Annotated in this window: 61 protein-coding genes and 1 riboswitch (2 of these 62 running past the window's edge); of the genes, 35 read left to right on the top strand and 26 right to left on the bottom strand. The window is 53.2% G+C overall.

Annotation, left to right across the window (positions count from 1 at the left end):
• From V8247_RS00745 to V8247_RS00770, 6 genes are all read left to right on the top strand, one after another.
• Window positions 1–358, top strand: the final stretch of a protein-coding gene (locus tag V8247_RS00745) for a MerR family transcriptional regulator (RefSeq protein ID WP_338737776.1). Its footprint begins 419 nt before the window's first position; only the last 358 of its 777 coding nucleotides appear in the window; its start codon lies off the left edge, out of view; its stop codon occupies window positions 356–358.
• A 524-nt stretch (window positions 359–882) separates the two neighbouring features.
• Window positions 883–2253 (top strand): AAA family ATPase, encoded by a 1371-nt coding sequence (locus tag V8247_RS00750; RefSeq protein ID WP_338737778.1) that lies wholly within the window; start codon window positions 883–885, stop codon window positions 2251–2253.
• Window positions 2250–3128: a DUF4435 domain-containing protein gene (locus V8247_RS00755; RefSeq protein WP_338737780.1), complete on the top strand. Its 879-nt coding sequence runs from the start codon at window positions 2250–2252 to the stop codon at window positions 3126–3128. Before V8247_RS00750 ends, V8247_RS00755 begins: the two co-directional genes overlap by 4 nt.
• Window positions 3129–3483: 355 nt before the next feature.
• The gene (locus V8247_RS00760; RefSeq protein WP_338739387.1) at window positions 3484–3966 is read left to right on the top strand and encodes a redoxin domain-containing protein; all 483 of its coding nucleotides are present in this window, start codon (window positions 3484–3486) and stop codon (window positions 3964–3966) included.
• Between the two features lie 28 nt (window positions 3967–3994).
• A complete protein-coding gene (locus tag V8247_RS00765; RefSeq protein ID WP_338737782.1) occupies window positions 3995–4378 on the top strand; it encodes a hypothetical protein in 384 nt (127 codons plus the stop codon).
• Between the two features lie 153 nt (window positions 4379–4531).
• Window positions 4532–4891: a hypothetical protein gene (locus V8247_RS00770; protein ID WP_338737784.1), complete on the top strand. Its 360-nt coding sequence runs from the start codon at window positions 4532–4534 to the stop codon at window positions 4889–4891.
• A gap of 63 nt (window positions 4892–4954) precedes the next feature.
• On the opposite strand, the gene V8247_RS00775 is transcribed toward V8247_RS00770, so the two are convergent.
• Entirely contained in the window at window positions 4955–5137 is a 183-nt protein-coding gene (locus V8247_RS00775) for a hypothetical protein (RefSeq protein WP_338737786.1), read from the bottom strand.
• 242 nt (window positions 5138–5379) lie between these two features.
• On the opposite strand from V8247_RS00775, the gene V8247_RS00780 reads away from it, so the two are divergent.
• Complete coding sequence (locus V8247_RS00780) at window positions 5380–6609, top strand: ammonium transporter (RefSeq protein WP_338737788.1); 1230 nt, start codon at window positions 5380–5382, stop codon at window positions 6607–6609.
• The gene (locus V8247_RS00785) at window positions 6610–6948 is read left to right on the top strand and encodes a P-II family nitrogen regulator (protein WP_338737790.1); all 339 of its coding nucleotides are present in this window, start codon (window positions 6610–6612) and stop codon (window positions 6946–6948) included. It abuts the gene before it with no gap.
• 61 nt (window positions 6949–7009) lie between these two features.
• On the opposite strand, the gene V8247_RS00790 is transcribed toward V8247_RS00785, so the two are convergent.
• Genes V8247_RS00790 through V8247_RS00800 form a run of 3 tightly spaced genes read right to left on the bottom strand, consistent with a single transcriptional unit; the run spans window position 7010 to window position 9744 of the window.
• Window positions 7010–8368 (bottom strand): sodium-dependent transporter, encoded by a 1359-nt coding sequence (locus tag V8247_RS00790; RefSeq protein WP_338739389.1) that lies wholly within the window; start codon window positions 8366–8368, stop codon window positions 7010–7012.
• A 51-nt stretch (window positions 8369–8419) separates the two neighbouring features.
• Window positions 8420–8698, bottom strand: coding sequence for a hypothetical protein (locus V8247_RS00795; RefSeq protein ID WP_338737792.1), 279 nt, complete (start codon window positions 8696–8698; stop codon window positions 8420–8422).
• 29 nt (window positions 8699–8727) lie between these two features.
• A complete protein-coding gene (locus tag V8247_RS00800) occupies window positions 8728–9744 on the bottom strand; it encodes a nitrogen fixation protein NifH (RefSeq protein WP_338737794.1) in 1017 nt (338 codons plus the stop codon).
• Window positions 9745–9944: 200 nt separating this feature from the next.
• Here V8247_RS00800 and V8247_RS00805 point away from each other — a divergent pair, with 200 nt between their 5' ends.
• Window positions 9945–10301 (top strand): hypothetical protein, encoded by a 357-nt coding sequence (locus tag V8247_RS00805; protein WP_338737796.1) that lies wholly within the window; start codon window positions 9945–9947, stop codon window positions 10299–10301.
• 9 nt (window positions 10302–10310) lie between these two features.
• A complete protein-coding gene (locus V8247_RS00810) occupies window positions 10311–11882 on the top strand; it encodes an AAA family ATPase (protein ID WP_338737798.1) in 1572 nt (523 codons plus the stop codon).
• 9 nt (window positions 11883–11891) lie between these two features.
• Here V8247_RS00810 and V8247_RS00815 read toward each other — a convergent pair whose 3' ends face one another.
• Complete coding sequence (locus V8247_RS00815; protein ID WP_338737800.1) at window positions 11892–12428, bottom strand: ferritin family protein; 537 nt, start codon at window positions 12426–12428, stop codon at window positions 11892–11894.
• Window positions 12429–12590: 162 nt separating this feature from the next.
• On the opposite strand from V8247_RS00815, the gene V8247_RS00820 reads away from it, so the two are divergent.
• Window positions 12591–13853, top strand: coding sequence for an MFS transporter (locus tag V8247_RS00820; protein WP_338737802.1), 1263 nt, complete (start codon window positions 12591–12593; stop codon window positions 13851–13853).
• 34 nt (window positions 13854–13887) lie between these two features.
• Here V8247_RS00820 and mscL read toward each other — a convergent pair whose 3' ends face one another.
• Window positions 13888–14352 carry a large conductance mechanosensitive channel protein MscL gene (gene mscL / locus V8247_RS00825; RefSeq protein ID WP_338737803.1) on the bottom strand — a complete coding sequence of 155 codons (465 nt, stop codon included), beginning with the start codon at window positions 14350–14352 and terminating at the stop codon, window positions 13888–13890.
• 73 nt (window positions 14353–14425) lie between these two features.
• Entirely contained in the window at window positions 14426–14611 is a 186-nt protein-coding gene (locus V8247_RS00830; protein WP_338737804.1) for a YegP family protein, read from the bottom strand.
• A 195-nt stretch (window positions 14612–14806) separates the two neighbouring features.
• Here V8247_RS00830 and V8247_RS00835 point away from each other — a divergent pair, with 195 nt between their 5' ends.
• Entirely contained in the window at window positions 14807–15382 is a 576-nt protein-coding gene (locus tag V8247_RS00835) for a DOMON domain-containing protein (protein WP_338737806.1), read from the top strand.
• Here V8247_RS00835 and V8247_RS00840 read toward each other — a convergent pair.
• The 3 genes from V8247_RS00840 to V8247_RS00850 are packed head-to-tail and all read right to left on the bottom strand — an operon-like array spanning window position 15379 to window position 18655.
• A complete protein-coding gene (locus V8247_RS00840; RefSeq protein WP_338737808.1) occupies window positions 15379–15882 on the bottom strand; it encodes a hypothetical protein in 504 nt (167 codons plus the stop codon). The two genes, V8247_RS00835 and V8247_RS00840, sit on opposite strands and share 4 nt — an antisense overlap.
• Before the next feature lie 17 nt (window positions 15883–15899).
• Window positions 15900–17330 (bottom strand): glycogen synthase GlgA, encoded by a 1431-nt coding sequence (gene glgA, locus V8247_RS00845; protein WP_338737810.1) that lies wholly within the window; start codon window positions 17328–17330, stop codon window positions 15900–15902.
• 44 nt (window positions 17331–17374) lie between these two features.
• A complete protein-coding gene (locus tag V8247_RS00850; RefSeq protein WP_338737812.1) occupies window positions 17375–18655 on the bottom strand; it encodes a glucose-1-phosphate adenylyltransferase in 1281 nt (426 codons plus the stop codon).
• 194 nt (window positions 18656–18849) lie between these two features.
• Here V8247_RS00850 and mobB point away from each other — a divergent pair, with 194 nt between their 5' ends.
• The 20 genes from mobB to V8247_RS00950 all read left to right on the top strand — a co-directional run bounded on the left by mobB (window position 18850) and on the right by V8247_RS00950 (window position 38923).
• Window positions 18850–19515: a molybdopterin-guanine dinucleotide biosynthesis protein B gene (gene mobB / locus V8247_RS00855; RefSeq protein WP_338737815.1), complete on the top strand. Its 666-nt coding sequence runs from the start codon at window positions 18850–18852 to the stop codon at window positions 19513–19515.
• A gap of 68 nt (window positions 19516–19583) precedes the next feature.
• The gene (locus tag V8247_RS00860) at window positions 19584–20864 is read left to right on the top strand and encodes a peptidylprolyl isomerase (protein ID WP_338737817.1); all 1281 of its coding nucleotides are present in this window, start codon (window positions 19584–19586) and stop codon (window positions 20862–20864) included.
• Window positions 20865–20878: 14 nt separating this feature from the next.
• Window positions 20879–22177 carry a homoserine dehydrogenase gene (locus V8247_RS00865; protein ID WP_338737819.1) on the top strand — a complete coding sequence of 433 codons (1299 nt, stop codon included), beginning with the start codon at window positions 20879–20881 and terminating at the stop codon, window positions 22175–22177.
• Between the two features lies 1 nt (window position 22178).
• Window positions 22179–23231, top strand: a complete 1053-nt coding sequence (gene thrC, locus V8247_RS00870) for a threonine synthase (RefSeq protein ID WP_338737821.1) — start codon at window positions 22179–22181, stop codon at window positions 23229–23231.
• A 5-nt stretch (window positions 23232–23236) separates the two neighbouring features.
• Window positions 23237–23821 (top strand): flavin reductase family protein, encoded by a 585-nt coding sequence (locus tag V8247_RS00875; protein WP_338737823.1) that lies wholly within the window; start codon window positions 23237–23239, stop codon window positions 23819–23821.
• Window positions 23822–23833: 12 nt separating this feature from the next.
• Window positions 23834–24394 carry a GTP cyclohydrolase I FolE gene (gene folE, locus V8247_RS00880; protein ID WP_338737825.1) on the top strand — a complete coding sequence of 187 codons (561 nt, stop codon included), beginning with the start codon at window positions 23834–23836 and terminating at the stop codon, window positions 24392–24394.
• 503 nt (window positions 24395–24897) lie between these two features.
• Window positions 24898–26028 (top strand): sensor histidine kinase, encoded by a 1131-nt coding sequence (locus V8247_RS00885; RefSeq protein ID WP_338737827.1) that lies wholly within the window; start codon window positions 24898–24900, stop codon window positions 26026–26028.
• Between the two features lie 13 nt (window positions 26029–26041).
• Entirely contained in the window at window positions 26042–26686 is a 645-nt protein-coding gene (locus V8247_RS00890) for a response regulator transcription factor (RefSeq protein ID WP_338737829.1), read from the top strand.
• Between the two features lie 332 nt (window positions 26687–27018).
• On the top strand, window positions 27019–27705 hold the full coding sequence (locus tag V8247_RS00895; protein WP_338737831.1) for a hypothetical protein: 687 nt from the start codon (window positions 27019–27021) through the stop codon (window positions 27703–27705).
• Between the two features lie 22 nt (window positions 27706–27727).
• On the top strand, window positions 27728–28414 hold the full coding sequence (locus tag V8247_RS00900) for a hypothetical protein (protein ID WP_338737833.1): 687 nt from the start codon (window positions 27728–27730) through the stop codon (window positions 28412–28414).
• Window positions 28415–28475: 61 nt separating this feature from the next.
• On the top strand, window positions 28476–29105 hold the full coding sequence (locus tag V8247_RS00905) for a hypothetical protein (RefSeq protein WP_338737835.1): 630 nt from the start codon (window positions 28476–28478) through the stop codon (window positions 29103–29105).
• A gap of 46 nt (window positions 29106–29151) precedes the next feature.
• Complete coding sequence (locus tag V8247_RS00910) at window positions 29152–30318, top strand: signal peptidase I (RefSeq protein WP_338737837.1); 1167 nt, start codon at window positions 29152–29154, stop codon at window positions 30316–30318.
• Window positions 30319–30398: 80 nt separating this feature from the next.
• Window positions 30399–32006 (top strand): DUF5305 family protein, encoded by a 1608-nt coding sequence (locus V8247_RS00915; protein WP_338737839.1) that lies wholly within the window; start codon window positions 30399–30401, stop codon window positions 32004–32006.
• Between the two features lie 99 nt (window positions 32007–32105).
• Window positions 32106–33176 (top strand): peptide chain release factor 1, encoded by a 1071-nt coding sequence (gene prfA, locus V8247_RS00920; protein ID WP_338737841.1) that lies wholly within the window; start codon window positions 32106–32108, stop codon window positions 33174–33176.
• Entirely contained in the window at window positions 33173–33997 is an 825-nt protein-coding gene (gene prmC, locus V8247_RS00925) for a peptide chain release factor N(5)-glutamine methyltransferase (RefSeq protein WP_338737843.1), read from the top strand. Before prfA ends, prmC begins: the two co-directional genes overlap by 4 nt.
• A 140-nt stretch (window positions 33998–34137) precedes the next feature.
• On the top strand, window positions 34138–34929 hold the full coding sequence (locus V8247_RS00930; protein ID WP_338737845.1) for an electron transfer flavoprotein subunit beta/FixA family protein: 792 nt from the start codon (window positions 34138–34140) through the stop codon (window positions 34927–34929).
• A 10-nt stretch (window positions 34930–34939) separates the two neighbouring features.
• Window positions 34940–35911 (top strand): electron transfer flavoprotein subunit alpha/FixB family protein, encoded by a 972-nt coding sequence (locus V8247_RS00935; RefSeq protein WP_338737847.1) that lies wholly within the window; start codon window positions 34940–34942, stop codon window positions 35909–35911.
• 44 nt (window positions 35912–35955) lie between these two features.
• A riboswitch (molybdenum cofactor riboswitch) is annotated at window positions 35956–36099 on the top strand.
• Between the two features lie 76 nt (window positions 36100–36175).
• A complete protein-coding gene (locus V8247_RS00940) occupies window positions 36176–37102 on the top strand; it encodes a substrate-binding domain-containing protein (RefSeq protein ID WP_338737849.1) in 927 nt (308 codons plus the stop codon).
• An 8-nt stretch (window positions 37103–37110) separates the two neighbouring features.
• Window positions 37111–37827: an ABC transporter permease gene (locus tag V8247_RS00945; RefSeq protein ID WP_338737851.1), complete on the top strand. Its 717-nt coding sequence runs from the start codon at window positions 37111–37113 to the stop codon at window positions 37825–37827.
• 4 nt (window positions 37828–37831) lie between these two features.
• Window positions 37832–38923, top strand: coding sequence for an ABC transporter ATP-binding protein (locus tag V8247_RS00950; RefSeq protein WP_338737853.1), 1092 nt, complete (start codon window positions 37832–37834; stop codon window positions 38921–38923).
• A gap of 68 nt (window positions 38924–38991) precedes the next feature.
• On the opposite strand, the gene fusA is transcribed toward V8247_RS00950, so the two are convergent.
• The 5 genes from fusA to xerD form a co-directional block, all read right to left on the bottom strand.
• Window positions 38992–41061 (bottom strand): elongation factor G, encoded by a 2070-nt coding sequence (gene fusA, locus V8247_RS00955; RefSeq protein ID WP_338737856.1) that lies wholly within the window; start codon window positions 41059–41061, stop codon window positions 38992–38994.
• A 97-nt stretch (window positions 41062–41158) separates the two neighbouring features.
• Complete coding sequence (locus tag V8247_RS00960) at window positions 41159–41710, bottom strand: stage II sporulation protein M (RefSeq protein WP_338737858.1); 552 nt, start codon at window positions 41708–41710, stop codon at window positions 41159–41161.
• A complete protein-coding gene (locus tag V8247_RS00965; RefSeq protein WP_338737860.1) occupies window positions 41707–42267 on the bottom strand; it encodes a nitroreductase family protein in 561 nt (186 codons plus the stop codon). The genes V8247_RS00960 and V8247_RS00965 overlap by 4 nt, the downstream gene beginning before the upstream one ends.
• 21 nt (window positions 42268–42288) lie before the next feature.
• Window positions 42289–42546, bottom strand: coding sequence for a hypothetical protein (locus V8247_RS00970; protein WP_338737862.1), 258 nt, complete (start codon window positions 42544–42546; stop codon window positions 42289–42291).
• A gap of 29 nt (window positions 42547–42575) precedes the next feature.
• The gene (gene xerD, locus V8247_RS00975) at window positions 42576–43487 is read right to left on the bottom strand and encodes a site-specific tyrosine recombinase XerD (protein WP_338737864.1); all 912 of its coding nucleotides are present in this window, start codon (window positions 43485–43487) and stop codon (window positions 42576–42578) included.
• A 183-nt stretch (window positions 43488–43670) separates the two neighbouring features.
• Here xerD and fabF point away from each other — a divergent pair, with 183 nt between their 5' ends.
• From fabF to V8247_RS00990, 3 genes are read left to right on the top strand one after another with little or no spacing between them, the layout of a single operon-like run.
• A complete protein-coding gene (gene fabF / locus V8247_RS00980; RefSeq protein WP_338737866.1) occupies window positions 43671–44939 on the top strand; it encodes a beta-ketoacyl-ACP synthase II in 1269 nt (422 codons plus the stop codon).
• A gap of 3 nt (window positions 44940–44942) precedes the next feature.
• Window positions 44943–46622, top strand: a complete 1680-nt coding sequence (recJ, locus tag V8247_RS00985) for a single-stranded-DNA-specific exonuclease RecJ (protein WP_338737868.1) — start codon at window positions 44943–44945, stop codon at window positions 46620–46622.
• 16 nt (window positions 46623–46638) lie between these two features.
• Window positions 46639–47265 (top strand): glycerol-3-phosphate acyltransferase, encoded by a 627-nt coding sequence (locus V8247_RS00990; protein WP_338737871.1) that lies wholly within the window; start codon window positions 46639–46641, stop codon window positions 47263–47265.
• Between the two features lie 54 nt (window positions 47266–47319).
• On the opposite strand, the gene V8247_RS00995 is transcribed toward V8247_RS00990, so the two are convergent.
• The 11 genes in view from V8247_RS00995 to V8247_RS01045 are tightly spaced (at most 58 nt apart) and all read right to left on the bottom strand, a layout consistent with a single transcriptional unit that may run on beyond the window.
• Window positions 47320–48045: a hypothetical protein gene (locus V8247_RS00995; protein WP_338737873.1), complete on the bottom strand. Its 726-nt coding sequence runs from the start codon at window positions 48043–48045 to the stop codon at window positions 47320–47322.
• 58 nt (window positions 48046–48103) lie between these two features.
• Window positions 48104–50419, bottom strand: coding sequence for a DEAD/DEAH box helicase (locus tag V8247_RS01000; RefSeq protein ID WP_338737875.1), 2316 nt, complete (start codon window positions 50417–50419; stop codon window positions 48104–48106).
• 1 nt (window position 50420) lies between these two features.
• Window positions 50421–50705, bottom strand: coding sequence for a DUF503 domain-containing protein (locus tag V8247_RS01005; protein ID WP_338737877.1), 285 nt, complete (start codon window positions 50703–50705; stop codon window positions 50421–50423).
• Between the two features lie 53 nt (window positions 50706–50758).
• Complete coding sequence (locus V8247_RS01010; RefSeq protein WP_338737879.1) at window positions 50759–51421, bottom strand: response regulator transcription factor; 663 nt, start codon at window positions 51419–51421, stop codon at window positions 50759–50761.
• Between the two features lie 8 nt (window positions 51422–51429).
• Window positions 51430–52194, bottom strand: a complete 765-nt coding sequence (locus tag V8247_RS01015) for a hypothetical protein (RefSeq protein WP_338739257.1) — start codon at window positions 52192–52194, stop codon at window positions 51430–51432.
• Window position 52195: 1 nt separating this feature from the next.
• Window positions 52196–53701, bottom strand: a complete 1506-nt coding sequence (locus V8247_RS01020; RefSeq protein ID WP_338737881.1) for a glutamate synthase-related protein — start codon at window positions 53699–53701, stop codon at window positions 52196–52198.
• 9 nt (window positions 53702–53710) lie between these two features.
• Window positions 53711–54469: an imidazole glycerol phosphate synthase subunit HisF gene (gene hisF / locus V8247_RS01025; RefSeq protein ID WP_338737883.1), complete on the bottom strand. Its 759-nt coding sequence runs from the start codon at window positions 54467–54469 to the stop codon at window positions 53711–53713.
• 1 nt (window position 54470) lies between these two features.
• Entirely contained in the window at window positions 54471–55613 is a 1143-nt protein-coding gene (locus V8247_RS01030; RefSeq protein WP_338737885.1) for a glutamine amidotransferase family protein, read from the bottom strand.
• 4 nt (window positions 55614–55617) lie between these two features.
• Window positions 55618–56910: an FAD-dependent oxidoreductase gene (locus tag V8247_RS01035; RefSeq protein ID WP_338737887.1), complete on the bottom strand. Its 1293-nt coding sequence runs from the start codon at window positions 56908–56910 to the stop codon at window positions 55618–55620.
• Window positions 56907–57527 (bottom strand): imidazole glycerol phosphate synthase subunit HisH, encoded by a 621-nt coding sequence (hisH, locus tag V8247_RS01040; RefSeq protein ID WP_338737889.1) that lies wholly within the window; start codon window positions 57525–57527, stop codon window positions 56907–56909. Before hisH ends, V8247_RS01035 begins: the two co-directional genes overlap by 4 nt.
• Window positions 57528–57532: 5 nt before the next feature.
• Window positions 57533–57671, bottom strand: the end of a protein-coding gene (locus tag V8247_RS01045; RefSeq protein WP_338737891.1) for a 4Fe-4S dicluster domain-containing protein. 329 nt of this gene lie beyond the right edge of the window; 139 of the gene's 468 nt are visible here — the last part of the coding sequence; its start codon lies off the right edge, out of view — the gene reads right to left on this strand; it ends in the stop codon at window positions 57533–57535.

The following is a 57671-nucleotide window of genomic DNA, read 5'->3' on the forward strand; positions in this document are numbered from 1 at the left end:
CATATCCATTGACGTTCTCAGGAACTGGGAGCGTAATGGATTGCTTGATGTCCCGAGAAACATTAAAAACGGTTATCGTGTGTATGGACAGAAGGCAGTTGACAGGGCAAAGGTAATCCGTACCTTAAGAATGGCAAACTATAGCATGATGGCAATTATGAGGATGTTGAAAGCTATAGATATAAACAGTGGAGAGCCCGATATTTTCCAAATTGTCAGTTCCCCACGCCCGGACGAGGATATGGTCTACGCTACTGATCGCTGGATATTGACATTGTTAGACACAGAAAAGAACGCCAACGAACTTATAATGCAGATTAAGAGAATGCTAAATAATCAATCTCTTGGGAATCTTTAGAAAAGATTTTCGGCAACTTTTAACAACCTCTTAAAACAAAATGGCATTCTAAAAGTTCACCAAAAATAAACTGGCCGGTACTGTAGAAATATAGAACCGCCACCATCTTCGAATTATCGTTTAAAGTGTTGCATAATCTCTCGTAAGGTTCGAGTCCCCTTTTCTGGGGCTGAGGGGACAATATACAGACACAAAGGCTCGCAGGAGTCACCCACCCGGAAGTCTGGTAGCGCTTGGATCCACATAGACGATCTAGGGGAGCCATTCAGATATTCAAGCAGAAGGAAACCTCAAATTCCTCCAGAGTTCTACTATTGATACCCCGGCTCCACCAAAGGAGACTCTAACTATTTAAGTTTATACCAAGGCGAAAGAATAACCGCTTCCCGGAAGGTAGGTATATCTACAACAGAACGGTGATCCCGATGTTTGTGCAGTGGTAATTAGACCACATTGTCCGTTTAGATTAATTAGAGCGCTTGGTGCTGAGTGCCTAGGCGCTCTTTTGTATTTAGGAGTGATATATGCAAAACAAATTAATTCATACTAATCCCATAACTATCACAGGGATATATGTCGAACGTCTTTTCGGAAAGTACACGTATCGTATTCCAGAGCATAAGAATATTGGCTTATTCACGAACTTGATAATTCTGTACGGTGAAAATGGCACAGGTAAGACCAAATTGCTTAGTATTCTTTATCACATTCTCTCTCCTGCGAGAGCCGGTGGTCACAGGTCATATATCGCTAAAATCCCATTTGGATTATTCCGTGTGGATTTAAGCAACGGAATGAGCGTTTCAGCCGAACGAACAACGAGTAAAATTATAGGGGATTTTACCTGGTCTATCTCAAAAGGTAAAAAGGTACTAGCCTCAGCCTCATTACAAGCGGATTCGCGGGGTAGTATTCCCAAAGAATTACCACCAGACATCGAAGAAGATCATAGCAAAGTTGTCGAAATTCTCGAAACGTTGGGAATAAACTTAGTTTTCTTAGCAGATAATAGAGAGATTCAAGGCACTTCCCCAATTACAGAGACCATTGATTTCCATGGCGATAAATTGGTACTTGAGCGACCATTCACGTTATTTGAGAGGGATTTGCTTTTTAGATCAACTCAAAGGGATAAAGCTGATTCAGTACCACTCCTAGAAGCAATCAATCAATTAACAACTTGGATTAGGGATAGAGTAGTAGAAGCGTCTAACCGGGGGGATACAAATGCGAGTACTATCTACACAGATTTAATAAAAACGATTGCATCAATAAAAAGAAATGAAATTGACGTAACAGATGTCCAAGTAGCCGATTTAAGAAACACATTACTATCGCTCTCAGAAATCAACAAACAATACTCTGATCTGGGTTTGTTACCCCAGATGAATTTAGAAACTGTCGCAGAGACAATAAAATCTGTAGATAACCAAGCCGCCAAAAATGCTCTATACAGTGTGACCAAACCGTATATCGATGGAATTACCGCTCGTTTCAAAGCACTGGAAGAAATAAAGGATATCATAAATATCTTTCTTCGCAACATAAACGGCTTCTATAAAGATAAACTGATCCAATACAATTATTCGACCGGAATATCTATAAAAACGAACGAAGGGCAGGCGCTCGATCAGGCTGTTTTGTCTTCTGGGGAAAAGCAGCTATTACTATTGTTCTGCCATGCCGTAGCAGTCACAAATACATCACGCATTTTCGTAATTGATGAGCCTGAGATTTCTTTGAACGTAACATGGCAAAGAAAGTTGGTGAGAGCTCTACTTGAATGTACATCGAAGAGTCAATTCCAACTTATCCTTGCAACCCACTCAATAGAATTGTTGACCCAACATTCTGACCATGTTGCCGAGTTAAATAACTTGATGATTAAACAATGACATCAGGCCGCCAACGGAAAATTGATGAGCTAGCAGAACTCTACAAACGCCATCCTGATTTCAGGGATTTTTATGTAGAAGGTCTACGCGATCGTGAATTTTTTCGTTGGTTCTTTGAAACCGCTGATATCCATCATGTCAATGTATACGACGTTGGTGCAATAGATGTTCCACCTGAATGTTCCAGAGAGCATTGTCAACCTAATAACAACAGGGGACGTATTGCAGCTTTGGCTAAAACGTTGGAAATATTATCAGGTCCAGGTACCACCCAAGCAACATGTATAATCGATAAAGATTTTGATTCTATTTTACAAATTGTTCATGAGCCGAATATATTGTGTTGTACTGATTATGCTTGTTTAGAAATGTATTTTGTTAATGAGAAATGCCTCGACAAGTTTTGTAAACTTTTTTTAAACACATCGGCTCTAACAGGTATTAACATTTTAACAATGCTAGTTCCAATATTGCAAGCACTTTTTATTATTCGTTTTGTTAACGAAACACTCGATTTATCTTTAAATTATATGTCTTTTGAACGCTGTTGTGCTTTCCACCCACCGCAAATAACGTTTAATGAGTGCGAATACATCGAAAGGTACCTGTCAAAAAACGGGAGGCTTGATCAGAAAGATGTTTTTATAAAGATGGTGGAGGAATCAACAATTAAACTGGAAAGAGAGTATAGAAATCAAATCCATGGGCATGATTTTGTCAACTTGATTGCCTGGTTCCTTTTGAAAAACGGAGTAGAAAGAAAATTATGTGACCCTGGCGTTGTCGAACGGGGACTAATAGCATGTATAGAATACGACTCATTACTTGCCTACCCTTTATTCAGCTATTTGACCAAACGTTCAATTGTTAATTAATCTTACACGTTCCCCCAACCCTTCAGATCACCTCTGACATCAGGTTGTAACAGTATTAGATTGAGTAGCGTTACACCCAACATCCAATTACTTCACACATATCCCTTAGCGATATTTGCACTCTGGGACGCGGTGGGGGTGCGACTCTATAGGAGTCGCACCCCCTCCCTTACCACCCCTCCATCTCATCCTGCATCTCCTGCTTCTGGTTTAACCACTTGATCTCAATGTTTCCTTTTTGGTTTCCCCTCCAAAGGATATATAATTTGAAGGTCGTGATTCATTTGAAGCCATTCTTTGATTCGGCTATCAATGTATCACTCTCAAATAATAACCATAAGGCGGGAAGCTAGTGATGATTGCTGCAGGTGACAGGTCTCCGGAATTCAAACTCAGAGACCAAAACGCGCATTTCGTTAGCCTCTCTTCCCTGCGCGGCAAAAAGGTGCTGCTGTCTTTCAGGCCGCTGGCCTGGACGCCCGTTTGAACTGACCAGATGAAGTCTCTGGAAGAGGCTTATGAACAGTTAGCCCAACTCAATACGGTGCCTTTTGGTATCGGCGTGGATTCTGATCCTTCCAACAAGGCGTGGGCCAAAACAATCGGGGTGGTGAAAACCAGGTTGCTGGCCGATTTCTGGCCTCACGGGCGTGTCGCCATGCAGTATGGCGTATTTGAGGAAATACAGGGTGTCTCTAAACGCTCTAATGTACTCATAGACGAAAACGGAGTGGTATTGTTTTCAAAGTTATACCCTGGAGACGAGTTGCCCGATATTCAGGAGATAATTCAGGTTATTCAAAATCGTTCTCCTGGTTGTTTGGAGAAGTTTGACTAAGGGGCCGGATTACATCGGTTTAAGGAAAATGAAGACCTTATTTCTGCTGTTCCTGTGTACTGCAACGTTGTTAGCCGGGTGTAAAGCCTCACCCGTTGACCCGGGTCTGGAAGTTCTGCCTGCACCAATCCATGAAATAGAAGTTAGAATAGCGGAAAGCTTCCCGCCCCAGGTATTTCTCTACATTAAGGGCGGCCTGAGCGATAGCTGCACCACCTTTCGGGAAGTCAAGACCAGCCGCAGCGGTGAGACGATAAATATTGAGGTCACGGTGCAACGTCCCAAAAATCAATTCTGTGCCCAGGTGTATAGCTTTTTTGAAAAGAACGTGGCGCTTGGTAGTGATTTTGTGTCCGGGAAAACGTACACGGTGAAAGTGAATACACAAACAACCACCTTTGTGTTTCCGTAATACCCAAACCAAAGCATCATTAAACCCCAAGTTTTCAGCTTGATGTTTCGGTTGTCATCTTAAGTACGTCTCGCCTGTATATTCACAATAACTCATTTTGACATCACAAGCGTTGGTGTTTTAATGTATTCAACGGTTTTCACTGGAGGAAAAATGCATTGGACCGGTAAATCCATCCTGTTTACAGTAACCAACATCTTCTTCATCGGCTGGCTGGCTTTAATTTTGGAAATGCTGCTGCGGGTGCTCCGTGGGGAAGATCCGCTGGCGCTATTGGGCATCCTGGTGGCGGACATCGCTTTCCTGGGGGTAGGCATCGCCCTGGCGGTGCTGAATCAATCTTATCCCGTTGGAGCTGCTAACCGCGCTCTGCCTTTCATCGCTATTATCGGACTGACCATTGTCGCCGTGATGGATGTCTCAGACTTCACCCTGTGGCTTGGGGTTGCCCTGTCCGTCGCGCTTATTGTCACCGTCTTAACCGCGAGCTTCATGACTCTGGCCAGACGTTAAATGTCCAAATGGTCTCTTAACTGAAAAGGGCGCGACTTGTCCTACGTTCTGCAGCCCCTCCGCCTATTCAACATCATGATTCCACATATACTTAACGGACTGAAAGATACCGACGATTATCAATACCGCACCGATGACATAGAGCAGTTCAAAACCGATGACGGCGCCAATCGCCTGAATCACGATTCCCAGACCGGCCAGGGCCAGCCTTTTTAATAATTCATTTGAGAGTGCTTTTCGTATCACTTTGTTCCTCCTGTGTCCGCACATTTCGCTGAAAAAGCTTTTTGATACTTGGATGCATTCTTAAACATCATACTGAACTTGTCATCAGTACTCTATCATATAATTACCTAAATTCAAGGACTTTCACCTTTTTCCAGCCGCTAATTCACCGTGTAGATTTCCTAAATGACCGATTCCGTAATCTTTTGGAAACACTTTTGGCATACAATTTTCGGTGAGAATAACACTGAAAGGCAGAATATATGGTCAGTTCCGGTGATACTGGTTGGATATTAATGTCAACCGCCCTTGTGCTGCTGATGACGCCCGGAGTGGCGCTGTTTTACGGCGGCATGGTTCGTAAAAAGAGCGTTATTTCCACGCTGATGATGAGCTTCGCAATGTTGGGAATCATCGGGCTTTTGTGGGTTTTCTTCGGTTATTCCTTGGCCTTCGGTCCTGACCTCGGCGGCATTATCGGCACCCTGAAATACGCGTTTCTGAATAATGTCACCGGTGATCCTTCCGATATCTATGCCACAACAGTGCCCCACCTGGCTTTCATGATGTTTCAAGGTATGTTCGCCATCATTACCGTTGCTCTAATTACAGGTGCCGTCGTTGAACGCATCAAATTCGGCGCTCTGATGGTTTTCGCCGTGGCCTGGATGACGCTTATTTATACCCCCGTGGCGCACTGGGTCTGGGGTGACGGTGGCTGGCTGCTGAACCTGGGAACGCTGGATTTTGCCGGTGGCATCGTGGTACACATCAACGCCGGTTTATCAGCACTGGCTTTGGTATTCGTGTTAGGCTCCCGGCGCGGGTTTCGTCATGAGCCGATGGAACCTTCCAGTATTCCGCTGGTCATGCTGGGCGCGGCTTTACTGTGGTTCGGCTGGTTCGGCTTTAACGCCGGGAGCGCCTTAAGCTCCGGTTCGCTGGCTTCAACTGCCCTGGTGGCCACTAATACCGCCGGCGCAGCAGCGGCCACCACCTGGATGCTTTTAGCCTGGAATCACCGCCGGCCGACACTGCTGGGCATCGCCACCGGCGCGGTGGCCGGTCTGGCAGCGGTCACTCCAGCCGCCGGTTTTATTCATCCGATATATGGCGCCATAATCGGAATCGTTGCTGCAGTCATCTGTTACTATGCCATGATTGCCAAAATGAAAATGGGTATTGATGATTCACTTGATGTGATGGCGGTACACGGTGTCGGCGGCATTCTTGGCGTTTTAGCGGTCGGTATATTTGCAACTACCGCTGTTAATCCCGCTGGAGCGGACGGCTTACTGTTCGGCGGCGGATTAGCATTAATGGGGAAACAACTGGTAGGCACGCTGGCTGTGGGCGCTTTCGCTTTTGGCGGCACCTGGATTATTGCCAAAGTAATTGATGCCACCATGGGACTCAGAGTCAATGAAATGGAAGAGGTGGTTGGTTTAGACCTGTCGCAACATGGCGAACGTGCGCTCGGAGGAATCAGATAAATGAAAAAGATAGAAGCAGTCATTCGAGAGGAACGGCTTGACGCCGTCAAAAAGGCCCTTGAGGGTCACGGGATTCACGGTATGACGGTGACCGAAGTTTCCGGCCGCGGCCAGCAAAAGGGTATTTCACTGCAATGGCGGGTCGGCGAATACCGAGTGGATTTTCTGCCGAAATTAAAAGTTGAAGTAGTCTGCCATGATGACGACTGCAACGTCGTGGTTGAGTCCATAATGAAAGCCGGCAAAACCGGCCGCATCGGCGACGGCAAAGTATTCGTATTACCGGTTGAAGCCGCCTATCGGATCCGTACCGGAGAAACAGGGGAAGCGGTAATCTAGCCCCGTCAGCCCTTAAACCACTTTATTCATCGGATTGCCAGGGTAATTCGTGTTTGACTCGTCATACCAGAAACATAGTCAACAACAGCAAAGCAGCCGCTATCGGCAGGTAACGCCCGATTTGTACAATCCAACTGGCCGAAAACACAATCGGGCCTAACTTTATGTTTGGTGAATTGATGGAGTCAAGCATGCTTTGCCGCGGCAGTAACCAGGTAATTAAAGCCGCACCAGCAATACCGGCCACCACAATAACCCCGGAACCGGTCAGCTGGTCAACCATCTCCAGAAAAGGCCGGTCGCCAAGGGACAATCCAATCGGGGTAAAACTCAACGCTGAAGGTATGCCAAGGAGCGTCACCACGGCCGTTACCGCCAGGGCGGCTTTGCGTTTTGTCATCTTGAATTCATCCTGCAACGGCACCATCGCCACCGCCATGCCTCCCACGCAGGAGGTGAACGCCGCCAGCATTAACAGCATATAAAAGGCAATCCCGATGAAAAACCCTCCGGGAATTTCCAAAAAAAGCCTGGGCAGTGCGGTAAAGGAGAGTTCGCTGCCGGCATCCGGAGCAATGCCGAAGGTAAAGACGATGGGAAATATCATCAGCCCGGCCGTGATAGAAATGCCGGAATTGGTCAACGCGACCGCCGCGGAGGTGGTTATCATGTTGAATTGTTTGGGTACATAACTGCCGTAAGCTATCAGGAAACCCATACCGATTGCCAGCGAGTAAAAAGCCTGCCCCGCGGCATTACGCCAGGTATTGACGTCCATGAATCTGGCGGGATCAAAATTAAAATAGAAATCCCGAGCTTCACTTGCTCCGGATAACGTCTGGGTGTACACCGCCAGCCCGCCGACAATCAACACCAGCAGAGGCAGCAGAAAGCGACTCATTTGTTCCAACCCCTTGAGCCCTTTGGATAAAATCCAAAACACCGGAACAGCAATTATCAGAAGGTACCATAAAGAGGCAAAGCCTGAAGTGAAATCCTTAAATGTTTTAAGGTTCCCACCCACCGAATCAACCGCATAACCTAGCGTCCAGCCGCTGATCACCAGGTAATAACTCATGATAGCGATGGTTATCAGGATCAGAAACCGCCCGAACCATGGCCCCCATTTAGCGTTTACCCGCCGGAACGTTCCCACCGGCCCCCTGCCGGCCATCTTGCCGGCACCGGCTTCAATAATATACAGCGGGATGCCCATTAACAGCATACAGATAATATAAACCAGAATAAACGTACCGCCGCCGTTCTCCCCGACCATGTACGGGAAGCGCCACAGATTACCCAAACCAACCACGCCGGCAACCGAAGCCAGAATGTAGGACCTTTGTGAGGTCCATAATGAACGCGGCGGTACCAGATCAGCTACCGGGTCTTTTGAAGATCGGAACAGTTTAAAATTAATAAGGCAACCCTCTGTATTTGAGAATCCGGTGACACGGAGGCTCGTTACACCTTAGCGCCGGGAGATGCGCTCCCGTTGACGCCAACCACCGCCGTAAGAGCCTAAATCCGCCATGATAGCAATAATGAGCAGAACGACATCCAGACCGGTGACACCGCCGGAAAAAATTAGGACATAGGCCAGTGTGGTCCAGGGCAAAAAAATAAAGCCTAAAACCGGAATCAGAAAAACATCAAAAGCCTGAGACCATCGGCCGGAATCAAACAACCACCAGATAACGATGGTAGCCCGCGGACCAACCAGCATCAGCAGCGCAACCAGACAGCACATAGATTCTTCCTCCCCGGTTAATTTTCTATTTAGTGATGGTCAGCCCGACCGGACAAGGCTTGCAGTACCCGCAACGCCCTGAGGGTGACCCATTTATCAGGCTGTTTTTTGACGCCAAAGTCAACACAGGTTTTGCCGTTATAATCGTATTCCATAGCCCAACGGCCTTGATCATCCTGTTTTTCCGTAATAAGTCGCATCGTCTTTTCCAATCGCGGGTCATCGCCGTAACCCAGTCCGACCAAAGATTCCGCTAATTGTAATAGATCGGTGACATAAAAGACCGGAAAGCCGAATTTCCACCAGTTCCCGCTGGGCTTATCGTTATAACCGCAAGGATATGCCGCACTGGCCGGTTCGGTACTAAACAGGAAAGCCGTTCCGGCGGTGATGGCTTCATTGATTAGCGGTGTCTTCTTTGCTTCGGGCAGCTTGCCGAAAGCCAGCATCACTTTCACCGCGCCCCAGGCGCAGGGGAGTTTGTTATTTGAACCACAGGCGAAGCCGGGGCCGCACTTGCCGGCATAATAACGCAGGCTTGCCTTTTTATCGGACATCGGCGCCACACCTTCACCGGTGACGCTCCTGGCCATCCACTCAAACGCTTCATCCAGACGCGTATCCCGGCAGCCCAAATCAAGCATCGCGGCACACAGATTGCCCTGCAAACAGTCGGCCGTTCCGGAAGCAAGCCCGTTCACCGTGAATCGACCGCCTTCCGTCAGGGCATGATCCAGAACGTACGAACAGGCAGTTGAAATCCGTTCGTCCAAGCCCGAAACGGCCCCCAGTTGCGCCAGCAAAACCACCGACCATACTGTTCCGGTGTACTTGGGATAATACCCGGCACCCGGCGATACCCAATAACCTTGGCTGTGCATCTCCGACAGAACCCGGGCAATCGGACCTGACTGGTGCGCCTGCTTCCCGGCCTCATTCAAATCTTTGACGTCGGCATCAATCAAGTCCCGTAAAGCCAGGTATCTCACCCCCGGATCACCGGCTTCCAACAACCAGTTTATGGCCTTTGCAGTGTTTCGGTTCATTTTAAGTTCACAGCCCTCCGTCACCCGAAGGTGAGGGACTCCACATATTCCTGTTGTGATTGTACCAGCTTATCCGGCTAAAAAGAACCATTTATATTTAAAACCGCAGAGCACGGTAACGGGACGCCGGTCACAGAATTATGCTATATTCCTGTTAATCGGAACGGCAACAACTCGTCCGTTTGAAGGGGCAAGGCTTCATGAAGGTTGAAATCAGCCACGGTTTCCTGAATATAAAATTGAACCCTTTGGAAAAGTTTTTCGCTCTTCACGGAGATCTAAAAATCCCCGTGAACCGGGTAATCCACGCCGCTCCGGAAAAAGCCGGTTGGCAAGTAGCTGCTGTTCGGGCTCCCGGCACCCATATCCCTTTCCTGCTGAAAGCCGGTACTTACCACACCGCTTTAGGTCGCGAATTCTGGTTCGTGACCGCCGGACGCCCCCACCTGGTGATAGAGATGAACAACTGGGAATTTAACCGGTTGGTATTCTCCCCCGGTGAAGCAGAAGCCCTGGCGACCATTATCAATCAAACCGCAACTTACGGTTCGGACTGATTCAAGAACATGTCGTCCGCTAAAGTTGACCTGTCCCACGTAGAATTAAATCAGCGGTTTGCCGAAGCACTGGAGGTGATGGAGCGCACCGATAAAAGCGTCTTTATCACCGGACGGGCGGGTACCGGTAAATCCACCCTGCTGACCTGGTTCCGCCAAACCACCTCCAAGAGAGCAGTTGTACTAGCGCCGACCGGCGTAGCCGCGTTGAACGTCAAAGGACAGACCATTCATTCTTTCTTCGGCTTCAAGCCGGACATTACCGTAGACAAGATTAGAAAACGGAAAAGTACCAAACTGAGTGTCTACCAAACGGTGGAGGCCATCGTCATAGATGAAATCTCCATGGTGCGGGCGGATTTACTGGATTGCGTTGACCGGTTCATGCGGCTGAACGGTCGAGATGAGACCAAACCGTTCGGCGGCGTTCAGATGATCTTCATCGGCGACCTGTATCAGTTACCACCGGTGATTACCGGTGAAGAAAGGCAAGCCTTTCAGGCGCTGTATGATACCCCCTATTTCTACTCCGCCCGGGCCTTTGACGATTTTGCCATGGAAATACTGGAACTGGAAAAGGTGTATCGTCAGCGGGATCAGGGTTTTCTGGACATCCTGAATGCCATCCGCAACAATTCCATCACCCCGGAAGGCCTGAATCTGTTAAACCGGCGCTGTCTGCCGGATGAAACGCCGCCGACGGACGCCGGCTATATCTGCCTGACCACCACCAACGCCGCCGCCGGAGAAATAAACCAAACCCGACTGAACGGCCTCCGCAGCCGCCCCCACCGCTTCACGGCTGAAATAAGCGGCAAATTCAGTCGTGAATATTACCCGACAGCAGTTGAGCTTGAGGTGAAAACCGGAGCTCAGGTCATGCTGCTGAACAATGATGTCCGGGGTCGCTGGGTAAACGGCAGTATCGGCCGGGTTACCGGTATTGCGAAAAATGACGGGGATTATGTCATCCACGTTGAGCTATCCGATGGGCAAGGGGTTGAGGTGACACCCCATACCTGGGAAATCTTTCGCTTCTTCGTTGACGGGGGGCAGCTTCAGTCCGAAGCGGCCGGTTCATTTACCCAATACCCGTTGATGCTGGCCTGGGCGGTAACCATTCACAAGAGCCAGGGCAAAACCTTTGACCGGGTGATCGTAGATATCGGCCGCGGGGCCTTTGCCTGCGGTCAGACATATGTGGCGTTGTCCCGTTGTACCACGCTGGAAGGCATGATTCTTAAAAAGCCGATTCTAAAACGTCACGTTATGACTGACTACCGGGTAATGGATTTCCTGACCCGTTACCGGTACCGGGAAGCCGCCGCACTCTGGCCGGTGGACGATAAAATCAGCCGAATTGAAGACGCCATTGAAAACGGTAGTGCACTCCGCATCACCTACCTGAAACCCTCGGACGAAAAGTCAGTCCGGATTATCATGCCACTTGAGGTAGGCGAAATGGATTACCACGGCAAAAGCTACCTGGGGGTGCAGGCCTTTTGCCTGTCGCGGCGGGAAAACCGGGTTTTCAGGGTTGACCGGATACTGGAACTGGAAGCCGTCAGTCTGCCGGAATAACGCCGGTTATCAGCCCCCATCCAGCGACGGGTGCTCGGTATTCACAAACCAGCCCGCCGGGTCGGACAGATACTCATGGTAATCTACCAGCGCCAGTTCATGCTGCCATTCTTCATTGGCCAGTGTGGTGTAAAATTGCTTTTCCGACTCATACACCGCTTTAGCGGCATGTGCGTTATAAAACGTATAACTCTGTTTTTCTTTCTCAATGGCGGCTTGCACGGCGTCTTTCTCACTATCAGAGCCGGCCACCGTCATCCCCAGCGCCTGACAGGCCGCGTTCAGATCGGTGCGGATCCGACGAGAACGTTCGGATTGAAAATCAATGGCCGGCCAGTCATGCCCCTGGCTGATTTTATTATACAGCGCCTCAAAATGGCGCCGATGAGCGTCTTCTTCCTCCGCCAGCGATAACAGCAGTTCCCGGCCGGCCTCATTGCCGCTGTCCCGACCGGCAGCCAGATAACACTCCTTGCCGTCAATTTCCATCTCAATGGCGGTACTGATAGCCTCAAGCATTCGGGACTGTTCCTCACTGATCTCCATTACTTCCTCCGACCTTAATATCCTGATTAAACCCTTTCTTCCATGATAACCCAATTTCGTCCTTGCCTCAAGAAAAACAAACATAGACCTTGCCAAAAATACCACCTGAGAGTACACTTATGGTCATTTTTCAATAATTCTCCTGCTTGGGAACATTTAATAATGTCGGAACCTGAACAAATACCAAACTCCCCCGGCGGAATTTTCCCCCGGTTCTTCCGGCATTTTCCCGCCAACCTACGCCCGGTGTTCATCCTCTCTGTTTTGAATTCCGCGGGATTTTCATTCTCGCTCCCATTTTTATCTTTGTATCTGCACCAGCAGCGTGACGTTTCCATGGCTATGGTAGGAATTTTCATCCTGGCCAGCGGGCTAATCGCCGCGGCGGTACAGATGTATGCCGGAATGCTGTGCGACCGCTACGGCAGACGGCCTCTGATTATCTGGAGCCAGTTGACCAATGCCGTTTTCTACCTGGTAATGGCGGTATTGGTTTACGTGGTCGCACCGGTATGGACGATAATCATTACTTATATCCTGGTTCGGGCCAGCCTGATGGCGTCCCGCCCGGCTACTTCAGCCCTGGTGGTTGACCTGATGCCGACCGGCCGCCTGGTTGAGGGATACGGCATCTTGCGACTGGGACAAAACCTGGGCTTCGGCCTCGGACCGGTAATCGGCGGCTATTTCTGGCTTACCACGTCATACGCCTGGCTGTTTGTGGCCGCTGCCTTCATCGGCGTTGCGGCCTTGGTGGTATCGTATTTGCAGCTTAAAGAGAGTGTCACCAGCTTGAACATGGAAAAAATCACGCTCAGAGCGATGTTATTGACCACTCAGGATAAAACATTTCTGGGTTTTACACTGATCAGCATAATCGCTTTCATGGGCCTGGGCCAATTCATCAGCACTCTATCGGTCTATACCGTTGACCGCATCGGTTTGACCACCGTTCAATACGGCTCTTTGTTGATGGTCAATGCCGGATTAGTGGTGACCCTGCAATATCCGCTGAGTCGTCTAATCAATCGAATGAAACGAGCCTCCGCATTGCTCCTGGGTATGGTGGTCTATGCTGCCGGTTATGTGATGATTGGCCTGGCCGGCGTTTACGGACTGTTTATACTAGCCATGGGTATTATCACTATCGGCGAGGTTATCTTCTCTCCAGTCAGCATGACGGTGGTGGGAGAACTATCGCCCGTCAGTTTGCGAGGCCGGTATCAGGGATTTTACGGCCTGGCTGAAACACTGGGCATTTCCCTCGGTCCAACCTTGGGCGGAGCGCTGCTGGACACCACCGCCCCTGACGGCCGCATCGCTGTATGGGGGCCGATCGCCGGCCTCATCTTGATATCCGGATTCGCTTTTTACATCTGGGGCAAACGCCAATATCCGGAGACCATCCGGGAAACATCTACCTGATAAAAGGTCTGTCCTTAACCAACTTCTAAGTCGTTTATGTCAAATCAGAGGTACAGTTGGGGCAACGACGTGCTTTAACCGGTATGGCAGTGAAGCAAAATGGGCACTCTTTGGTTTCCGGTGCCGGGGGCACCACAACATCCCGCGCAGCACGACGTTCAGCCATACGGTTAATCGGCCTAACCACGAAGAAGAAGATGGCCGCAGCCAGTATCAGAAAGCTGATAACCGCATTGAAAAACACGCCGTAATTCACGGTCACGGCTCCGGCTTCCTGAGCGGCAGTTAAAGAGGCATACGGCCCGGCCGTAGCACCCTCCTCCAGAACAAAGTACAAATTTGTAAAATCAACGTTACCCAGCAACATACCGACAGGCGGCATGATAACATCCTTCACCAGGGAATTAACGATGGCACCAAAAGCTGCGCCGATGACGATGCCCACCGCCAAATCCACCACGCTACCGCGCATGATGAAAGTTTTAAATTCTTTTAACACTGTCAACGCTCCTGCAAAAAAGCTGCTCTATCTCTTAAGTTGGGCAAACAGGGTGGAGGACTGGCGTAGTAAATCAGGTCAGTGTAGTATCGTCTATCGCAGCCTTGGGAGCGTTTTCCTTGACTGACTCAATGCCATTCATGGCACTGGCTTTGGTCTTGTATCCTTCGGAAACAGCAATCGTCTGACCATTGGTGGCTATCAACCGAAATCGGAATTCACCGGCCTTATCCTTGTAGACCTGAAATTTCGCTGCCATGTTGGTGTCTCCTTTCAAATTTACCGTATCGCCCTGTAACAGTGTCCGAACCCCGCGCCAGTCCTCCCAGCGACGTTCACACCAGATGATGGTATACCCAGTTTCGGTTAAATTCAATAGGTTTTGAAATATTTTTTATCTATTTGGAGATGATGACTACGCCGATTTATAATCAACATGAAAATGAGGTTTGGAATGAATAAGCTGATCAGCCTGTTGCTGCTGGGTTCAGTGATTGCGGTTATCGGTTGCGGCCCCGAGGCGCCGGAGCCGGATCCGGTCACCGAAGGATGGCAAGCCGACGGCGTTATCAGCCCCGGCGAGTACAGCCGCCTGAATATCTTTGACAACGGCAATTACGAACTGCATCACCATGTCGCCGACGGGTATATTTATGTCGGCATTAAAGCCAACACCGCCGGCTGGGTAGCTGTCGGCTTCATATCCGGCATCTCATTGACTCAGGTGGATTTTAACATCGGAGTCGTCACCGGCAGCCGGGCCACCGTGTATGACCATTTCGCCGCGGAACACCCCGGTGAGCACGAGGATGATCGGTTTCTGGGCGGTACGGCCGATATTCTGGAATACGGCGGCAGCGAGACCGATGGGGTGACGGTTATAGAATTCAAACGGTTACTGAAGACTGGCGATACCGTGACCGATACAGAGATCTCCGTCGGCAATCGCATTGTCATGTGGGCCTATGGTGCGCTGGACGATATTATTTACCATGCCGCAAAAGGCTTTGAACAGATCAGAATCGGTTAAATGACTCCGGTATTTTTCAGTATATGAAGCGGCAATAGAAGTACCAGTGTAATCCCCAGCACTATATGAGCCCGTCTCAGCTTCCGGTAATGCCTCGGCGCCAGGCCAAAACGCTGGACGATGCCAGTCAGCACGATGCCGCTGACCACGGTCAGCAGTCCTAACCCGGTGCCCCAATCCGGCCCGAAACCAGCGGGGCGGCTAAGTTGATAAGCAAAATGCACCGCCACCAGGCCGAAGGCAGTCAGATTACTGAATACGTGAAAAGACAACGTCGCGAAAGACTGAATCTTGAAAACCCGTTTGAGCAGGCTGTACAGGGGCACGAATACGGCAATAACCGCCCCTCCGATCCAGCCGATCCAGTGCGCCAGCGTAAATTCACCGATGATAATATTGACCTTCCACCATCCTGAGTAGGTGCCGATTACTGCCAACAAAATGACACCACCCAGTAGAGCGGCTGCCGCCGGCTGAATTGATTTCCTGTTTTGTGCCATCGTCGGTCTCCTCTTTATTAAGCGGTATTAAGCAATAATTCGCGGTATAGTGTTAAATACTTCTCGGTAGCCCGCCGCCAGGAATGATCGGCGTTCATCCCCCGTCTCATCAACGCCTGCCATTCGTCCCGGCAACCAAATAATTCAACAGCCTGTCGGATGGTATCCAGCATGGCCGCCGGATTGTAGTCCTCAAACACGAAACCGTTACCCCCACCCTCACGACTATTTGGCTCAATGGAGTCAGCCAAACCGCCGGTGCGCCGGACTATGGGTACCGTACCGTATTTTAAAGCGTACATCTGGGTTAAGCCGCACGGCTCGCGCCGGGAAGGCATCAGAAGAATGTCCGCTCCAGAAATGGCCTGATGCGCCAGCGCTTCATCAAATCCGGTTTTTACCCCGGCCAGGCCGGGAAACAGTTCCGGTAACCGATGAAAATAATCCTCATAACGACGGTTACCGCTGCCCAGTAAAGCAAACTGAAACCGCCCGTCAAACAATCCGTCGCCGGCCTCCATCAGCAACTCCAGACCTTTGCCTTCGGCCAGGCGGGTTACCATGCCGATGACCGGAATATCCGGATTAACTTCCAAACCATAGGTAATCTGAAGCGCTTTTTTACAGGCTGCCTTGCCCCTGATATCCGCCACCGAATAACGTTCGGCAATCAGCGGATCAATCTCCGGATTCCAGATGTGATAATCCACTCCGTTCAGTATCCCGGAAAGCTCCGCCGCCCGCTGCCGCAGGATACCCTCCAGACCAAAGCCCTGGCCATCGCACTGGATTTCTGCGGCATAGGTAGGGCTGACGGTGGTCAGCCAATCGGCGCACACCAGCCCTGCCTTGAGATAATTGACCTGACTGTAAAACTCAAAATCAGCAGCAAAAACGCCGTCTGCCAGATGCAGTGCCGGCCACCGCCCGGCCTCAAAGACCCCCTGATAAGCCAGATTATGGATGGTCAGCACCGTCTTGCTGCCGGCTAGGTCCGTATACCGCTCCGGCTCGCTTTTTAAAATAGCCGCCGCGGGTGCCGTCTGCCAGTCGTGTAGATGGAACATATTACTCCCGGTTAACCGGCCGATCTCCAACACCGCCCGGGAGAACAGGGCAAACCGTTCGGCATTATCAGGGTAGTCACCAGCGGCATCGCCGTACAGACCCTCCCGGTCAAAGTACTCATCAGCCCGGACCAGATATATGTCCAGATTCCGGCTCAATGGTTGACGATAAACTCGGGTCTCAACCATCCGCTCGCCGACCGGCAGCGACCACACCGCCGTCGGTTCTATTTTATCCAGTTGTGATAATGGCAATCGGCGATAAGCGGGTAGCACCATGGCGACCAGCACCCCCGAGGCCGCCAGTTCGGCCGATAACGCCCCCACCACATCGGCCAGGCCGCCGGTCTTGGCGAAAGGCACTATTTCGGCGGCGGCCATCAGGACTTTAAGCGGCTGATTCAGTGTGAAACCCTGCCTTCGGATTAATATACAAGGTTAAGCTGTCTGGCGGTCGGTTCCGGTTCAATAATGGTACCCGGCGGCAGCACCGTGCCTTTGGGAATTACCACAATGCCGTCTCTGACCACCCATTTACAGTTATCAATATCGGTACCGCGCGGGAAGGGCTTTATGACCGAACCCGCGCCCAGACTGACGTTTTTATCAATAATAGCCCCTTGAATGTAGCAGTTTTCACCAATACCCAGCGGCTCCTGGTTGCTCATCGGCTCGTACTGATCAGCGCCCATGATGATGGAATCGGTAATAATAGAGCCGCGGCGGATCTGGCTCCGGACGCCGACAATGGAATGGCTGATACTGGACGCCCTGATATTACAGCCTTCGGTGAGCATGACATCCTGCAAACTGCTGTCCTCAATGATACAACCGGGCAGGAAGCGGGTATGAGTATATATCGGGCCTCGGGGGTCATAAAAATGGAAGGGCGCATCGTGACGGGTCAGCTCCAGGTTGGTGTTGTAATAAGATCGGATGGTACCGATATCCCGCCAGTAATCATCAAATTCATGACCGAATACTGCCATAGTGTCCACTGCAAACGGAATGACGTCAGCACCGAAATCATCAAAATGAGGGTGCTCATTCAGGAGATCAATCAACACCTTCAGTTTAAAAACATAGATACCCATGGAGCCCAGATAACAATTGGTACGCTCCGGATAACTGACCATCTCCGCCTGAACCGCGGGGGTTTGGGGCTTTTCGGCAAAAGCCACGATGCGGCCATCATCATTTTGCTTCAGAACGCCGAATCGGCTGACCTCTTCGCCGTCTATGGGAATAACCCCGACAGTGATGTCGGCTCCGGTGTTCCAATGGGTTTGGAGCATGGCAGCATAATCCATGCGGTACAGGTGATCCCCGGCCAGTATCAAAACGTCGCTGACACACTCCGACCGGACCTGGGAAAGCTGCCTTCTGACGGCATCTGCGGTACCCTGATACCAATCATTGTTATCTTCGGTTTGTTCGGCTGCCAGGATTTCTACGTAACCCATCCCAAACGGATCCATGTGATACGTCTGGGATACATGACGGTTGAGCGAGGCGGAATTGAACTGCGTCAGCACACTGATACGGAAAATACCGGAGTTAATGCAATTGCTGATAGGAATATCTATCAGCCGGTACTTCCCGGCGACGGGAATGGCCGGCTTAGCCCGGTTTCGGGTCAGCGGATAGAGCCGGGTACCGCGGCCGCCGCCCATGATGACCGCAGCAACATCCTTGATACTGGGCATACCCCGTTCCTTTCCCCGGTTGAATGCCGGCTGAAAGCCTATGGCTAATTGTATAACCTTCTAACGCAGTTTCACAACCGGCTTATTAAACAAAACGGTTGACATTACCGCCACACCTTCCCCAACATCACCCGGCTTTGCAAACACGGCAGTCTAAAACTTATAATGGAGGGTACTTTTACTCTGGAGTGCCAATGAGCGCGCCCATCGTGGCCTTTGTCGGTCATTCGGAATCAGGAAAAACCGGTTATCTGGAACGTTTGTTGCCGGAACTCCGGCGCCGTGGCCTTAAAATGGCCTCGGTCAAACACGTCCCGCAACATTACCATGCCGATAATCCTGAGAAGGATACCCAGCGCCATCTGGCAGCCGGCGCATTGACCACCGTGGCCTGTGCCCGGGATGCCGTGGTACTAACCCGGCCGGTTATTACCGAACCGGAGCTTGAAGATATCGGGCTGATGCTGGGAGACGAGTTTGACCTTATTATCGCTGAGGGCTTTAAGCAGTCCGGCGTACCCAAGGTGGAAGTCTGGCGTCAGGGACTCGGCGGGCCGTTGGAAGGTATCACCAGCCGGGTGGCCGTGGTAACTTCTGATGAGTATCCCGGCGACGCCCTCAGGGTTTTCCCGCTGGAGGACGTATGTGCCATGGCTGATTTTCTGGAAACCAGCTATGTACTCCCGCAACAACAGCGCGTTCAAATGCTGGTTAATGGTCAGGAGATAAAGTTAGCCGCCTTTCCTCGTGATGTCGTGGCCAACGTGACCCAGGCAATGGTCGCCAGCCTGAAAAATGTGCCGCCCGTCAAATGGCTGGAAATCCGGCTGAAGAATTCAGACCGGTCGGAAAATCCATAAAATATTCATAATCATCCGGTATCATCAGATTTATCAACGCGTTATAACAAGAAAAGAGGTCCGGTAACTTGGCAAAGAAACACAAAAAGCACGCCCAGCCGCACAATGTACTGTCTCATAAGGCTAAATCCAAACTGGCCAAACAGCATCAAAAACAGAAGGTCACCCGTTGGATTGGTCTGGGCATCATCGGCGCGGTGGCTCTTGTTTTGAGTATCGGGGTCATTGCCACCTGGCTGATTCCGGTTTATATTCCACTGCAACAGACAGTGGTCAGCGTCAACGGCACCAATTACAGTGCCTCTTATGTTTCCAAAATGGTCAATTTTTATACCGGCGGCGACCCCACCTATTCCTATCTCTATATTGATCTGGTGTTGGGACAGATTGAAAAGAACCAGTTAATGAATGAAGCCGCGGCGGAACTTGGAATCACAGTCAGCGATAAAGAGGTCAAGGAAGCCATTAAAGCCGCGGGTTTGGATGACAACAAGGTCACCCGTGACATCGTGACCGCTTCCCTGCTGTATCAGAAACTTAATGAAAAGCATTTTGAGATGATCGTCCCCCTTTCCGGCGAACAGCGTCAGGCACTGGTAATGCTGCTGGAGAGTGAAGCCCAGGCTGAAGCCGTCAAGGCCCGCCTGCTGAACGGCGAGAGCTTTGCTGACATCGCCAAGGAGCTGTCTTTGGACGACACCACCGTCACCCTTGAGGGTGATATGGGCTACCACCCGCCTGGCTTCCTGGATGACAAACTGGGCGCCGACGGACTGGATGCCAAGGTGGACGCTGGACAACCCGGCAATACCGGCTATTTTTATGACGCCGACAAGAGCAAGAAACTGGGTTACTGGGTAGTAAAAGTAACCGACCGTCAGACGGTAAATGACAACGTACAGGTTCAGGTGTACGGCATCCTGCTGCCCACCGTGGAAAAAGCCCAAGAAGCTCGCCAGCGGATTCTGGACGGCGAAGACTTCGCAGACGTGGTTGAAGACATGACCCAGGATATTACCTCCAAGGCCAAGGGCGGCGACCTGGGCCTGTTGACCGCTGGAGGAGCCGAGCTACCCTATTCCGATTATATTTTTGACGAAAACACCCTGCTGGATGACCTCAGCGCCCCCATCCGCGCCGAGGTCGCCACCACCGGCGCCTGGTGGTTCTACCAGGTAGCCTCAGTAGAGCAGTCAAAGCTGTATTCCGAGGAAGACCGCAACACCCTGTTGGATCAGGCCTTCACCGACTGGATGGACGGTCTTGAAACTGACCCGGCCAACGATATCGTGCGTGCAGAACTGACTGATGAACTTAAAGACCTGATCGCAGAACAGTCACTTAGTTAAAGGATATGGCATTAATGGAAAAGAAGACAATTGGGGTTGGACTAATCGGAATCGGCGTTATCGGCGGTGCCGTCGCCCGCGGCCTGAAAGATCGTGCTGCCCGGCTGGAAGCTCAACTGGGTTTTCAGGTAGAGCTGAAACGGGTCAAGGTGGCCCCGCAGGACATGACCCGGCCGATTATCGCTGAGTTTCCCGAAAATATTTTTACCACCGATGATGATGATTTTTTCAATACCCCCGACATGGACATCATCGTTGAGGCCATGGGCGGTGAATATCCCGCCTTTGACTACCTGTCGCGGGCGCTGTCAAGCGGCCGGCATGTGGTAAGTTCCAATAAGGAAGTTATCGCCAAACACGCGGCGGAGCTGCTGGCGCTGGCTCATAAGCATAACGTCGGGCTGCATTTTGAGGCCTCGGTCGGCGGCGGCATCCCCCTGCTGGAACCGCTGCAGTACGACCTGGCCGCCAATAACATCCTGGGCATCTACGCCATCATTAACGGCACCACCAACTATATTCTCAGCCAGATGGACTCCGCAGGCATTGAGTTCTCCGAAGCCCTGCGCCAGGCCCAGGAACTGGGTTACGCCGAACGCAATCCCGTCAACGACATTGAAGGCTATGATTCCGTTTACAAACTGGCTATCATGGCTATGATGGTCTTCCGGACTGAGTACAAACCGGAAGTTATTTACCGGGAGGGCATTACCCAGCTTGAAGTCAAAGACTTCAAGTATGCCAAGGAACTGGGCTTCGTCATTAAATTGCTGGCTATTGCCAAGGCCGATAACGGCGCGGTGGAACTTCGGGTACACCCGGTACTGCTGCCGCACGATAACTCCCTATCCAGAATTGACGGTGTCTACAACGCCGCTCTGATTAACGGCGACCTGGTTGGCGATGTCATCTTTTCCGGTGAAGGCGCCGGTCCTTCGGCCACATCATCAGCCGTAATTGCCGACATCATGGCCGCCGCTCAGGATACCGCCCTCGGTGTCGGCAACCGCATGCGCTGGCGGCTGGACGACAATCGGCCGCTACTGCCGGCAACCGATGTCGTCACCCAGTATTACTTCCGCTTAAACGTCACCGACCAGCCCGGCGTACTAGCCGATATCGCCGCCATCTTCAAGGACACCGCCATCAGCATTGCCTCCGTATTGCAGAAAGAAGTGGATGAAGACGCGCTGACCGCCGAAGTGGTTATCATGTCTCACCCCGCCCGCGAATCAGCGGTGCGCCGGGCGGTAGAAGCCCTGCAGTTGCTGGAAGCAATCAATGCGGTCAATATCATTCGGGTAGGTATCTGACATGAAACAGGGAGTTCTTGCCGCCTACCGTAAATACCTGCCGCTATCCGATAAAACTCCGCTGCTGACCCTGGGTGAAGGCGACACGCCGCTGGTGCGCTCGCCGCGTCTGGAGCGCGAACTCAACGTCGGCGAGCTTTACTTCAAACTGGAAGGCTGCAACCCCACCGGGTCATTCAAGGACCGGGGTATGGTTATGGCCGTGGCCAAGGCGCTGGAAGCGAATTTCAAAGCCGTCGCCTGCGCCTCCACCGGCAACACCTCGGCCTCAGCCACCGCCTACGCCGCAGCCGCTGGTATTGAGTCCATCATTATCATCCCCAAAGGCAAGATTGCCCTGGGCAAGCTGGCGCAGGCCATCGTGTACGGCGCCCGCATCGTCATGGTAGATGGTAACTTTGATGACGCCCTGCGGCTGGTACGGGAACTGACTCAGACCCGCCCGGTGGCCCTGGTCAACTCCGTCAATCCCAACCGGATTGAAGGCCAGAAAACAGCCGCTTTTGAGATTTGCGATGCTCTCGGGGTTGCCCCCGACCGTCTCGTTCTGCCGGTGGGCAACGCCGGCAATATCACCGCTTACTGGAAGGGTTTCAAGGAATATTTTGACACCGGCGTCACCACCTCCAAACCCAAAATGACCGGCTTCCAGGCCTCCGGCGCCGCCCCCATCGTCCTGGGGCACACCATACCCCAACCCGAAACCATCGCCACCGCCATCCGCATCGGCAACCCGGCTTCCTGGCAACAGGCTGAGGCCGCACGGGATGAGTCCGGCGGCACCATTGATATGGTCACCGACGATGAGATTCTGGCTGCTTATCATCTGATGGCAGAAAAGGGCGGTATTTTCGGCGAACCGGCCTCAGCCGCCCCGCTGGCCGGCCTGATCAAGCTTAAAGCACAGGGACAGGATTTCAGCGGTGAACGCATCGTCTGCGTCGTCACCGGCAGCGGTCTTAAAGATGCCGATACGGCCATCCAGGGCTTCTCCGGCGAATTTATTGAAGTCACGCCGGAACTCACGGCCGTGGAAAAAGCGCTGGGCTGGTAAAGCCGATGAAACAGGTTTCTGAAGAAGTCGGCGCGTTTTATCAACACTACCCCCGTCTGGCCGCAGTCGTAGCCGCTTACCACGAAGGCAAGCCTAACGCCATGGTGGCCGGCTGGCACTCGCCGTTGTCATTTAACCCCCCGCTCTTCGGCGTGTCGCTTTCACCGAAACGTCACACCTATCAGATGATTCTGGACAGCGGCGAATTCAGCGTTAATTTCCTGCCGTCTTCAAAGGCCGGACTCATCGCCGCCCTGGGCGGAAGCAAAGGCAGCCAGATGGATAAATTCAGCGCCTTCGGTATTGCCCGCGAGATTCCGTTAAAGACCAACTCCCCGGTACTGACCGACGCCTATGCCGTTTATGAGTGTAAACTGGTGGATAACCGCACCTACGGCGATCACCAGCTCCTGGTCGGCGAGGTGGTAGCAGTTCACACCCTGGCTGAAGCCTTCACCGCCGATGAAATGCTGGATCTGAAAGCCGTCACTCCGGCCTTTTACCTGGGCAAGGATAAATATATCGCCAAATTGAAGGCCAGCGTGGAAACCATGGAACGCGAACGCTTCGGCCAGCCGGGCAGTCTTTAGGAGAGTATTGAATTGATTGATGAAAAGGCCATCGCCGCCGCAGTAAAAACCATGCTCCAGGCTATCGGGGACGACCCGGAACGTGAAGGGCTCAGGGAAACTCCGGAGCGGGTCGCCCGGATGTACACCGAAATCTTCGCCGGCATTGACAAGAATCCGGCGGATGACCTGAAAGTCGGCTATGAGCTGGGCCACCGCGAGATGGTCATCCTCAAGGATATCCCCTTCCACTCCATGTGCGAACATCACCTGCTGCCTTTTTCCGGCGTGGTGCATATCGGTTATGTCCCCGGTACTGACGGCCGTGTTGTCGGCATTTCCAAACTGGCGCGGGTGGTAGAAACCGTCGCCCGCCGGCCGCAGATTCAGGAACGCATGGCCACCGAAATTGCCGATGCCATCGTGGAAGGCCTAAACCCTGACGGTGTCGGCGTGGTCATCGCCGCCGAGCATATGTGTATGACCATGCGCGGCATCAAGAAACCGGGCTCCAAAGTCCTCACCTCCGCCCTTAGAGGCGGCTTCGCCAAACGCGCCGCCACCCGCGCCGAGTTCATGTCGCTGATACAATAACCGGTTTTCATCGCCGGTTGGCAGTTGCCGGTTAGGTGTATTTGATTTCACCACCGAAAAGCGAAGGAAACGACTCTGGAGTTCCAGCTTTGACTTAGAATGGCCTCTAACGTAAGCCGCCTTTGATGGTCAATCAAATTCAATTGGAACAATTTTACTATTTTTCTCCGCCTATTTTGACCAAAAAGGCCACCGCTATGCTTAATCGGAATCAAGTTTTACTGAATGCCGACGGGTTGGTTTAAGGTGTTGTATAAGGCACTGGTGTTCTTGTATATGAGTCATAAGTATAACCGACCACGTCCGGATTGTCAATGGGCAAATGTCCCATTTTCCTGATTCTGCCAATTATTGTTAGCTGTATCCAAAAAATCCAATAACAGAGATTGACACCGGCTGCCGCGAGTCATATGCTGTGTACGCAGAGTCAATCGTTATCTGCAGATGTCCGAGAATATTGAAATTTGTAGTTGACTAATGGGCGTCTGATCTGGAGCGATTAGATGAAAATCGGCGGCAGGTATTTTCTGGGCGCATACCGGGCACTTGCAATCATAGTGGCCGCCGCCCAGTTACAATCTTTCCAGCCAGCCGCCAATCTGCCGACTGGTTCCTTGATATTGCTGGTCGCAGCTCTTTACAGCGTATTAAAACTGGGCCAACCGGCTGACTGGTATTACAAAGGCAGGATATGCTCTGTCTTACTGGTTCTGGATCTGCTTTTTTCCGGTCTGTTATTATTCCTGACCGGAGGACTGGAAAGCCCCTTCATCCTGTTTTCATTCTCGCCGATATTGGCCGCCTCACTCTTTTTGGATATTCGTATCACCGGCATCACGGCATCTTTTTCCATCGCAGCGATTCTTAGTTCCCATCTTATCAATCCGTGGTATTCTCATCTTCTTACCATGGCGGATTTTTCATTCCTGCTGGTCTACTTCATTGCAGCCTGTCTGGTTGCCATCCTTCCCTATCTGATCAACACCAACCTGAGGCAGGAACTCCAGAGTAAATTCATCATGACGGAACGGCAACGGCTGTCACGGGAAATCCATGACGGTATGGCGCAAACACTTTCCGGTTTGTGCTGGCAAACGCAGTTACTGGAACAACGTCTACATAAGATGGGTTTGGACCTGGTTGAGGTTGAAGATCTTATCCGGTTAACCGAGGATGCCCGCCGTGACGCCCGGGAGTCTTTGGAACTCTTGCGTGAATACACCGGCAACGGCGAATTCATTTCCAATCTGCGTCAATACCTCCAACACCTGAAACAAAGCTCCGGTATCATCTTTGAATTACGTATTAATACAGGACAACGGCACTTAACGCCCACCGCTGAGATAGAATTACTCCGTATTTGTCAGGAAGCCTTGAACAACGTCCGCAAACATTCAGCCGCCAATCATGTCACCATCGTTATTGAATCTGAAAACAACCACCTGACCATTACCATTACCGATGATGGGCGCGGTTTTGATTCCATTGCCTTTTACCGGTGCGCCCCCAACAATCATTCACACGGACTTGCGATCATGCAGGAACGCGCTGAATCCATCGGCGGGCGTTTCAGAATCATCAGCCTGCCGCTAAAAGGAACTGAAATTCAGGTAGTCGTCCCGACCCAGCAATAACCCGGAGGGTAAAATGATTAAAATACTAATCGCCGACGACCATGCAATCGTGCGTAACGGCCTAAATAATGTGCTTAAAGATGAACCTGATATGCAGGTCATCGGTGAAGCCTGTGACGGGGAAGAAACGGTGCGTCAGGCGCTGAAGTTAAAACCCGATGTCCTGCTTCTGGACATCTTAATGCCCCAGGGCGGTGGTCTAACCGCCCTGGCTAACATTATTGATAAACTACCCACGGCAAAAGTGCTGATTTTGACTATCTCCGACCGGGAGGATGATCTTTTCAAGGCTCTCAGATACGGCGCCCACGGTTATCTGCTCAAAGAGGCCGGCATAAATGAAGTGGTTGACGCGGTCCGCCGGATTGCCGCGGGTGAAGTTATTTTATCATCCCAAATGGTGGCTAATCTGGTATCTGAGTTCCGCCAGAAAAGCCATAACGGTGAAGAGCTGAACCTGAGCAGCCGGGAAATGGAAGTACTGAGATACGTCGGGGAAGGCTGCACCAACAGCGAGATTTCAGCTAAGTTATTCATCAGTGAAAGCACGGTGCGTACTTACCTGAGGCGCCTTCTGGAAAAACTTCATTTACGTAACCGGTCAGAAGCAGTAGCTTATGCCACCCGGCATCACGTCAGCTTTAACCATAATCCCTGAACCCACAATATCCCTGATTATTCCAAACGGTTGTTTCCGCCACGGCGGCAGGCCTTATTGTGCCGCCGCCTTTCAACCCACCGTTCTCTTCCCTCCTAGATGTGATAAGACTATACCTAATCATTATCAACCATATTTTGTCATCATTTTGCTTGCACCGAAAGTTTACTTTTGTCGTCTAAATGACTACCCCAAAATCACTATTGAAACGACTTGTTTGCCCCAATAGTACTGCCTATCATTGAAATAGGTTGAGAATTACAACCCCGGCCTTGGTCGATCTGTCGTGGAAACGACTGGGGGCCTGGAAAAGTAAATGGAGGAGAAAGAAAATGAAAAAGATCGGACTTCTTTTAATCACTCTGGTTATGGCCCTTGGTGCTTTGGGCGTCGGTTACGCCGCCTGGACGGATGAGATTTATATCAGCGGTACAGTTCAGACCGGTGACGTTGACATCAACATCACTGAGCTGTCCGGAACAGAGGTCTGGAAAGACCTGGATACTGATGCCCTGGTGTACATTCACACTGTCAATGGTGAACCTGCAGTTGGGCAACCGACACGCCCCGACCCTGGCTTGAAAGTAGCCGAAGCAACCGCGGTTGCAGGAGAGGACCCGGATGAAGCTGTATTCACGTTTACTAACCTGTTCCCGTGTCAGGATTTCTATGTTGATATGTTACTAACGTATGAAGGGAGCATTCCGGCAAAAATCAACTTCGCCTGGATAGACTCTGAAGATCAATGGCTGGTTGACCTGTGGAATCAGGGGTGGGATTCCAATAACCCGAACGCAGGCGGTATCTGGATGGAAGCCTTTGCGGTTGTAAACGATGTAAAGGTACCGGTTGATCTCGGTACCCAGGTACATGAGGGCGACACTATCTATCTGCAACTGCACATTCATATCCCGCAAGATAACGCATTCATGAATCTGTCAGGTTCGTTCACCGGCGGTTTCCAGGTAATCCAGTGGAATGAATATCCTGACGCATCCGTCATCCCGACGGTTTCTTAATCTTTCTGTATAGGAGCCTGTCATGAAAAAATTAGGCATGATCTGCTTAACAAGCATCTTGGTTTTGGGTGGTTTGGGTGTCGGCTACGCTGCCTGGACGGATGAGATTTACGTTGGGGGTACGGTTCAGACCGGCGAGCTAAGTTGGCAATTTACCGGTTGTAATCTATTGGATGATAGTGAACCAGTGAATCCGGGGGGGGACTATCCTACCACGGATCCGGACTACACAAGTTTACCCGGGTTTATTTACAATCCTGAGGTGAACGACTTCTTTTGGAAATTGGACAAAAATGTTGCCTGGGGTGAATGCGGGAGCGTTGACTTGGATCAAGATGGAGATAATGAAACTCTCCAAGTCACATTCCATAATGTTTACCCTTGTAACTTCAATGAGCTGTCCTTTTACCCCATGAATACTGGTACCATTCCGCTTAAAATCGATCATCTGGTAATCAATGGGCAGTGGATTACTACCGACTCAAAAGTTGAGTTCGATTTCAACCAGGACGGCCAGACGGATTTTGAACTCTGGTGGAATGAGCAATCTTTCGGCCAGCAAATTGAACCGAATGATAGGGGAACCGAACACAGCATATGGTTCCACACCCTTCAACCCTGTCCTCAAAACAGCATCTTCACTTTTACTATCACTATAGTTGCCGTTCAGTGGAATGAATATCCGCTCCCTGCTCCTACTGTAGACTAGGAAGTGCTAAAACGTCAATCGGCGGGGCGGTATTGACCGCCCCGCCTGAAGGCGGCAATAAGTGAAACGCAACAAAAATCGCCTGACAAGTAAATTAGCCGTCCTGGGTCTGGTTCTGATTATTGGACTGGGATCCATGACCATCGGCACTGCGGCCTGGACTGATGAGATATTATTCAGCGGCACGGCTACGACAGGCAGTTGGTGTACGGAACAGGAAGGCAGCCCCGGTTTTTGGAAGAATGTAGAAAAAACTCACAAATACACTTGTCGTCAGTTGCTGGATTTCTGCGCCACGGTTGATGCCGGCTCGCGTTGGTTGATACCTGATTTAGCTTGTCACTATGGCATCATAGATTGGGTGGACGTCTTAAAAGTCATTGATGACGGTGAAGGCGGAACCGCCAGGCAAAAATTCCTTCGTCAATATATTTGTTTACGTTTGAACGTTACTGCCGGTCGGCTATTCCTTACTACCACACATCATATCTACAGTAATGACCCGGTTAACCCGTATCACTTTGACCCGGGCAATTACCTCGGTCTTACCCCATCGCCATCCTCGCCTCCGGTCACCCTGCAACAGATAATAAATGCAATAGAGGATAAATACCTGGGTGCGTCCCCGACCGGTGCCCAGTACACCATTATGCAGAAACTCTGTGAAGCGCTGAACACGCTTTTAGTATAATTTTTACTCTATTGACATCTATTGTCTACAGTATTACATTTTGACTATGGTCTCTAATGCACGGGCAGGCATCTGGTTTCTCCTGATTATCGTAATAGGCATCTACGCTTACATTAATTTTTTCCCTGAACGCATATTCGGCACCTTTGCATCCACTTACATAGTCCAGCCGGCGCTTTGGTTTCTGCTGATGCTGACGGTGCTTCTGATATTACCGCGACAGAGCATCAAAGGTGAATTCCGGGTCGGGACGCCCGTTTTTGGCATAGCCATCATCCTCGGTATGTTTCATCTGTCCATTCAGCTCATCGCCGGGCTATTTACCGGCTTCGGTGACAGTCCGTATAATTTTGATCCCCGCGGCATTATTTTTAACTTTGTCTTCGTCATTGCTGCCCTCGTTGGTATGGAAGTTGCCCGTGCCTGGCTCGTACGGCACCTGGCTAAAAAACATGTCACCGCCGCCATATTTCTTTCCGGGCTCGTGTTCGCTCTTTTGGTGCTGCCGGTTTCCAAACTAACCGGTTTGGCATTCACCACAGAATCAATCCAGACCGTCAACGGGGACATCATCCCCGCTTTGGCCCAGAGCCTGTTGGCAACCGTGCTGGCATACTATGGCGGTGCACGGGCTTCTATCGTTTACCTGGGCATCCTCCAGGCCTTTTGGTGGTTTTCTCCGGTTTTACCGGATTTTTCCTGGTCCATAAAGGGTTTAATCAACACAGTCATCCCGATTATGGGGTTTGTATTGGTTCAAAATTATGTCAATAACCTGCGGCACCGGATATCCCGCCGGGCGCCCTCCAATGATTCATCTTTCCCCCTGGGGTGGGTGGCAGTAACGACTATCTCGGTTGTCTTTATCTGGTTTTCAGTCGGCATTTTTCCGGTCAGACCTTCCCTCATTATCAGTGGCAGTATGACTCCGGAATATAACGTCGGAGACGTTGTAGTCATCGCCGAGGTCCCCATCGTCTCTATTAAGGTAGGGGATGTCATCCGTTTCCAGGAAGGCGAGATTGCCGTCATGCACCGGGTGGTCGCCATTGACGAAATTGGCAAAGACCTGATCTTCACTACGAAAGGAGATGCTAATGATGCCGTTGATTCGGCACCGGTCGTAGCAGAGCAAGTAAAAGGCAAAGCAGCCTTCACCGTGCCCAAGATAGGCTGGATAGCTATTTTTGTCCGCAGCCTGTTTGGACTTTAATATGTTATTTTACCCAATATGTCGTTTTGGGTATTGCATTCCCGTTTCTGATGCTTTATCCTGACTTGAGGTAACTCGTTGTGAAACTGATAAATACTCTTTGGAAAGCCTTGACCAAATTACCCGGCGGTACATTCCACCGGGTGGTATCGGTGATTTTTTGTGCACTGTTCATCATCGCCGCCGCGGGATTTGGTGCCGCGAACATCATCCCCCTACAGCATGATGTTACGGTAGACCTGCTTACTTACCAGCATCAAGGCGAGTACGATTACACCGCCTACCTCAAACCATCCTATCTGCTTGGGCCAGACCCGGTTGTGTACGAAGAACCGGAACCACCGCCCAATCCAACCTACTTCACCAACATCATAAACGATATCAGCTTTACTTATTCCTTCACGACCGATACCAACACGATATTGCCCAATGTCATAAAGGTCACGGCAATTTTGGAAAACGCTGATTTGTGGCAGAAAGAAATTCCGCTACATGAATCCGATTTGGGTATTCAAGGCCGGAATAAAATGGATATTGAATTCACATTGGGATTTCAGGCAATCCAGGAGACCTTTAACACAATTGATAAAGAGCTTAAAATCACCACCAATGACCGCAAGGTCACTTTAATGGTCACCATCCTGGCTGGAGACCAGGAGTTCTTCACCCAGACATTGGAGATCATCATCAACAAGTCATATGTAGAAATCAGCAATGAGCGTCTTAAAACGGACTCTCTCAACCTGGGCTTGTTTGACTATGCTGTCAACCTGATGCCTAATACTTTGTTTGAAGCTACCGCTCTTTTTCCGCCGGCGCTTTATGTTCCGCCCCCACCTCCCCCGGCACCGGTTGTCACAACAATCGGCCCGGAGGGTGTCCTGTTCACCAAATTGGTGGATCGGATGGATTTCACCTTTGCGTATACGCTGGATTCTGACAAACCCTTAAGCAATGTAACCAGTTCGGTAAGAATATTCGCCACCATAGAAAATCCCCAATTTTGGACCAAGAAGGTTGAGCTAATACCGTTAATGACCAGGACAGGAGATTTTACGGTTTCTTTTACGCTAAAACCGGAGGACTACTTACAATTACTGGAGGATATCAGAGGAGAAACCGGGACCAGCGCAGAGACTTACTACTTTACGGTGGTATCAGAGGTCAACATCAGTGCCGATTCTGAATACGGCCCCATTAATGAGTCTTTTACCGCCACTTTGAAGACCGCTGTTTCCGGCGGAGTGCTCAATTGGGGCGAGACACTGATAAATACTCAGGACGGAACAATTCAAACCACTGAGGTGCAGGACAGTTATTTTATCGCTGAATGGACATCGCTTTTAGTCGCCGATGCCCGTATCCTGTTCCTTTGGCTCAGCATTATTTCCCTAGTACTTGCCGCTCCGTTGGTCTTCTTCTATTTTAAGCACCGTCCTCCCGGCCTGCCGGAAGCCGACAAAGAAGCTCGGCAAGCTAAACGCCGCTTTAAGGGCATGTTGACTGAAGTTTCTTCCCTTCCGGCTATCAGAGAGTCCGATGTCATTGTCAGTATCCAATGCCTTGAAGATCTGGTCAATATTGCTAATGAGATGGGCAAGACCGTGTTGTACCATCAGGACCACCGCTGTCATTCTTATCAGGTATTGGATGATTTCACCCGCTATGAATATCAAACTCTGTGTTAGCTGTTGTTGAATAAGCCCTGGCAAGTCCCCCTCTCCCGGAAGTTGATATTTATCCCCCCTAGATGAGAAGCCCCCCGCCCCATGCTATAATGTGAGCTTATGCTAGACCAACTTGAAAACATTGAAAGACGTTACCAGGAAATAGAAGAAGCCATTGCCGACCCTTCGGTCGGTGCGGACATTGCCCAGCTTACCAAACTCACCAAAGAGCGTTCCTCCATGGAAAGGCTCGTTGAGCTTTACCGCAAGTATAAAAGCGTCGCCCAGGCACTGCAGGACACGGAACAGTTGATTGAAACCGAGTCTGATGAAGAAATGCGGGATATGGCCAAAGAGGAACAGCGCAGCCTCAAAGCGCAACTGGAAACCCTGCACGAAGACATGAAACTGGAACTGCTGCCCAAAGACCCGAACGCTGAACGCAACATCATCATTGAAATCCGGGCGGGCACCGGCGGCGATGAGGCCAAACTGTTTGCCGGCGATCTGTTCCGGATGTACACCCGCTACGCTGAGATGAAAGGCTGGAAAGTGGAAATCATTGACCTGACTGAACAGTCAGGCGGCACCTTTAAAGAAGCCGTCATTGAAATTGACGGCGAAGAAGTGTATTCCCGGCTCAAATATGAAAGCGGCGTCCACCGGGTACAACGCGTACCGGTAACTGAAGCCGCCGGCCGCATCCACACTTCCACTGCAACGGTAGCCGTCATGCCGGTGGCGGAAGACATTGAGGTGGATATCAAACCAGAGGATTTAAGGATTGATATCTACCATTCCGGCGGCGCCGGCGGACAAAACGTCAACAAGGTAGCCACGGCGGTGCGCATGACCCATCTGGCCAGCGGCATCGTGGTTGCCTGCCAGGAAGAGCGCTCCCAGCTCAAAAACCGCCAGAAGGCCATGTCGGTACTCAAAGCCCGTCTGCTGGCCATGGAACAGGAAAAGCAGGATAAGGAAATGACTGACAACCGGCGGGCTCAGGTGGGATCAGCGGACCGCTCGGAGAAAATCCGTACCTATAACTATCCGCAAGACCGCCTGACCGACCACCGCATCGGCCTGTCCGTCCACAACCTGCCCAAGATTATGGAAGGGTATCTGGACGATGTCATTGATGCACTGGCCACCGATGAACAGGCCCGGCTCCTCCAGTCCGCCGGGCTATGAACCTCGGCGGATTACTGAAAGAAGCCGCCCGGCAACTGACCGGCCCCGCAGCCGACCTGGAAGCCGAAGTATTACTTCGTTACCTGACCGGTTTGTCCCGGGCTGAACTTTTTTCCAGACGCCATCAGCCGACCGACAGCCGCACCGCCGCCGCCTATGATGAACTCATCAAACGCCTCAAAAGCGGCGAACCATTGCAATACATCACCGGGCATATGGAGTTTTACGGTCTGGACTTTGAGGTCAGCCCCGCGGTGCTGATACCCCGGCCGGAAACCGAGTTGCTGGTGGAACAAGCCCTGGCCGTCGCTACAGATTATCCGGCACCGGTCATTGCCGATATCGGCTGCGGCTCCGGCGCGGTCGCGGTGGCGCTGGCTAAAAACCTGCCCAAAGCCACCGTCGTGGCTACTGATATATCGTCTGCAGTACTGGCGCTGGCCGGCCGCAACGCCGACCTTCACGAATGCCATAATATTGAATTTGTGGAAAGCGACCTGTTGGCCAGTATAATCACCCGTAACTTTGACATCATCTGCGCCAATTTGCCTTACGTTCCGGTTGACGAGGCCAAAGACAACCGGTTTGAACCGCAACTGGCGCTGGCCGGCGGCCCGGACGGGCTGGACATCATCCGCCGGTTGGTCAGCCAGGTAGCCGCCCTCAGCCGCAAACCAGGCTGGCTGATGCTGGAATTCGGCACCGGCCAGGCAGACGCGGTCAAAGGCATCCTCAGCCAATCCCTGCCGGGAAGCCGGACCGACATTATCCACGACTTCATTCCGCTGGAACGCCTTTCAGTCACCCGGATCAACGGCTGAATCTGAGGCTTAACCCCTCGGTGACCTCCCTCAATAATCAAACTGTGGCGCCTGCCCGGCAGTATTTGACCCGATACCCGTCGCGGTGTTAAATTAGTAATTCATTGACCAATCGTTCAATAATAACCTCGGAGGCAATTTTGGATATCATCGTTCTGGTAAAACAGATTCCTGACCCGGAAATCCCCCCGGCCGGCTTTAAGATTGACCCCGTCGCCAAAAAAGTGGTGCCCCCGGCCAATGTAGCCCCGGTCATTGACCCCTATTCCGAACACGCTCTGGAAGCAGCGCTTAAACTCAAGGACGTCAACCCCGGCAGCCGCATCAAAGCCGTCAGTCTGGGCAGCGGCCTGAATAAGGATCTGATTAAGAAAACCCTGGCATTGGGCGCCGATGAGCTTATTCTGGTAGATGACCCGCAGTTTACCGACATGGACTGCGCCGGTCTTGCCGCAGCCCTGAGTCTGGCGGTCAGGAAAACAGGTAGCTTTGATATCATTCTGACCGGCCGTCAGGCGTCCGACTGGGATAATGGCCAGGCGGGGCTGTTGCTGGCCGGTGAACTGGATCTGCCGGTGGTCAGCCGTGTTCGTAAGATTGAATTGACCGGCGGCAAACTACGCGTGGAAAAGGTCACCACCGCCGGGTACGATGTGATTGAGTCGCCGTTGCCGGCCCTGGTCACCGTCTCCAGTGAAATCGGCAAGCTGCGGCTGCCTAATATCAAAAACGTGCTGGCGGCCAAGAAGAAGGAACCACTGTACTGGAAGGCCGCGGACATCGGGGCTGCTACCGGCGCCGCCGGCCGGGTCAAACTGCTCCGGCTCTATCAACCGGCCCGGGATTCCAAATGTGAAGCCATCCCCGGCGACACTCCGGAAGAACAGGGCGTTAACCTGGCGCTCAAACTGCGCGAACTGAAACTGGTCTAAGAGGATAATAATGAGCGAGAACAAAGGTATTTTAATCATCACTACCGCCGCTGACGGTAAAACTGCCGCCTCAGCCGCGGAACTGTTCGGTGCTGCTTCGTCGGCAGCACCTGCCGGGGCGGTCAATGCCGCCGTCATCGGTACCGGGACCGCGGCGGCGGCCCTTGAAACCGGCACCTTCGGCGTCAGCCGGGCTTTTGCCATTGAAACCGCAGAACGCCTGCCGGGTACGGTTATCAACGCCGTCATCAGCGCCGTCAGCGCGTTGAAACCATACCTCATAATCATGGCCGAGGACGACCTGGGCCGGGACCTGGCGCCGATGCTGGCATCGGCGTTACAAACTGCCGCGGTGACCGATGTCGTCAGTCTGAAAAACGAGAACGGCCAAACGGTCATTACCCGCCCGGTGTACGGCGGCAACGCTCTGGCAGATTATGTCATTGAAACCGAGCCTCAAATCATCACCATCCGTCCCAAAGCCTTTGAACCGGCGGCAGCCGGCAACGGTCAAACACCCGAAATAACCGAATTGTCTTTACCGGCTGATGAATGCAGTGTTTGCCTGGTGGAGCGCTTTGAAGTCAAACAGGAAGGGCTGCGTATTGAAGACGCTAAAATCGTTATCGGCGGCGGTCGCGGTCTCGGCGGACCGGAGGGTTTTGCCCAGCTCAAGGAATTAGCAGACCTGGTCGGCGGCAGCGTCGGTGCCTCCCGGCCGCCCTGTGACCAGGATTGGTGGCCGGAAAGCGCCCAGATTGGCATTACCGGCAAAGTCATCGCCCCTGACCTGTATATCGCCATAGGCATTTCCGGCTCATCTCAGCATCTGTCCGGCGTCGCCGGTGCTAAAACAACCGTGGCCATCAACAAGGACCCGGAGGCGAACATCTTTAATTCGGCAACCTACGGCATTGTCGCTGACTGGAAAAAGGTCTTACCGGCGCTGACCGTCAAGGTCAGGGAGCTGACCGGGAATTAACCCGGTTGACGGTATTAGTACCATGTGCTAATATGCTGCCATAATTGAATATTGATCTCTGAATTCCTGGAACCTAAATCTTTTTAAGACATGGTGCCGGGAACGGCGGGTGGATTGACCACCCCAAGGGTCGCCTCGGAAACGGGGCGGTCTCCCGTGATTTGGAAAGGAGAGTAGCCATGACTGGGGTATTGTCTGGCCGCGCACCTCCTTAAAAAAGAGGTGTTTTTGTTTCTACGGAAATATTATTGTTGAAGGAACTTAATGATGAAAAGGTTTTGGCTAAAATTATCAACGGTGTTGTTTGCGGCGATGCTGGTCGCAATCAGCACAGTCGGTTGCGGAACTGGTAACCCCGACCCTACCATTCAGCCCACGGCAACTACTGATGAAGGGTTATCCATTCTGGATCCCTCCATCCGGTTGCGCATCGCCACCACAACCAGTCTTTATGATACCGGCTTGTGGTCATTACTGGAGCCCATGTTTGAAGACAAGTACGGAGTTGAGGTTGATGTTCTCTATGCCGGTACCGGTATTTCTATTGAATACGGTAAACGCGGTGATGTTGATCTGATCGCCGTTCACGACAAGACCAGAGAACTGGCGTTTATCGCTGACGGCTACGGTCTCGAGCGTTCGGCCTTCGCCTCGAACTATTTTGTCATCGTCGGCCCGGCTAATGACCCTTTAGGGTTGAAAGGCCTGTCGCCTGAGGCTGCCTTCCAGAAACTGGCTGAATCAGGAAGCACCAAATTCATCTCCCGTGGTGATGATTCCGGGACCCATGCCAAGGAAAAGGCTATCTGGGCTGCCGCCGGATTCAACTATGCCGATATTCGGCAAGCCGGCGATTGGTATGTGGAGGCTGGTCGCGGTATGGGCCCCACTTTGTTGATGGCCAGTGAACTTCAGGGATACACTATATCAGACATGGGAACGTTCCTAGCCTACAAAGGCAACACCGGTCTGGCTGCGATTGTCGACACCGGTTCCATTCTTCTTAATGTCTATTCCGCCATTCCGGTAAATCCTGATAAAGTTGTGGGAGTCAGGAATGCCGAGGCGGCACAGATTATGGCTGAATGGTTGATGTCCAAGGAAATTCAGGATATTATCGGACAATACGGGGTTAAAGATTACGGAGCACCCCTCTTTAAACCCACCTACGGTATCGAACCGACTGAATAAGGAAAATTGTGGAAGCTATTTGGCTGGGTCTGCAAAAAGCGCTTGAGCTTATTTTCTCACTTGACTCTGAAGTGATTGAGATCGCCTGGAGGTCGCTGAGTATTTCAGCGACCTCCAGCCTCATCGCGGCTATGGTAGCTCTGCCGCTGGGGGCATTGATATTTCACAATACCTTCCCTGGTAAATCCCTGCTGATCAGCTTCATCAACACGCTTTTCAGCCTGCCGACAGTACTGGTAGGTCTTCTGGTTTTCTTGTTTTTTTCCCGGACCGGACCGTTGGGTGAAATGGGGCTGTTGTTCACCCCCACCATCATGATTATCGGTCAGGCATTATTGGTAACACCGCTTATGCTCGGTCTGGTAATTTCCGCTCATTCAGGTATTGACCGACAGGCCCGGGAAACGGCGGTAACGCTGGGTGCCAGCGGGCTGCAAATGGGTATTCTGATGGTTAAAGAAGCGCGGTTCGCCATATTTACCGCCTTCATTCTGGGTTTCGGCCGCGCTATTTCCGAGGTCGGCCTGGCACTGATGATCGGCGGCAATATCAGCGGTTATACCCGCGTGCTGACCACGGCCATCTCGCTGGAAACTGGACGCGGTGATATTGAGTTGTCAATCGCGCTTGGTATAATATTACTGGTGATTGCACTGATTATTAATTTTACTCTGGGCTGGATGCAACAGCATGAGACCAAATATAAAGTCAGACGGATAGAATAAGCCGATGCCGATTATTGAAACCAGCGGGTTAACCCAATCCTACAACGAAACCACGGTCCTGCGAGATGTTGACCTTAAAGTTGAACCCGGCGAAACACTCGGCATCATCGGCCCTTCAGGAGCTGGTAAGAGTACGCTGATCCGACTGCTGGATCTGCTGGAAATCCCATCATCCGGCAGCATCAGCATTTTCAACCAGACAGTGAATAATAAAACAGATCGCCTGCCGTTGCGCCGGCGTATGGCATTCGTACATCAAAAGCCGCTGGTCTTTACCACCAGTGTTTTTGACAATGTTGCTCAGCCGTTGCGCTGGCGCGGCATAAAAAAGGACGTCATCAAGGCGCAGGTGCATGAGGCTTTAGCTCTTGTTAAGATGGACGCTTATATCAACCGTCACGCTAAAACGCTGTCCGGCGGTGAAACTCAGCGTGTTGCACTGGCAAGGGCACTGGTCACCCGCCCGGAATTATTATTTCTGGACGAACCTACGGCCAATCTTGACCCCCAGTCCACCGTCATGGTTGAAGAACTCATTTCCAGCGTGATCCAGGCGCGGAATCTGACCGTGGTCATGACTACGCATGACCTGGCTCAGGGGCAGCGGCTGGCCGACCGCATTGGTGTGCTGGTAGCCGGAAAACTACTGCAACTGGGCCAGGCCCAGGAGATATTCATGGCGCCGGCCTGCCGCGCCGTGGCCGAATTCATCGGGGTGGAAAACATCCTCAGCGGCACAGTCACCGCCGCAGACAACGGACTGTTCACCGTGGCCGCCGCCGGCCGGGCCATCCAGGCAGTCGGTGATTTCAAACCTGGTGATACTGTTGACCTCTTCATCCGGCCGGAAGATATCGTTATCTCGGTCACGGACGATAAAACCAGCGCCCGCAATCATTTTGCCGGCACCATCACCCGCCTCAGTCTGGTCAGCCCGCTGGTGCGGCTGGAGTTAGATGCCGACGGCCTGACTCTGATGGCGGTGGTCACCCAGCAGGCGGCTGCCGACCTGGAACTGGTCATCGGCAAGCTGGTTTTCGCCAGTTTGAAGGCCACGGCCATTCACGCCGCCCGAGGCGTCTGCCTTATTAAATAAACGGGGAGGACTCTCGCCCTCCCCGCCGGTTTTTTGTACTATGCCCGGCCGTCTGCGGCCGATTATGCTCAGTGGACGGTTTGCGCCGCCGCCACTTCCGCCGCCCGCTCTTCCACCAGCTTTTGGGTCAGGTGGGCCGGAACCTGCGCGTAATGGTCAAAGGTCATGGTAAAACGCCCCTGCCCGTGGGTCAGGCTTTTTAAATCCACCGCATAGCGCTGAACTTCGGCCAGCGGCGCCATAGCGTCAATAGTCGTCAATTCGCCGTCAGGATTCATCCCCTGCACGTGCGCGCGCTTGGTGTTAAGATCACCGATGATATCACCGACAACCGCGGACGGCACGGTTATTTTGAGCGCCACTACCGGTTCCAGCAGAATCGGTCCGGCCACTTCCATGCCTTTCTTGAGTGCACCGGAGCCGGCAATCTTGAAGCAGATTTCCGAGGAATCCACGGGGTGAAAACCGCCGTCAACCAGTGTTGCGCGGACGTCAACAATGGGGAAGCCCAGACTGCCGCCGTCCTGCACCGCTTCCTTGATACCCTTTTCCACCGCTGGAATATAGTTGCGCGGCACCGCACCCCCGACCACCTTGTCCACAAACTCCACGCCGCTGCCGGCCGGCAGAGCTTCTACCTCCAGCACCACATGGCCATACTGGCCATGGCCGCCGGTCTGTTTCTTGTGCTTGTATTCCGCCTTAGCCGCTCCGGTAATGGTTTCTTTATACGGCACCCGCGGTGCTTTAAGGTCAACCGCCACCGAGTACTTGCGGGCCATTTTCTCCGCCATCACATCCATCTGAGTATCACCCAGACCGGAAACGATGGTTTCATGGGTGTCGGCATCCCGATGACTCTCCAGCGTCGGGTCTTCCTCCAGCAGTCTGTTTATGGCCTGGCCGAGTTTATCCACATCAGCCTTGGACCGGGGATGCACCGCCACGGAGTAGGACGCTGACGGGAAGACAATGGGGGCAATGATAACCGGCGCATCCTGCGCCGCCAGGGTATCGTTGGTCACCGTGACTGCCAGTTTGGCCACCGCCCCGATATCACCGGCGCCGATCTGAGTCGCCGGTTCCTGATTTTTGCCGTGCATGATATATAGTTGCCCGACGCGCTCGTCAACATTTTTAGTGCTGTTCCAGACATGAGTATTGGAAGTCAGTGTACCCCGGAAAACCCGGAAATAGGTCAGTTTGCCGACGTACGGGTCGGCCGTGGTTTTGAACACCAGCGCCGCCAGGCTGCCGCCGTCACCAGCATTAAGCTCACTGCCGTCCGCCAGCGCCACCGTACGGTGTTCCGGTGAAGGCATGAAATCTACGATGAAATCCAGCAGCGAATCAATGCCGGTATTATTCAGCGCCGAGGCCGACACCACCGGAAAGACTGCCCGGTCCAGAATGGCCTGCTTGAGCGCCTTGGTTAGTTCGGTGTCGGTGATTTCCTCGCCGCCCAGAAATTTTTCAATCAGTTCGTCATCATTTTCAGCCACCGCCTCAATCAGCCGTTCACGATAAGCCGCCACGGCCTCGGCCATCTCGGCAGGGACGGGGCCTTCCTGAGCGGGATGAGCGCCGGTGAATGCCTTTTGGGTCAGCACATTGACGACGCCGTTAAAGTCCTTATAGGCGCCGATAGGCACGGTGAGCGCCACGCAACCGGCACCGAACCGGGTTTTCAGGGCTTCAATGACCGAGTCAAAATTAACGTTTTCCCGTTCCATTTTATTCATGACAATACAGCGCGGCAGGCCGGCGGCCTCGGCGGTCATCCAGGCCTGCTCAGTGCCGACTTCAACACCCGACGAAGCCGAGACTACAATAGCGGCGCTTTCCGCCGCGGCTACCGCCGCCCGGGTCTCGCCGGCAAAGTCAGCATAACCCGGTGCGTCCAGAATATTGATCTTGGAGTTTTGCCACTTAAAAGGCAAAAGCGAAAGATTTATACTTATCTTTCGCTTTACTTCATCGGGGTCATAATCCGACACCGTCGTTCCATCATCTACCTTACCCATCCGGGTAACGGCACCGGCGCTGAAATTCATCGCCTCGGCCAGAGTAGTTTTACCGGCGCCGCTGTGCGACAGGAGCGCCACGTTTCGGATACTGGCTATGCCATAGTTCTCCATGTGTCACCTATCCTGTTATTTAGTCATTGGGGGCTATTATAACCAGCCGGTGCGAATGGGGCAAGTCAACACCCGGCTCTACCGGTTCTGCTTTAATTTATCCGAACCAGCCGATAAAAAGGGGAGTGATAAAACTTTCAATCAAAGCGGCCGGTACTAAAAGAGTCAGGGCAATCCCCAGACGCCGCAGGTTGGTCTTGAATTCCGGCAGCACCTGCGGACGGTAAGCCGGTCGGAACAGGCCGCGCAGAACAGCAAAACCGAAACTCAGTGACGCGGCCATGGCCAGAATGTAGGCCGGAATCTCAATGACGCCATGCGGCAGCAGGCCGGCCATCAGGAAACCGATTGACTGATCCTCCAGCACCAGCCGGGACACCAGAGTGATGACTGCGCCGTTCAGAAACAGTGAAGCCAGCGGCAACAGGAGCAACAGCGGGGCGACCAGAAACGCCATCATAAAGGCAGTAACGTTGTTTAACAGAATAAAAACCAGCAGGCCGGCGCCGGAAAGAGACTGCGTCTCACCGGCCAACTCATCAAAAATAGATAACTCCTCAGCAATCGCCCCGGCAGGCAGCAGACTGCCGATAAACATGCCGGTGACAAATACGCTCCCGGCGATATACAGCCAGCGTGTAAAAGTCATATACCGGGGCGCTCAAAGGCATCGTAAGTGATGATTTCTTCCAATCTTTTACGCGGCGGCGCCGGCGGACTGGCATCGGCGGGCGGATGTCCCAGCGGGGTCATGGCGACCACCACCAGATTATCCGGCAAATTGACGATGCTGCCGACTGCAGCGGCATCGAACCGCCCCAGGTGAACCGTCCCCAGCCCGAGTTCATGGGCGGCCAGTGAAAGATTCTGCATCGCCAGCGCGGCATCATACATATACCAGGATAACCCTTTGTCGGTCACCGGCGCGCCATCAAAGCAACCGGATTTGCCCGGCTCGGCACAACAGACAATCAGGACCGGCGCCTGTTGGACTGCCTGCGAAGCCCTGTTGCCGGTAAGTGAGTCGGCAATCCGGGATTTAACACCCTTATCCAGCACCACCACAAAGTGCCAGGACTGGCTGTTGGCCCAGGAAGGTGCCCAGCGGGCGGCGTCCATGACGGCATTAAGTTCATCGGCGGTAACAACTTCGTCGGTATATTGGCGGTGACTGCGCCGGGTTTTAATGGCGTGAATAACTTCCATGTCTGCCTCCGGAGAGTTGGTTTAGCTCACCACAAATGAAGCCGCCACCAGCACCACCAGCAGTATCCCGCCCAGGACACCGACCCGTTTGAGTTCGGCTGCCAGATTAGGGGCAACAGCCGTCGGCTTCTCCAGCTGGACAACGGCAGCGGGAACGGGCGCCGCAGTAACCGCGGCCGGAGCCGCCGATTGATACGGCGTGGTTTCCAAAGCAGCGGCCGGTTTGCGGGGTTGGGCTTTCTTTTTCTTGGTTGGTTTATGGGAGTATTTGTCGGCCATATTTATCTGTCCTGTTAAGTTATTTGCGGTTATTTCCGGGCGCGGGGGTGCGCGCTGTCATAGGCGCGGCGAATATGCTCTGAAGTCAGGTGGGTATAAATCTGAGTGGTGGAAATATTGGCGTGGCCCAGCAGCTCCTGGACGGAACGTAAATCCGCACCGCCGTTGAGCATATGGGTCGCAAAAGAATGACGCAGAGTATGGGGTGTGACCTCGCCGGAAAGGCCGGCGGCAGCGGCGTATTCCTTAAGAATCTGCCATAAGCCCTGCCGGGTCAGCCGTTCGCCCCGGCGGTTGAGAAACAACGCCTGCTCATCATCATGGCGAAGTAACCGGGGACGGACTTCGTTGGTATATTCAAAGACGATCCGGGCTGCCTGGGGATGAATGGGCACAATCCGTTCCTTGCTGCCTTTGCCGAAACACCTCACCTGCTCTTCGTCAGTATCCACGTCGGCCACATTAAGACCGATGAGCTCACTGACCCGCATACCGCTGGCGTAAAGAAGCTCCAGCATGGCCCGATCGCGCTTGGACTCCTGACCGCCGCTCTTGGTGGGCTGTTCCAGCAGTGCTTTAACCTGCTGCACCGAAATGGCGTCCGGCAGCGGTTTGCCGACCTTGGGGGACTCAATATTATCAGTGGGATTCCGGCGGATTTTCTTCTCCTCCAGTAAAAAGCTGAAAAAGCTTTTGGCCGCCGCCAGTTTGCGCACTACTGTGGTCACCGCGTAGTTGCGTTCTTTCAGGTCCAGGATATAAGACAGCATATCCTGACGACTGAAATTATCCCATAAATCCTGATCGCCGCGTTTTCGTAAAGTCTTTACGCCAAAATCGGCCATCTGGCTGAGGTCATTGTGATAGGCGTCCCGGGTGTTACCCGAAAAACCCTTCTCCACCATCAGGTAATTCAGAAAATTGTCTACATCGGTCTTCATGCCGCCTACCTCAACGCCTGATTTTATTGTTATGTATTCTAACATAACTACAGATTAGGTCAAGCGCAGTTCGTATATGTCACCATTGTCCACGGATTCGCGCCAAAGTTTAAAAAATAATCATTGAACTATCATTCAATAATATGCTATAAATAGACATCTTTGCTTTGAGGTACGCTGCTGATGTCCGATTCTAATACAGTTCCCGCCAATAACCGCCGCGTGGTCATTACCGGTATCGGTATGGTCAGTCCGCTCGGCTTGAGTACGGACACCACCTGGGACGGCCTGATTAACGGCCGTAACGGCATTGAAAACGTTACCCTTTTTGACGCGTCTAACCTGGAAACCCGCTTCGGCGGTGAGGTCAAAGGTTTTGAACCAACCGATTTCATCAACCGCAAGGATGTCCGCCGCATGGATCGCTTCGCCCAGTTAGCCGTCGCCGCCGCCCGGCAGGCGGTTGAGGCGGCCGGGTTTGATTGTGAAGCGCGCGGCCAGGAGACCGGGGTCATCATCGGCTCCGGCATCGGCGGTTTGAGCACCATGTTTGAACAAACCAAAATATTTTTGGAAAAAGGCCCCGACCGGATTACCCCGTTTCTGATTCCGATGATGATTTCCGATATGGGCGCGGCCCAGGTTTCCATTGCCCTGGGGTTGAAGGGCCCTAATTTCTGTACTACCTCGGCTTGTTCGTCCGGCTCTGATGCCATCGGGGTCGCCTTTGAAAGCATCAAACAGGGACGCTCCGATGCCATGCTGGCCGGCGGCGCCGAATGCGGCATGAATCCGCTGGCCTTCGCCGCCTTCAATGCCCTGAACGCACTGTCAACGGCCAATGACGACCCGACCCACGCTTCCCGGCCTTTTGATGCCGGCCGGACCGGCTTTGTTATGAGCGAGGGGGCAGCGGTACTGGTATTGGAAGAGCTTTCAGTCGCCATCGGCCGCGGGGCCGAAATCATCGCCGAGGTTATCGGCTACGGCGCCAGCGGCGACGCCTTTCACATCACCCAGCCGATTGAAAGCGGCGAAGGCGCCGCCCGCGCCATGGTCATGGCCTTTGAGCGTGCCGCCATTGAGCCAACTGAGATTGACTACGTCAACGCCCACGGCACCTCTACCCAGCTTAACGACAAGATGGAAACCCGGGCCATCAAGACGGTCCTCGGCGACCACGCTTATAAGGTGGCCGTCAGTTCCACTAAATCCATGCTGGGGCACCTCATCGGCGCCGCCGGGGCGACGGAAGCCGCCATCTGCGCCCTGACTATCAAAAATGGTATAATTCCGCCGACAATAAATTACACCACCCCCGATCCGGATTGTGACCTTGATTATGTACCGAATACCGCCCGAAAAGCCAAAGTCCGCACCACGCTGTCCAATTCGTTTGGCTTCGGCGGCCATAACTCCGTCCTCATCCTGCGCCAATACAGCGAGGCGTAGCTGATGCGCGGCGGCCGTTGGCGCGTCGCCGACGGCGCTGTCCCCGAAGCCCTCGGCCGGGCTTTCCCGGCGCTGATGGCCCGGATTCTGGCCAACCGCGGTATCAAGAACGAGATCGAAGCCGAGCTGTTCCTGGCCGGCGACGCTCGCCTGTCATCAGACCCGATGCTGCTGCCGGATATTCAGCCGGCCATGACCCGCATCTACCAGGCGATTCTCAGCGGCGAACGGATTGTCGTCTACGGTGATTTTGATGCCGACGGCATTACGGCTACGGCCATCATGGTTACCGGCTTGAAGTGCCTGGGGGCCGACGCCTCGCCTTATATCCCCCATCGCCTGACCGAAGGCTACGGGCTGAAGACTGAGGCTTTAAAGAAACTGGCAGCCGAAGGCATGACGCTGGTCATCAGCGTGGACTGCGGCATCAACGCCGTTGATGAGATCCGGGCGGCCGCTAAAATAGGCCTGGATGTCATCATCACCGACCATCACCTGCCGGGACATGAAAAGCCGCCGGCTGTCGCCGTCATTGACCCCAAGCGGACGGACTCCAAATATCCGTTCACCGAATTATCCGGTGCCGGTGTCGCCTTCAAAGTGGTGGAAGCACTGTTCAGCGGCATGGGCAAACCGTTGCCGCGGGAACACCTTCTGGAACTGACGGCCCTGGGTACCATTGCTGACATCATGCCCCTGACCGGTGAAAACCGTTACCTGGTCAAGGAAGGCTTGAAACACCTCAACGACCATCCTTCGCCGGGGCTGACCGAAATTATCAACCTGTCCCGCCTCCGGGCCGGTCAACTGGAAGCCGAAAGTATCTCCTGGCAGGTGGCCCCGCGGCTGAATGCCGCCGGACGGCTGAATCACGCCATTGCCGGTTATAATCTGCTGACCGCCGCCAGCGCCGATGAAGCCATGGTGCTGGCGGCGGAACTGGAAGCCCAGAATATTGAACGCCAGCGTTTAACCTTGCTTTATGTCAATAAGGCGCGGGACAAGGTCATGGCCGAACCATTGAAATCCCTGTTGTTCATTGAAGACGAAGAATGCCCTCAGGGTATTCTGGGTCTGGTGGCCGGCCGTCTGAGTGACGAATTTTACCGCCCCAGTATTGTGGTTCGGCTCGACGGCAAACTGGCCACTGCCAGTTGCCGCTCTATCCCCGGCTTTAATATCACCGAGGCCATTGACCGTTGCGGTCACCTGTTGTGCCACTACGGCGGCCATGCCCAGGCGGCGGGCTTCAGTCTGAAGCCGCAAGACCTGCCGGAACTGGCCGCCCTGCTTGGGGAGATTGCCGACCGGGAACTGGCCGCGCTTGACCTGCAGCCGGTGCTGCAGATTGACGCCGAAGCCACATTGAAGGAACTGGGCGGCGGGCTGTTTCAGATGCTGCAAAGCCTGGCGCCTTTCGGCGAGGGCAACCGGCCGCCGCTGTTTGTCTCCCGGTGCGTGTCCGTCCCGGATTACCGCGCCATCGGTGCCGGCGGCGATCATCTGAAGCTCAGGCTGACTCAGGGCGGTGTTGTCTGGGAAGGCATCGCCTTCCGACAGGCCGCGGAAATGAAAAAAATACTACCGGACCCGCTGGATATTGTATATAATCTGGAGATGGACCGGTTCAACGGCCGGGAGACATTGCGCCTCAACATAGTGGATTTCGCGCCGTCAGTCTGAAACACAAGGGGCTGAAATGAACGACACTTTGGCTATCATTCTGGCACTCATCGCCGCTTACATTATCGGCAGTTTTCCGCTGGCTTACCTGATGGGACGCTGGGTCAAGCACTTTGACATCCGCCAGGTCGGCACCAAAAACATGGGCACCATGAACACCTTCTACCAGGTGGGCTTCTGGCCGGGGATGCTGGTGCTGACGGCCGACATCAGCAAGGGTGCGCTGGCGGTGGCCATCGCCCGATTATTGGAAACCCCGCAACTGGTGGAGCTGGCCGCTGGTATGGTCGCCGTGGTCGGTCATGTCCTGCCGGTCTGGCTGAAATTCAAGGGCGGCAAGGGCGGGGCAACATGTATCGGGGTGCTGGCCTTTTTGATGCCCTGGGGCATTCCCGTCTATATGGCGGCTTTCGGTTTGCTGTTATTGATCACCAGGTTCCCCACTCTGAGTTACAGCATCGCTTTTGTGACCTTCGGTTTTGTCGCCTGGCTGGTTTATGACTCCATGACGTTCCTGGTCTACACCTTCCTGCTGCTGCTGATACCGGGATTGCAGTACATCATGCGGATCAAACAGATTGGGGAACGCTCGTCGGGCTTCAAAGACGCGGTCTTCCGAAAAAGCATCCGCGACCGGCGGTAGACCGACCGGAATGCTGTCTTGAGGGATCAACTGCGGGGGCACTGAAGACCGGAGTTAATTGTCTGAAGGGGACTGCTCGGCCTTGTCACGGGTCTTCTTCTTGCCGTCGGGACCGTAATAACTGGGATACAGCTTGGTCAGGCAGTCCGGACAGATGCCGTGGGTGAATTCCGCCTCGGAATGGGTGCTGATGTATTTTTCCACACTGCTCCAGTAACCCTTATCGTCGCGTATCTGCTTACAGTTGGCACAGATCGGCAACAGGCCGGACAAAGCCTTGACCTCGGCCAGGGCTTCCCGCAGTTCAGCTTCCACCTTCTTGCGTTTGATGATGTCTTTTTCCAGCGCCCGGTTAGCTTCGCTTAGATCCTGAGTGCGGTCCCTGACCTTGTCTTCCAGTGTATGCTGGTATTCCAGAAGTTTTTGTTTACCCTGTTCATAGCCGTTAATCAGTCCCACTGCCGCCAAGCCAATTAATCCGATAATGACCATTTCCAAAAGCAGGTAAGGGTGCCAGTTAGTGGTCAGGAACATGATGGCATACGGTATGGTCAAGGCACCAAGTATCGCCCAGAAGGTAAAACCGATGTTCAGTCCGAATCTAAAAGTTGCCAGCGACACCACGGTCAGAAATAATATCTGCTGGATGGCAAAAAAGACCAATTGAAATTCATCGCCGACCGGCACCTGCCCGCGCAACAGGTCGCTATAAACGGCCACTGTAAACACCGCGCCCAGCCCGGCGGTCACCCAGAATTGTCGGTTACGATATAAACTCACCATTGCTCCAATTGATGCGGTACGCCATTATTCCATAAAACCAGAGGGTTGTAAAAACTCACGATGGTGCCGGATCGCTTTCCGCGGTCTTCAGCCCGAGTAAACCCCGCAACAGCACCTGAGCCGCGACCTTGTCCAGCGGTTCGTTATTATTGCCGCATTTGGGTGATTGAATACAGGCCGGACACCCGCTTTCGCAGGGACATTCAGCGATGGCTTTGAGCGCCGCCTCCCAGAGCTGGACTACGATCTCATAGCCCTTTTCTGATATACCGACCCCACCGGCATGAGCATCATATATGAACACCGTGGCCGCGCCGGTATCAGGATGAAGCGGCGTGGACAGACCACCGATATCGTTGCGGTCGCAGAGTGCATACAGCGGCAGAATCCCGATGGCGGCATGCTCCACGGCGTGAAGTCCCCCGGCAAAATCCAGGGCCGCACCAGTCCCGTGATGAATCAGGTTTTCCGGTAATTCAAACCACAGGGCAACCGTATTAAAACGCTGTGGCGGCATGTCCAGCGCTTCTTCCCCCAGGACTTCCTCAGTGAACTGGGCTTTACGTTTGAAACCAACCACAGTCACCGTAACCTCAACCTCACCCAGCGACACCGGTATCCCCCGGATGAAGGTGGAACGGTGGACATTGACCACTTTGAGGTCGTTAATCTCCCGGGCCTCGGTATAATAGGCTTCTTCATTCGGCTCAACCCCGGCAATCCGGGTTTCCATATCCAGTGACCGCACCAAATAGCTTTCACCCTGGTGCAAATAGACGGCGCCGGGGAAGAGCTGAAATAACGCGGTTTGCGATTCCAGCGTTTCCAGCAAGGCTCCGGTGGTATGGTCAACAATAGTGTAATCAGAACCCCCGGCACCGCGGATGCTTACGTCCCGGGCGGGATAGGCGACATCAGAGGAAGGATGGTACTGCCCCCGGCGCACTTTCAGCAGCCCCTGGTCCACCAGACCCTGCAAATGAGAAGCATACCCCGGTCCAAAATATTCGCCGTCTGCCGCGGCCAAAGGCGCCTCCCAGGCAGCGCACAACAAGTGAGCGGCAGCGATTTGCCGGTTATCCGGGTTGATCAACGCGGCCTCATTGGAATGACCGAAGAAGAAGTCCGGGTGGCGCATAAAATACTGGTCCAGCGGGTCGTTGCGGGCCACCATAATGGACAATGACCGCTGTTGCCGCCGCCCGCTGCGTCCGGCTTGCTGCCAGGCTGAAGCAATGGAGCCGGGATAACCGGTCAGTACGGCGGCTTCCAGCGAGCCGACGTCTATCCCCAGCTCCAGTGCCGAAGTAGCCACCGCGCCGGTCAGCCGCCCGCTGAACAATTCCTTTTCAATCCGGCGGCGGTCCTCCGCCAGATAACCGGCCCGATACGGCTTGATCCGGTCGGCTTGCTCCGGGGCTTGTTTGCGCAAACGTTCCCGGGCGTGGCTGTAAATCACCTCGGCTAAACGGCGGCTGCGGGCGAAGGTCAGGGTGCGAATGCCGCGGGCAATCAGGTCGGTAAACAACACCGTCGCTTCAGCTGAGGCACTGCGCCGCTGGGCGCGCTCCGGATCGGTCAGCGGCGGATTCCAGAAAAGAAAATCCTTGCCGCCGTAAGGGGCGCCGTCGGTATCAATAACGCTAAATTCAAGGCCGGTCAGCGCGGTGGCAAACTCAGCAGCGTTGCCGATAGTGGCCGAAGCCAGAATAAAGCGCGGCTGGGCACCATAGCGGCGGCAAATCCGCCGCAAGCGGCGTAACACCAGGGCCAGATGCGAACCGAAAATACCGCGGTACTGGTGAGCCTCATCAATAACCACATATTTCAAATTTGCCAGAAACCGGCGCCACTGCTGATGGTTAGGCAGGATGCCGGCATGGAGCATGTCCGGATTAGACAGGATAAACCGGGCTTCACGCCTGATATGGCCCCGGGCCGCGCCGGGAGTATCGCCGTCAAAGGTGGCATAGTCATGCCGGCGGACAAGCGCCGGGTAGAACAAATCGGTGAAATGACGCAACTGGTCCTGTTCCAGGGCTTTGGTCGGTGCCAGATAAAGAGCTGTGGCGTTGACGTCCGCCAACAAAGCCTGGAGCACCGGCAGATAATATCCAAGACTCTTGCCGGAAGCCGCCGGCGTAGCGATGAAAACATTCCGGCCGGAGAGCGCTGCGTCAACCGCCTGTGCCTGATGACTATACAGCGGCCACAGACCCTGTTGCTGCAGCGCCGCGGTCAGACGAGGCGCCAGTGGGTGGTCTGATTCCCCGGTAACCGCCTCCCTGGGGGGGATACTTTCCAGGTGCGCCAGACACCCGGTCAACTCCGCAGAGGCTTGAAGAAAGGCGACGAATTCCTGAATACCCACGTCAGATATCTATAATTTCCATGCTGGATTCCAGCATTTCCAGATCAAAGGTTGAGGCGAAAGCCAGCGCCTTGGTAAGGACTTCATTGGTATGGCGTTTGTCGTTGGACAGACAGGCCACGCCGATGGCGGCGGTCTGCCACAGGTCCTGGTCGGCTACTTCAGCAGCTGAAACGTTGAAACGGTTGTTAAGCTGCGCCACCAGGGACTTAACCACCTGTCGCTTTTCCTTAAGCGAATGGCTTTCAGGCAGCCTGATACTGAACTGCAGTATGCCGACGTTCATTGGTACACCTTTGCCTCTCAACACGCCCGACTTTAACCGCAAGGCCCGGCGAATTAAAGGTTGCGCTTGAAGCGATAGCCGATATTCCGGACAGTCTCCACATACACCTGTCCGTATTCTTCAATCTTAGCTCTCAGACGCCGGATATGCACGTCAACGGTGCGATCGCCGCCGAAATAATCAAAGCCCCAGACTTTATTGAGCAGGATTTCCCGGCTGAAGACCCGGCCCCGGTTGGAAGCCAGAAATTTGAGCAGTTCATATTCGCGGAAAGTCAGATCAACCGATTTCCCAGCCAGGGTAACTTCACAACGGGCGGTATCTATGGTCAGATCTCCGGCGGAAATCACCTCAGTAGACGGAGCGGCATCAGCTTTAATGGCGACCCGGCGGATGCGGGCCAGCAGTTCATCAATATCAAACGGTTTGAGAACAAAATCCAATGCAGCCGTCTCATCAGCCAGTTCTGCCAAACGATGACGAAAAGCCATCAGGATATAATAGGGCTGTTTTTCCAGCCCGGCCGCGTCTAACTCCGGCCAGTCGCCGTCGGTCGGCACGTCCAGAACCACTAACCGGGGGGATTGCTGTACCACCTTCTCAGCCGGAGTTTCTCCCGGCGGCTCCAGGACACAAATGTACCCTTCCCGGGAAAGGCGGTTTTTGAGTTCCCTGGTTTTGTCCGTTTCCTCAGCCAGCAGCAATATTTTAAACAAAGTATTTGCTAGTAGGAATACAGCCGGCCGTAAGGCCGTAAACTCTTCGGGTAGAGTTTCTTGAAAGAACGCTTCATAATCGTCTCTGCATCGCCGCCAAAATGACCGCAGTATTCGTTTACCAAGCCGGCCAGTACTTCCCGGTCAGCTTCATCAAGTTCCGCCACGCCGACTTCCTTGCCCAGTTGATGGGGCTCAAAGCCGCCGCTGATATAAATAACACCGCCGTGAATCCCGGTACCGATAAAATTGGCTTTGTGTTTTTCACCTTCGGCCAGGCCCAGACCGAGCACCACCAGCACTCCTCCGGCCATATATTCTCCCAGGAAATCCTGCCCGGCACCGCCGATAACCATCACCGGCTTCTTGTCCTGATATTCCTTCATATGAATACCGGCGCGGTAGCCCACATAGTCCCGGATAAAAATCCGGCCGCCGCGGGCCGCCATGCCGCAGATATCGCCGGCGTGGCCGTGGACGATAATTTCTCCGGCATTCATGGTATTAGCCATACAGTCCTGGGCATTGCCGAAGACTTCAATTCTGGAACCGTTCATAAAAGCACCCAGGTCATTGCCCGGCGTACCGGTGATCTTGAATTCCATCGGACGGGAGAGGTCGGTGGCAATATAGCGCTGCCCGCAGACATTGTTCAGCTCAACACGCTCCACCCCCTCATCGGCCAGCTGCCGCAGGGTTTTATTCAGGTCCCGGTAATAAATACCGGTCGTGTCTATCTGTACCGTTTTCGGAGTTGAAGCCGTCTTGGTCATACTATTCACCAGCCATCCTTACACCCAGAATTTCAAGTTCTTTTTCACTCAGACCATAACCGCGCAGATGCAGCCGGTTGCCACGCAGGCTTTCAAGAGCGTTAACGCCCATGCCGCCCAGCATGTCCTTGATCTCCAGCGCCCAGCCGCGGACCAGATTGGCCGCCCGACGGGCGCCGATTTCCGGATTGATGCGCTTGGTCAATTTCAGGTCAGAGGTACAAATACCCCAGGCACATTTGCCGGTATGGCACTGCTGACACACCCGGCAACCCAGGGCTATCAGCGCCGCTGTGCCGATGTTGACCGCATCCGCGCCCAGTGCTATGGCCTTGGCCACGTCGCCGGACGTCCGGATGCCGCCGGAGATAACCAGGGAGGCCTGATTGCGGATGCCTTCGGCCCGCAGCCGGGTATCCACGGCCGCCAGCGCCAGTTCAATGGGAATGCCGACGTTGTCGCGAATGACTTTAGGCGCAGCACCGGTGGCGCCGCGCACACCGTCAAGCACAATGATGTCAGCGCCGGCGCGCACCATACCGGAAGCGATGGCCGGTGAATTATGCACCGCGGCAATCTTCACCGATATCGGGCGCTTATAGTTGGTAGCCTCTTTCAAGGCATATATCAGCTGCGACAGGTCTTCAATGGAATAGATGTCGTGCTGGGGTGCCGGCGAGATAGCGTCGGTGCCCTGGGGAATCATGCGGGTCAGCGAAACTTCCGCCGACACCTTTTCGCCGGGCAAATGGCCGCCGATACCGGGCTTGGCACCCTGACCAATCTTGATTTCCACTATCCGGCCGGAATTCAAATAATCGGAATACACACCGAAACGGCCGCTGGCGACCTGAATGATAGTGTTATCGCCGTATTTAGCCAGTGACGGATGCAAACCGCCCTCACCGGTATTCCACATCGTACCGAGTTCTACCGCCGCCCGCGCCAGGGATTCCTGGACATTCAGGCTAACGGCGCCGTAACTCATGGCGGAAAACATAATGGGGACTTCCAGTTTCACCTGCGGTGCGATTTGGGTGGCCAGACCGCCGGTAACCGGGTCAATCTCAATCTGATCCGGTTTGGAGCCCAGATAGGTCCGCATCTCCATCGGTTCCCGTAAAGGGTCAATGGAAGGATTGGTCACTTGGGAAGCGTTTAGCATCAGGTGATCCCAGTAAATGCGCGGTGCCTTGTCAGTGCCCATACCGGTCAACAGCATTCCGCCCTGTTCCGCCTGCTTCTGGATATCTTCAATATACTCCGGCTTCCAGCCGGAATTTTCCCGGTATTCCAGCGGATTACGCCGGACAACCAGGGCATTGGTGGGGCAGAACAGTACACAGCGGTGACAGCCGATACACTTACCGTCACGACATTTTATTTCATCGTCATCGGAATCATAGTAGTGACTGTCAAAACTGCATTGGTTAACACAGACCTGGCACTTGATACACTTGTCCGGGTCACGCTCCACAATAAACTTAGCGGGTACCAAAGTTCTCATTTCGGCTCCTTATTGCCTGACGGCTATGCCTTTACGGCACAGATAATCTTTTGCCTGTTCAATGGTGTAACTGCCATAATGAAAGATACTGGCGGCCAGCACTGCGTCCGCCTTGCCGACGGTTAAAGCATCATATAGGTGATCCAGCGTACCGGCACCGCCGGAAGCGATCAGCGGCACACTGACCGCTTCAGAAATAGCCCGGTTAAGCTCATTGTCATAACCGCCCTTCTGCCCGTCGCTGTCAATACTAGTGACCAGTAATTCGCCCGCCCCAATCGCGGCGGCTTTTTTAGCCCATTCAACGGCATCCAAGCCGGATTCCTGACTGGCTGAATGGGTGCGCACAATCCACTTGCCGGCACCGATGCGTTTAGCGTCAATCGCCACCACAATGCACTGGCTGCCGAATTTGACCGCACCCTCGCTGATCAGTTCCGGCCGGGCCACCGCAGCAGTGTTGATGGCCACCTTGTCGGCGCCGGACAGCAGCATCTGCCGCATATCCTCAATGGTGCGGATACCTCCGCCGACCGTCAGCGGCATGAAGACCTTGCCGGAAAGCTCACTGATGATGGAAGCCATGGTCTTACGGCTTTCCACCGTCGCCGTGATGTCCAGAAAAGCCAGCTCGTCGGCCCCTTGTTCGTAATAGAATTGGGCCAGCGACACCGGGTCGCCGGCATCCCGCAGATTCAGGAAACTCTGTCCCTTCACCACGCGTCCGCCGGTCACGTCCAGACACGGTATGATTCGCCGAGTCAGCACGTCAGGCCACCCCTCCGGCAACCGGTTCTTTTTTCCCGCCCAGGGGATTTTTCAGCGAGCCGATAACCGGCTGGCCGCCCATCGGTATCCAGGCCTTGTCCAGTTCCGGGCAAATCAGCCGAATAGCGGATTCTTCACTGGACAGGTATAACATACTGCCTTTTTCACCGACCGTCAGCGGCCGCAGCCGGATGCGGTCGGTCAGGCCGATCATCTCGCCCTCATGCGCGATAATAATAGTGAAAGGACCATTCATCAGCAGACTGCCGTAGACCTGCCGCAAAGCCGTCAGCAGTTCGCGCTGCTCCGGTGTCCGGCGTTCAATCTCTGCCCACAGCGGCGGGGCGAATATTTCCGCCACCACCTCAATCGGCAGATTGTGTTTGCGCACCAGCAGGTCAACTGCATAAGCGACCACTTCGGTATCGGTCTGCAGCGTGCAGTGATAACCGAACTGCTCCAGATAACGCCGATTGATGCCGTAAGAGGAAATTTCACCGTTGTGTACTACCGTCCAGTCCAGAATGTTGAACGGGTGCGCCCCACCCCACCAGCCGCGGGTATTGGTCGGGAACCGTCCGTGGGCGGTCCAGAGATAACCGGTGTAATCTTCCAGGCAAAAGTATTCGGAAATCTCTTCCGGATAACCAACGCCCTTGAAAGCCGCCATATTCTTCCCGGATGAAAAAACATACGAATCTTCTATCCGGGTGTTGATCTCCATGACTTTGGCGACGATATAATCGTCCACCGAGAGCTTGCAGTCCGGGGCCATTTTATCGGCATCCAGAAAATAGCGCCACACCAGCGGCGGATTCTTGATGGCCGCTACCGGTTTGGTCGGGACTTCCTCGGAATGATGAACATTAAAATATTCATTCAGAAAGGTTTCGGTCGCCGTCTTGCCTTCCCGGCTATCATACATGATGTGAAAGGCGTAATAGTCCGGGTACTGGGGATAAAGACCGTATACGGCAAATCCGCCGCCCAGACCGTTGCCCCGGTCATGCATATTGGCGATCGCGCGGGTAATATCCCGCCCGGAAAAACACTTGCCGGAAGTATCCATCATGCCGAAAATGGAACAGGCATCAATGACCTTGCCGTCGCCCCATGTATTGCTTACACTGGTTAAATCTTTCATTTAATTAGCTCTCTCCCACTTTCACCCGGCCGGCCGTGGCGCCGGTCAGGCGCTCTTCAATGATCGCCTTGGGCAGCAGCGCCAGACCGAAATCATCCGCCAGCAGTTTATCCTTGAAATCAGTGACCACAGCCCGGTCCCTCATTAAACCGAAGTAAATGCCGGCTTTGTCTATATTACCGACGAAAATCATACCAACCAGCTTGCCTTCGGCGTTGATAATCAGCTTCTGATAAACGTCTTCACCCTTTTTGACCAGCACCTCGTAGCCTTCCTCGGAAGGCGGCGACGCCATACCGGCGGTAGCCAGTTCCAGACCAAAATAATTAAGCGAGTTCATGGCGGTACCGCCCCGGTAGGGTGTCGGCAACCCGGCCATGTTGTAACCGGCCACCCGGCCGCCGATATAGGCATTGGGCCACACCGGCGACAACCGCCCGGAACCGTAAACGTAATCATAGGCTTCCGAAGCATCTCCGCAGGCATACACGTTCGGCAGACTGGTCAGCATGTGATTATCCACCACAATGCCCCGGTTGACGTTAATGCCGGCCGCCTGGGCCAGCTCCACCCGGGGAAAAACCCCGACGGCCACCACCACCATATCACACACCATTTCGTGCCCATCGTCAAAAACGACACCGGTCACCCGGTCTTCGCCCAGAATCCGGGCCACGGTGCGTCCGGTCATCATATTGACGCCGTATTTTTTTACCGCCATCTCAGCTACCCGACCGGCCGGTTCGTCCAGAATGGTATTGAGTATATAGCCTTTCATTTCCACCACGGTGACTTTCAGACCGCGTTTGATCAGTGCTTCCGTGGCCGAGATACCGATAAGTCCGCCGCCGATAACCACGGCGCGCCGCGCCTCCGGCAGGTACTCTTCCAGCTTGGTGGCATCAGCCAGATTGATAAAATTAAAAATCCCGGCCTTGCCCATGCCTTCCATTTTAGGAATAATGGGTTTGCCGCCGGTGGCCAGCAGCAGTTTTTCGTAGCCGATTTCCGTGCCGTCATCCAGAGTAACCGTGCGGGCGGCGGCGTCCATCTTGTATGCCTTGTGGCCCAGCTTCAAATCAATACATTTATTATCGTAAAAGGCTGCCGGGCGGATTCTCATGCCGTCGGGGTCATACTCTCCGGTAACATACTTGGAGATGAGCGGGCGGGAATACGCGGCGTAAGGCTCTTCGCCTACAATGGTCAACGCGCCTTTCGGATCAATCTCCCGGATCGCCTCCGCGGCGCCGATACCGCCGGCTGAGTTCCCGATGATAAGATACTTCGTCTTCATTTACTTCCTCTAAGTGCCGTCTTTAAAAAATTATCGTACATTTTCAGCCCCGCCGGGCCGCTTTTTTCCGGGTGGAACTGGGTAGCCACTACGCTGCCGCTTTCCACCATACTGGCGAAATCCAGGCCGTAGGACGTCTGCCCGATAACCACCGATGCATCAGCCGGCTCGGCATAATAGCTGTGCACAAAGTAAAAATACCTGTCATCGCCGATGCCCTCAAACAACGGGTGCGGCTTTAGCTGCCTGACGTTGTTCCACCCCATGTGAGGCACCTTCAAACCGTCGGAAGGAAGCAGCTTCACCCGCCCCGGAAGCAAACCCAGACACGGACAGCCGCCGCCTTCTTCAGTTTCCTCAAACAGCACCTGCAAGCCTACACACACCGCGAACAGCGGCGTATCCTTTTGTATAATCTCCCTCAAGGCACTATCCAGACCGTGCCGCTTGAGAGAACTGACCGTGTCGGCAGCCGCGCCGACACCCGGCAAAATCACCGCGTCGGCTTTAACCACTTCGTCCGGATTACCCGTCACCACCGCCTCATAGCCCAGAGAAGCTACAGCATTAGCCACTGAACGCAGGTTACCGGCTCCGTAATCAATGATGGCTATCATCTAAATTATTTCTGTTCTACAGCCTCGGTGCTGTCATCGGTGATAAGCACGATGGCTTCGTTGGGGCAGTTCGCCACACAGGCCGGGGTTTCCAGCCCGGGACAGAGGTCGCATTTTTTGACCACCTTGGTCAGTTTATCCTTA

The organism is Dehalogenimonas sp. W (assembly GCF_037094495.1).
Taxonomy (GTDB): Bacteria; Chloroflexota; Dehalococcoidia; order Dehalococcoidales; family Dehalococcoidaceae; genus Dehalogenimonas; species Dehalogenimonas loeffleri.

Bases quoted from the DNA above. Each gene is read 5' to 3' on its own strand.
- V8247_RS00830 (WP_338737804.1), bottom strand. From the start codon at position 14,611: ATGGCAGCGAAATTTCAGGTCTACAAGGATAAGGCCGGTGAATTCCGA.
- V8247_RS00895 (WP_338737831.1), top strand. From the start codon at position 27,019: ATGAAAAAGATCGGACTTCTTTTAATCACTCTGGTTATGGCCCTTGGT.
- fusA (WP_338737856.1), bottom strand. From the start codon at position 41,061: ATGGAGAACTATGGCATAGCCAGTATCCGAAACGTGGCGCTCCTGTCG.
- V8247_RS01035 (WP_338737887.1), bottom strand. From the start codon at position 56,910: ATGAAGACGAAGTATCTTATCATCGGGAACTCAGCCGGCGGTATCGGC.
- V8247_RS00960 (WP_338737858.1), bottom strand. From the start codon at position 41,710: ATGACTTTTACACGCTGGCTGTATATCGCCGGGAGCGTATTTGTCACC.
- V8247_RS00820 (WP_338737802.1), top strand. From the start codon at position 12,591: ATGTCGGAACCTGAACAAATACCAAACTCCCCCGGCGGAATTTTCCCC.
- V8247_RS00815 (WP_338737800.1), bottom strand. From the start codon at position 12,428: ATGGAGATCAGTGAGGAACAGTCCCGAATGCTTGAGGCTATCAGTACC.
- V8247_RS00940 (WP_338737849.1), top strand. From the start codon at position 36,176: ATGATGAAAAGGTTTTGGCTAAAATTATCAACGGTGTTGTTTGCGGCG.
- V8247_RS00875 (WP_338737823.1), top strand. From the start codon at position 23,237: ATGAAACAGGTTTCTGAAGAAGTCGGCGCGTTTTATCAACACTACCCC.
- V8247_RS00755 (WP_338737780.1), top strand. From the start codon at position 2,250: ATGACATCAGGCCGCCAACGGAAAATTGATGAGCTAGCAGAACTCTAC.
- V8247_RS00970 (WP_338737862.1), bottom strand. From the start codon at position 42,546: ATGGCCGACAAATACTCCCATAAACCAACCAAGAAAAAGAAAGCCCAA.
- V8247_RS00885 (WP_338737827.1), top strand. From the start codon at position 24,898: ATGAAAATCGGCGGCAGGTATTTTCTGGGCGCATACCGGGCACTTGCA.
- V8247_RS00785 (WP_338737790.1), top strand. From the start codon at position 6,610: ATGAAAAAGATAGAAGCAGTCATTCGAGAGGAACGGCTTGACGCCGTC.
- V8247_RS00990 (WP_338737871.1), top strand. From the start codon at position 46,639: ATGAACGACACTTTGGCTATCATTCTGGCACTCATCGCCGCTTACATT.
- V8247_RS01030 (WP_338737885.1), bottom strand. From the start codon at position 55,613: ATGAAAGATTTAACCAGTGTAAGCAATACATGGGGCGACGGCAAGGTC.
- hisH (WP_338737889.1), bottom strand. From the start codon at position 57,527: ATGATAGCCATCATTGATTACGGAGCCGGTAACCTGCGTTCAGTGGCT.
- V8247_RS00795 (WP_338737792.1), bottom strand. From the start codon at position 8,698: ATGTGCTGTCTGGTTGCGCTGCTGATGCTGGTTGGTCCGCGGGCTACC.
- V8247_RS00780 (WP_338737788.1), top strand. From the start codon at position 5,380: ATGGTCAGTTCCGGTGATACTGGTTGGATATTAATGTCAACCGCCCTT.
- V8247_RS00765 (WP_338737782.1), top strand. From the start codon at position 3,995: ATGAAGACCTTATTTCTGCTGTTCCTGTGTACTGCAACGTTGTTAGCC.
- V8247_RS00805 (WP_338737796.1), top strand. From the start codon at position 9,945: ATGAAGGTTGAAATCAGCCACGGTTTCCTGAATATAAAATTGAACCCT.
- V8247_RS00950 (WP_338737853.1), top strand. From the start codon at position 37,832: ATGCCGATTATTGAAACCAGCGGGTTAACCCAATCCTACAACGAAACC.
- V8247_RS01015 (WP_338739257.1), bottom strand. From the start codon at position 52,194: ATGACCAAGACGGCTTCAACTCCGAAAACGGTACAGATAGACACGACC.
- V8247_RS00835 (WP_338737806.1), top strand. From the start codon at position 14,807: ATGAATAAGCTGATCAGCCTGTTGCTGCTGGGTTCAGTGATTGCGGTT.
- mobB (WP_338737815.1), top strand. From the start codon at position 18,850: ATGAGCGCGCCCATCGTGGCCTTTGTCGGTCATTCGGAATCAGGAAAA.
- fabF (WP_338737866.1), top strand. From the start codon at position 43,671: ATGTCCGATTCTAATACAGTTCCCGCCAATAACCGCCGCGTGGTCATT.
- thrC (WP_338737821.1), top strand. From the start codon at position 22,179: ATGAAACAGGGAGTTCTTGCCGCCTACCGTAAATACCTGCCGCTATCC.
- V8247_RS00890 (WP_338737829.1), top strand. From the start codon at position 26,042: ATGATTAAAATACTAATCGCCGACGACCATGCAATCGTGCGTAACGGC.
- recJ (WP_338737868.1), top strand. From the start codon at position 44,943: ATGCGCGGCGGCCGTTGGCGCGTCGCCGACGGCGCTGTCCCCGAAGCC.
- V8247_RS00750 (WP_338737778.1), top strand. From the start codon at position 883: ATGCAAAACAAATTAATTCATACTAATCCCATAACTATCACAGGGATA.
- V8247_RS00770 (WP_338737784.1), top strand. From the start codon at position 4,532: ATGCATTGGACCGGTAAATCCATCCTGTTTACAGTAACCAACATCTTC.
- V8247_RS00865 (WP_338737819.1), top strand. From the start codon at position 20,879: ATGGAAAAGAAGACAATTGGGGTTGGACTAATCGGAATCGGCGTTATC.
- prmC (WP_338737843.1), top strand. From the start codon at position 33,173: ATGAACCTCGGCGGATTACTGAAAGAAGCCGCCCGGCAACTGACCGGC.
- V8247_RS00840 (WP_338737808.1), bottom strand. From the start codon at position 15,882: ATGGCACAAAACAGGAAATCAATTCAGCCGGCGGCAGCCGCTCTACTG.
- V8247_RS01005 (WP_338737877.1), bottom strand. From the start codon at position 50,705: ATGAACGTCGGCATACTGCAGTTCAGTATCAGGCTGCCTGAAAGCCAT.
- V8247_RS00910 (WP_338737837.1), top strand. From the start codon at position 29,152: ATGGTCTCTAATGCACGGGCAGGCATCTGGTTTCTCCTGATTATCGTA.
- V8247_RS00810 (WP_338737798.1), top strand. From the start codon at position 10,311: ATGTCGTCCGCTAAAGTTGACCTGTCCCACGTAGAATTAAATCAGCGG.
- xerD (WP_338737864.1), bottom strand. From the start codon at position 43,487: ATGAAGACCGATGTAGACAATTTTCTGAATTACCTGATGGTGGAGAAG.
- V8247_RS00965 (WP_338737860.1), bottom strand. From the start codon at position 42,267: ATGGAAGTTATTCACGCCATTAAAACCCGGCGCAGTCACCGCCAATAT.
- prfA (WP_338737841.1), top strand. From the start codon at position 32,106: ATGCTAGACCAACTTGAAAACATTGAAAGACGTTACCAGGAAATAGAA.
- V8247_RS00800 (WP_338737794.1), bottom strand. From the start codon at position 9,744: ATGAACCGAAACACTGCAAAGGCCATAAACTGGTTGTTGGAAGCCGGT.
- glgA (WP_338737810.1), bottom strand. From the start codon at position 17,330: ATGGCCGCCGCCGAAATAGTGCCTTTCGCCAAGACCGGCGGCCTGGCC.
- V8247_RS00900 (WP_338737833.1), top strand. From the start codon at position 27,728: ATGAAAAAATTAGGCATGATCTGCTTAACAAGCATCTTGGTTTTGGGT.
- V8247_RS01020 (WP_338737881.1), bottom strand. From the start codon at position 53,701: ATGAGAACTTTGGTACCCGCTAAGTTTATTGTGGAGCGTGACCCGGAC.
- V8247_RS00850 (WP_338737812.1), bottom strand. From the start codon at position 18,655: ATGCCCAGTATCAAGGATGTTGCTGCGGTCATCATGGGCGGCGGCCGC.
- V8247_RS00935 (WP_338737847.1), top strand. From the start codon at position 34,940: ATGAGCGAGAACAAAGGTATTTTAATCATCACTACCGCCGCTGACGGT.